At 71.1% G+C, this 57006-nt stretch carries 50 protein-coding genes (2 of these 50 cut by a window edge); 29 read left to right on the top strand and 21 right to left on the bottom strand.

Translation table 11 applies throughout. The annotated features are described in order from the left end of the window. The 3 genes in view from ngcE to AB0M02_RS15170 are tightly spaced (at most 14 nt apart) and all read left to right on the top strand, a layout consistent with a single transcriptional unit that may run on beyond the window. On the top strand, positions 1 to 371 hold the 3' portion of the coding sequence (gene ngcE, locus AB0M02_RS15180; protein WP_364226628.1) for an N-acetylglucosamine/diacetylchitobiose ABC transporter substrate-binding protein. It extends 1063 nt beyond the left edge of the window; the window shows 371 of its 1434 coding nt (coding positions 1064–1434); the start codon falls outside the window, past its left edge; it ends in the stop codon at positions 369 to 371. A gap of 14 nt (positions 372 to 385) precedes the next feature. Further along, positions 386 to 1285 (top strand): sugar ABC transporter permease, encoded by a 900-nt coding sequence (locus AB0M02_RS15175; protein WP_364226625.1) that lies wholly within the window; start codon positions 386 to 388, stop codon positions 1283 to 1285. A gap of 13 nt (positions 1286 to 1298) precedes the next feature. Then, complete coding sequence (locus AB0M02_RS15170) at positions 1299 to 2207, top strand: carbohydrate ABC transporter permease (RefSeq protein WP_364226622.1); 909 nt, start codon at positions 1299 to 1301, stop codon at positions 2205 to 2207. Here the strand turns inward: AB0M02_RS15170 and AB0M02_RS15165 are convergent. Next, the gene (locus AB0M02_RS15165) at positions 2200 to 3090 is read right to left on the bottom strand and encodes a LysR family transcriptional regulator (protein ID WP_364226619.1); all 891 of its coding nucleotides are present in this window, start codon (positions 3088 to 3090) and stop codon (positions 2200 to 2202) included. The two genes, AB0M02_RS15170 and AB0M02_RS15165, sit on opposite strands and share 8 nt — an antisense overlap. 78 nt (positions 3091 to 3168) lie before the next feature. On the opposite strand from AB0M02_RS15165, the gene AB0M02_RS15160 reads away from it, so the two are divergent. The 4 genes from AB0M02_RS15160 (at position 3169) to metH (ending at position 10399) form a co-directional block, all read left to right on the top strand. Then, positions 3169 to 4023 (top strand): aldo/keto reductase, encoded by an 855-nt coding sequence (locus tag AB0M02_RS15160; protein ID WP_364226616.1) that lies wholly within the window; start codon positions 3169 to 3171, stop codon positions 4021 to 4023. Then, positions 4023 to 5012 (top strand): L-glyceraldehyde 3-phosphate reductase, encoded by a 990-nt coding sequence (gene mgrA, locus AB0M02_RS15155; RefSeq protein WP_364226614.1) that lies wholly within the window; start codon positions 4023 to 4025, stop codon positions 5010 to 5012. Before AB0M02_RS15160 ends, mgrA begins: the two co-directional genes overlap by 1 nt. A 74-nt stretch (positions 5013 to 5086) precedes the next feature. Continuing rightward, on the top strand, positions 5087 to 6682 hold the full coding sequence (locus tag AB0M02_RS15150) for a bifunctional 3'-5' exonuclease/DNA polymerase (protein ID WP_364227440.1): 1596 nt from the start codon (positions 5087 to 5089) through the stop codon (positions 6680 to 6682). 117 nt (positions 6683 to 6799) lie between these two features. Then, the gene (gene metH / locus AB0M02_RS15145) at positions 6800 to 10399 is read left to right on the top strand and encodes a methionine synthase (RefSeq protein ID WP_364226611.1); all 3600 of its coding nucleotides are present in this window, start codon (positions 6800 to 6802) and stop codon (positions 10397 to 10399) included. 270 nt (positions 10400 to 10669) lie between these two features. Here the strand turns inward: metH and AB0M02_RS15140 are convergent, their stop codons facing one another. Both AB0M02_RS15140 and AB0M02_RS15135 read right to left on the bottom strand, forming a co-directional pair. Then, the gene (locus AB0M02_RS15140; RefSeq protein ID WP_364226609.1) at positions 10670 to 11491 is read right to left on the bottom strand and encodes a metal-dependent hydrolase; all 822 of its coding nucleotides are present in this window, start codon (positions 11489 to 11491) and stop codon (positions 10670 to 10672) included. A 90-nt stretch (positions 11492 to 11581) separates the two neighbouring features. Further along, positions 11582 to 12016, bottom strand: a complete 435-nt coding sequence (locus AB0M02_RS15135) for a DUF1707 domain-containing protein (protein ID WP_364226607.1) — start codon at positions 12014 to 12016, stop codon at positions 11582 to 11584. A gap of 202 nt (positions 12017 to 12218) precedes the next feature. Here AB0M02_RS15135 and AB0M02_RS15130 point away from each other — a divergent pair, with 202 nt between their 5' ends. After that, positions 12219 to 14018, top strand: coding sequence for a histidine kinase (locus AB0M02_RS15130; protein WP_364226604.1), 1800 nt, complete (start codon positions 12219 to 12221; stop codon positions 14016 to 14018). Then, a complete protein-coding gene (locus AB0M02_RS15125; RefSeq protein WP_364226601.1) occupies positions 14015 to 14689 on the top strand; it encodes a response regulator transcription factor in 675 nt (224 codons plus the stop codon). Before AB0M02_RS15130 ends, AB0M02_RS15125 begins: the two co-directional genes overlap by 4 nt. A gap of 302 nt (positions 14690 to 14991) precedes the next feature. Here the strand turns inward: AB0M02_RS15125 and AB0M02_RS15120 are convergent, their stop codons facing one another. The 3 genes from AB0M02_RS15120 to AB0M02_RS15110 form a co-directional block, all read right to left on the bottom strand. Beyond that, on the bottom strand, positions 14992 to 15486 hold the full coding sequence (locus AB0M02_RS15120; RefSeq protein WP_364226598.1) for an NUDIX domain-containing protein: 495 nt from the start codon (positions 15484 to 15486) through the stop codon (positions 14992 to 14994). Positions 15487 to 15495: 9 nt separating this feature from the next. Continuing rightward, positions 15496 to 16941 carry a diguanylate cyclase gene (locus AB0M02_RS15115; RefSeq protein WP_364226595.1) on the bottom strand — a complete coding sequence of 482 codons (1446 nt, stop codon included), beginning with the start codon at positions 16939 to 16941 and terminating at the stop codon, positions 15496 to 15498. Between the two features lie 70 nt (positions 16942 to 17011). Further along, positions 17012 to 18925, bottom strand: a complete 1914-nt coding sequence (locus AB0M02_RS15110; protein WP_364226592.1) for an amylo-alpha-1,6-glucosidase — start codon at positions 18923 to 18925, stop codon at positions 17012 to 17014. 116 nt (positions 18926 to 19041) lie between these two features. On the opposite strand from AB0M02_RS15110, the gene AB0M02_RS15105 reads away from it, so the two are divergent. The 4 genes from AB0M02_RS15105 to AB0M02_RS15090 all read left to right on the top strand — a co-directional run bounded on the left by AB0M02_RS15105 (position 19042) and on the right by AB0M02_RS15090 (position 23294). After that, complete coding sequence (locus AB0M02_RS15105; RefSeq protein WP_364226589.1) at positions 19042 to 21687, top strand: glucosidase; 2646 nt, start codon at positions 19042 to 19044, stop codon at positions 21685 to 21687. A gap of 78 nt (positions 21688 to 21765) precedes the next feature. After that, positions 21766 to 22353, top strand: a complete 588-nt coding sequence (locus AB0M02_RS15100) for a CDP-alcohol phosphatidyltransferase family protein (protein WP_364226587.1) — start codon at positions 21766 to 21768, stop codon at positions 22351 to 22353. Next, complete coding sequence (locus AB0M02_RS15095; protein WP_364226585.1) at positions 22350 to 22871, top strand: hypothetical protein; 522 nt, start codon at positions 22350 to 22352, stop codon at positions 22869 to 22871. Before AB0M02_RS15100 ends, AB0M02_RS15095 begins: the two co-directional genes overlap by 4 nt. 12 nt (positions 22872 to 22883) lie before the next feature. Continuing rightward, entirely contained in the window at positions 22884 to 23294 is a 411-nt protein-coding gene (locus tag AB0M02_RS15090; RefSeq protein ID WP_364226583.1) for a VOC family protein, read from the top strand. 2 nt (positions 23295 to 23296) lie between these two features. On the opposite strand, the gene AB0M02_RS15085 is transcribed toward AB0M02_RS15090, so the two are convergent. Then, positions 23297 to 23569, bottom strand: coding sequence for a hypothetical protein (locus AB0M02_RS15085; protein WP_364226580.1), 273 nt, complete (start codon positions 23567 to 23569; stop codon positions 23297 to 23299). 151 nt (positions 23570 to 23720) lie between these two features. Between AB0M02_RS15085 and trpB the strand changes: the two genes are divergently transcribed. Continuing rightward, positions 23721 to 24857: a tryptophan synthase subunit beta gene (gene trpB, locus AB0M02_RS15080; protein WP_364227438.1), complete on the top strand. Its 1137-nt coding sequence runs from the start codon at positions 23721 to 23723 to the stop codon at positions 24855 to 24857. Then, positions 24854 to 25579 (top strand): tryptophan synthase subunit alpha, encoded by a 726-nt coding sequence (trpA, locus tag AB0M02_RS15075; RefSeq protein WP_364226578.1) that lies wholly within the window; start codon positions 24854 to 24856, stop codon positions 25577 to 25579. Before trpB ends, trpA begins: the two co-directional genes overlap by 4 nt. A 56-nt stretch (positions 25580 to 25635) precedes the next feature. On the opposite strand, the gene AB0M02_RS15070 is transcribed toward trpA, so the two are convergent. Together AB0M02_RS15070 and AB0M02_RS15065 are read right to left on the bottom strand one after the other, a co-directional pair. After that, the gene (locus AB0M02_RS15070) at positions 25636 to 27450 is read right to left on the bottom strand and encodes an anthranilate synthase family protein (protein WP_364226576.1); all 1815 of its coding nucleotides are present in this window, start codon (positions 27448 to 27450) and stop codon (positions 25636 to 25638) included. Positions 27451 to 27611: 161 nt separating this feature from the next. Further along, positions 27612 to 27845, bottom strand: a complete 234-nt coding sequence (locus AB0M02_RS15065; RefSeq protein ID WP_364226573.1) for a hypothetical protein — start codon at positions 27843 to 27845, stop codon at positions 27612 to 27614. A 175-nt stretch (positions 27846 to 28020) separates the two neighbouring features. On the opposite strand from AB0M02_RS15065, the gene AB0M02_RS15060 reads away from it, so the two are divergent. Further along, positions 28021 to 28395: a response regulator gene (locus tag AB0M02_RS15060; RefSeq protein ID WP_364226571.1), complete on the top strand. Its 375-nt coding sequence runs from the start codon at positions 28021 to 28023 to the stop codon at positions 28393 to 28395. On the opposite strand, the gene AB0M02_RS15055 is transcribed toward AB0M02_RS15060, so the two are convergent. Further along, the gene (locus tag AB0M02_RS15055) at positions 28392 to 30578 is read right to left on the bottom strand and encodes a glycoside hydrolase family 3 C-terminal domain-containing protein (RefSeq protein WP_364226568.1); all 2187 of its coding nucleotides are present in this window, start codon (positions 30576 to 30578) and stop codon (positions 28392 to 28394) included. The genes AB0M02_RS15060 and AB0M02_RS15055 overlap by 4 nt on opposite strands. Before the next feature lie 102 nt (positions 30579 to 30680). Between AB0M02_RS15055 and AB0M02_RS15050 the strand changes: the two genes are divergently transcribed. Next, positions 30681 to 31292: a TetR/AcrR family transcriptional regulator gene (locus AB0M02_RS15050; RefSeq protein ID WP_364226565.1), complete on the top strand. Its 612-nt coding sequence runs from the start codon at positions 30681 to 30683 to the stop codon at positions 31290 to 31292. A gap of 42 nt (positions 31293 to 31334) precedes the next feature. On the opposite strand, the gene AB0M02_RS15045 is transcribed toward AB0M02_RS15050, so the two are convergent. Beyond that, positions 31335 to 32120: an SDR family oxidoreductase gene (locus tag AB0M02_RS15045; protein WP_364226562.1), complete on the bottom strand. Its 786-nt coding sequence runs from the start codon at positions 32118 to 32120 to the stop codon at positions 31335 to 31337. Between the two features lie 102 nt (positions 32121 to 32222). Between AB0M02_RS15045 and AB0M02_RS15040 the strand changes: the two genes are divergently transcribed. Beyond that, the gene (locus AB0M02_RS15040; RefSeq protein ID WP_364226560.1) at positions 32223 to 32915 is read left to right on the top strand and encodes a TetR/AcrR family transcriptional regulator C-terminal domain-containing protein; all 693 of its coding nucleotides are present in this window, start codon (positions 32223 to 32225) and stop codon (positions 32913 to 32915) included. Positions 32916 to 33104: 189 nt separating this feature from the next. On the opposite strand, the gene AB0M02_RS15035 is transcribed toward AB0M02_RS15040, so the two are convergent. Both AB0M02_RS15035 and AB0M02_RS15030 read right to left on the bottom strand, forming a co-directional pair. Next, a complete protein-coding gene (locus AB0M02_RS15035; RefSeq protein ID WP_364226557.1) occupies positions 33105 to 34343 on the bottom strand; it encodes an NYN domain-containing protein in 1239 nt (412 codons plus the stop codon). Positions 34344 to 34396: 53 nt separating this feature from the next. After that, complete coding sequence (locus AB0M02_RS15030; protein WP_364226555.1) at positions 34397 to 34660, bottom strand: GlsB/YeaQ/YmgE family stress response membrane protein; 264 nt, start codon at positions 34658 to 34660, stop codon at positions 34397 to 34399. 157 nt (positions 34661 to 34817) lie between these two features. Here AB0M02_RS15030 and AB0M02_RS15025 point away from each other — a divergent pair, with 157 nt between their 5' ends. After that, positions 34818 to 35351 carry a hypothetical protein gene (locus AB0M02_RS15025; protein WP_364226552.1) on the top strand — a complete coding sequence of 178 codons (534 nt, stop codon included), beginning with the start codon at positions 34818 to 34820 and terminating at the stop codon, positions 35349 to 35351. On the opposite strand, the gene AB0M02_RS15020 is transcribed toward AB0M02_RS15025, so the two are convergent. The 3 genes from AB0M02_RS15020 to AB0M02_RS15010 all read right to left on the bottom strand — a co-directional run bounded on the left by AB0M02_RS15020 (position 35338) and on the right by AB0M02_RS15010 (position 40391). After that, positions 35338 to 37158: a hypothetical protein gene (locus AB0M02_RS15020; protein ID WP_364226549.1), complete on the bottom strand. Its 1821-nt coding sequence runs from the start codon at positions 37156 to 37158 to the stop codon at positions 35338 to 35340. The genes AB0M02_RS15025 and AB0M02_RS15020 overlap by 14 nt on opposite strands. A gap of 1 nt (position 37159) precedes the next feature. Then, the gene (locus AB0M02_RS15015) at positions 37160 to 38203 is read right to left on the bottom strand and encodes a MoxR family ATPase (protein WP_364227435.1); all 1044 of its coding nucleotides are present in this window, start codon (positions 38201 to 38203) and stop codon (positions 37160 to 37162) included. Between the two features lie 61 nt (positions 38204 to 38264). Then, positions 38265 to 40391: a sigma-70 family RNA polymerase sigma factor gene (locus tag AB0M02_RS15010; protein WP_364226546.1), complete on the bottom strand. Its 2127-nt coding sequence runs from the start codon at positions 40389 to 40391 to the stop codon at positions 38265 to 38267. Between the two features lie 227 nt (positions 40392 to 40618). Here AB0M02_RS15010 and AB0M02_RS15005 point away from each other — a divergent pair, with 227 nt between their 5' ends. From AB0M02_RS15005 to AB0M02_RS14960, 10 genes are all read left to right on the top strand, one after another. Then, on the top strand, positions 40619 to 42223 hold the full coding sequence (locus tag AB0M02_RS15005) for a DNA polymerase IV (protein WP_364226544.1): 1605 nt from the start codon (positions 40619 to 40621) through the stop codon (positions 42221 to 42223). Next, the gene (locus AB0M02_RS15000) at positions 42211 to 43764 is read left to right on the top strand and encodes a histidine kinase (protein ID WP_364226541.1); all 1554 of its coding nucleotides are present in this window, start codon (positions 42211 to 42213) and stop codon (positions 43762 to 43764) included. Before AB0M02_RS15005 ends, AB0M02_RS15000 begins: the two co-directional genes overlap by 13 nt. Beyond that, complete coding sequence (locus tag AB0M02_RS14995; protein WP_364226538.1) at positions 43761 to 44474, top strand: response regulator transcription factor; 714 nt, start codon at positions 43761 to 43763, stop codon at positions 44472 to 44474. The genes AB0M02_RS15000 and AB0M02_RS14995 overlap by 4 nt, the downstream gene beginning before the upstream one ends. Positions 44475 to 44584: 110 nt before the next feature. Then, positions 44585 to 45106 carry a sigma-70 family RNA polymerase sigma factor gene (locus AB0M02_RS14990; protein WP_364226536.1) on the top strand — a complete coding sequence of 174 codons (522 nt, stop codon included), beginning with the start codon at positions 44585 to 44587 and terminating at the stop codon, positions 45104 to 45106. Then, positions 45099 to 46322, top strand: coding sequence for a hypothetical protein (locus AB0M02_RS14985; RefSeq protein ID WP_364226533.1), 1224 nt, complete (start codon positions 45099 to 45101; stop codon positions 46320 to 46322). Before AB0M02_RS14990 ends, AB0M02_RS14985 begins: the two co-directional genes overlap by 8 nt. 80 nt (positions 46323 to 46402) lie before the next feature. Beyond that, on the top strand, positions 46403 to 47794 hold the full coding sequence (locus AB0M02_RS14980) for an acyltransferase (RefSeq protein WP_364226531.1): 1392 nt from the start codon (positions 46403 to 46405) through the stop codon (positions 47792 to 47794). Further along, positions 47791 to 48615 carry a S41 family peptidase gene (locus tag AB0M02_RS14975; protein ID WP_364226528.1) on the top strand — a complete coding sequence of 275 codons (825 nt, stop codon included), beginning with the start codon at positions 47791 to 47793 and terminating at the stop codon, positions 48613 to 48615. Before AB0M02_RS14980 ends, AB0M02_RS14975 begins: the two co-directional genes overlap by 4 nt. A 121-nt stretch (positions 48616 to 48736) precedes the next feature. Further along, entirely contained in the window at positions 48737 to 50482 is a 1746-nt protein-coding gene (gene ctaD, locus AB0M02_RS14970; RefSeq protein ID WP_364226526.1) for a cytochrome c oxidase subunit I, read from the top strand. A 112-nt stretch (positions 50483 to 50594) separates the two neighbouring features. Further along, positions 50595 to 51902 (top strand): hypothetical protein, encoded by a 1308-nt coding sequence (locus AB0M02_RS14965; RefSeq protein WP_364226522.1) that lies wholly within the window; start codon positions 50595 to 50597, stop codon positions 51900 to 51902. 62 nt (positions 51903 to 51964) lie between these two features. Beyond that, entirely contained in the window at positions 51965 to 52516 is a 552-nt protein-coding gene (locus tag AB0M02_RS14960) for a TetR family transcriptional regulator (RefSeq protein WP_364226519.1), read from the top strand. On the opposite strand, the gene AB0M02_RS14955 is transcribed toward AB0M02_RS14960, so the two are convergent. The 5 genes from AB0M02_RS14955 to AB0M02_RS14935 all read right to left on the bottom strand — a co-directional run. After that, complete coding sequence (locus tag AB0M02_RS14955) at positions 52401 to 52943, bottom strand: GtrA family protein (protein WP_364227434.1); 543 nt, start codon at positions 52941 to 52943, stop codon at positions 52401 to 52403. The genes AB0M02_RS14960 and AB0M02_RS14955 overlap by 116 nt on opposite strands. 209 nt (positions 52944 to 53152) lie before the next feature. Beyond that, the gene (locus AB0M02_RS14950) at positions 53153 to 54064 is read right to left on the bottom strand and encodes an NAD(P)-dependent oxidoreductase (protein WP_364226516.1); all 912 of its coding nucleotides are present in this window, start codon (positions 54062 to 54064) and stop codon (positions 53153 to 53155) included. Between the two features lie 86 nt (positions 54065 to 54150). Further along, positions 54151 to 55446 carry a cytochrome P450 gene (locus AB0M02_RS14945; protein ID WP_364226513.1) on the bottom strand — a complete coding sequence of 432 codons (1296 nt, stop codon included), beginning with the start codon at positions 55444 to 55446 and terminating at the stop codon, positions 54151 to 54153. Next, positions 55443 to 56201, bottom strand: coding sequence for a glycosyltransferase family 2 protein (locus tag AB0M02_RS14940; protein WP_364226510.1), 759 nt, complete (start codon positions 56199 to 56201; stop codon positions 55443 to 55445). Before AB0M02_RS14940 ends, AB0M02_RS14945 begins: the two co-directional genes overlap by 4 nt. Next, positions 56198 to 57006, bottom strand: partial view of a class I adenylate-forming enzyme family protein gene (locus tag AB0M02_RS14935; RefSeq protein ID WP_364226508.1) — the 3' portion only. 625 nt of this gene lie beyond the right edge of the window; the window shows 809 of its 1434 coding nt (coding positions 626–1434); its start codon lies off the right edge, out of view; its stop codon occupies positions 56198 to 56200. Before AB0M02_RS14935 ends, AB0M02_RS14940 begins: the two co-directional genes overlap by 4 nt.

Genomic DNA, 57006 nt, shown 5'->3' with positions numbered 1-57006 from the left:
ACTTCGTCGCCAGCAAGGGCAAGAACCCCCGTGGCGGTATGGAGTACCTGCGCGGCATGCTGTCGAAGGAAGCGGCGCTCGAGTTCACCAAGCTCACCAAGTCGCTCACCGTGGTCGCCGGCGCTGCCGACGGCCAGACCATCTCGCCCGGCCTCACCAGCGCCAACGAGGCGGTCGGCAAGGCCGGCAAGGACATCTTCATGGGCTACCTGTTCGACACCTGGTACAAGAAGCTCGACGACGAGTCCCGCATCGCCGCGAACGACCTGATGTTCTCCGACTACAACGCGCAGAAGTTCTGCGACCGGATGGAGACCGCCGCGCAGAAGGTCGCCGCCGACTCCTCCGTCACCAAGTTCACTCGCAGCTAAGGAGTAGACGCGCCATGCGGCACGGCAAGTACCCCTTCATCATCGGCTTTCTTGCCGTGCCGGTGGCGCTCTACGTCACCTTCGTCGTCGCGGCGTACCTGCAGACGTTCTATCTCTCGGTCCATCAGTGGTCCGGGCTGGGACCGATGAAGTACGTCGGCTTCGACAACTTCGTCAAGATCTGGGACGACGAGCTCTTCTGGAAGTCGATCTGGCACCACGGTTACCTGCTGATCGCGCTTCCGCTGGTCACGATCGCCATCGCGCTGTTCTTCGCGTTCCTGCTCAACGTCGGCGGGGGCATGAAGGGCGGCACCACGATCGGCGTACGCGGCTCCGGCTTCTACCGGGTGGTCTTCTTCTTCCCGCAGCTGCTGGCACTCGCCATCGTGGCGGTGATCTTCGGCCGGGTGTTCGCCTCGGACAAGAGCGGCATGCTCAACGGCCTGATGCCGGACTCGTGGGCGCCCTGGCTGTTCCTGGCCGACAAGCGGTGGGCCATGACCTGCATCGTGGTCGTGCTCATCTGGCAGGCGGTCGGCTTCTACGTGGTGCTGTTCTCGGCCGGCATGGGCGCGATCGAGCACGAGATCTACGAGGCCGCGGCGCTGGACGGCGCGACCAAGTTCACCCTGTTCTTCAAGATCACCCTGCCGCTGCTCTGGAACACCATCCAGGTCGGCTGGGTCTACCTGGGCATCGCCGCGTTCGACGCGTTCGCCCTGGTCAACATCATGTCGGTGGACCGGGGCGGCCCGGACGGCGCGACCTCGGTGCTGGCCATGATGATCTACCGCAACACGTTCGACTACTCGCAGGCCGGTTACGCCTCGGCGATCGGTGTCGTGCTGTTCTTCCTCACCCTCACGTTCGCCGCACTGACCCTGCGGGTCACCCGGCGTGAAGCCGTCTGAGCCGGAGGCGACGATGACCACTTCCGTTACCTCGGCGCCGGCCCCGGCCGCCGCGCCCACCCCGGCACAGCCCGCCAAGCACCGCGAGGTCGGTGTCCTGAACGGCATCGCCCACATCGCGCTGGTCTTCTGGGCGCTCGTCACGGTGGGCCCGCTGATCTGGGCCGTACTGGCGTCCTTCAAGAGCAACACCGAGATCTATCTGGGTACGCCGTTCGCCCTCCCCGAGCACTTCTCGTTCGAGAACTACGCCTCGGCCTGGCAGGAGGCGCACATCGGGCGCTACTTCCTGAACAGCGTCTTCGTGGTCTCGCTGAGCACCGCCGGCACCATGCTGTTCGGCTCGATGGCGGCGTACGTGCTGGCCCGCTACCGGTTCCGCGGCAACCGGTTCATCTACTACATGTTCGTCTCGGGCCTGGCCCTGCCGACGTTCATGGCGATCACGCCGCTGTTCTACATCCTCAACAACATGGGGCTGAAGAACACGTTCACCGGCCTGATCCTGGTCTACATCGCGTACTCGCTGCCGTTCACCGTCTTCTTCTTGGCGGCGTTCTTCAAGTCGCTGCCGCACGAGATCGACGAGGCGGCCACCATGGACGGCGCGTCGCACACCCGGAAGTTCTTCCAGATCATGATGCCGATGGCGAAGTCCGGCCTGATCAGCATCACGATCTTCAACATCGTCGGCCAGTGGAACCAGTACCTGCTACCCGTCGCGATCATGCAGGGCGCCGGTGCGGACTCGAAGTGGGTGCTGACACAGGGCATCGCGAGCATCAGCGTGCAGGCCGGTTACCACGCGGAGTGGGACGTGCTGTTCGCGGCGCTCACGCTCACGATCATCCCGATGATCATCGTCTACGCGATCTTCCAGCGGCAGATCCAGGCCGGCCTGACCGCCGGAGCGGTCAAGTAGGGGGTGCGTCACGGGGGCTCACCCCCGCCAGGCTGAGCAGGGCCTCGGTGGCTGGACTGATCGAGGTCACCGCCACCGAGACCTGCCAGGCCGGGCCGGAGCCGGTGACCTCCGCCGCGTGCAGGCCCTTGGCCTGGGGCTTGCGGGTCACCGGGGCCGGGACCAGGGCGACGCCCAGGCCCTGATGCACGAAGTCGAGCAGGGTGTGCACGTCGTTGACCTCGACCACGATGCGGCGGTCGGCTCCGGCGCGGGCGAAGGTGAGATCGTTGACTCGGCGGGCGCCCCAGTCGTCGCTGAAGTCGACGAAGTCCAGCCCCGCCAAATGCGATATTTCGCATTTGTCAGATAAGGCTAGCCCGTGTGCCGGGTGGCACAGCAGCATCATCGACTCGGTGCCGAGCGGCAGGAGGCGTACCCCCTCGGGAGCCGGACCCGGGAGCGCGACGAAACCCGCGTGCAGGCGCCCCACCCGGACCTGCTCGACCACCTGGCCGGAACCGGCGTAACGCAGCCGGACGTCGACGCCCGGATGGGCCCGGCGGAACGCCGCGACCAGCGGCGGAAGATCGATGATCCCGAGACACTGCTCGGAGCCGATCGCCAGGCTCCCGCGCAGCAGCCCGCGCACCGCCGCCACCGCGTTGCGAGCCGCCGCCGCGCTGGCCAGTGTCCGGTGCGCCTCGGTCAGCAGCGCCTGCCCGGCGTCGGTCAGCTCGACCCGCCGGGTGTGCCGCACGAACAATTCGGCGTCCAGCTCCCGCTCCAGCGCCCGGATCGAGGCGGAGAGGCCGGACTGGGCGACCCGCATCCGCTCGGCCGCTCTCGTGAAATGCCGCTCCTCGGCGACCGCCACGAAATACTCGAGATGCCGCAGTTCCACGATTCAGCACTGTAGCTGCTGAATCCGAGCGGTTTCTTCTGTTGGACGGTCCGTCCGGTGAGGGTAAGGGTGGTGCTCATGCAGACTCGTCGTATCGGAAACCTGGAAGTAGGCGCGATCGGCCTCGGTGGCATGCCGATGTCGATCGAGGGACGCCCGGACGAGGAGCGGTCGGTCCGCACCATCCACGCGGCCCTCGACGCCGGTGTGACCCTGATCGACACCGCCGACGCGTATCACCTCCACGCGGACGAGGTCGGTCACAACGAGACGCTGATCGCCCGCGCGCTGGCGAGTTACGGCGGTGACACGTCCGGTGTGCTGGTCGCCACGAAGGGCGGCCACCTGCGCCCCGGCGACGGCAGCTGGACCCTCAACAGCTCGCCGGAGTACCTCAAGCAGGCGTGCGAGGCCTCGCTCAAGCGGCTCGGTGTCGACGCGATCGGCCTGTACCAGCATCACCGGCCCGACCCGAGGGTGCCCTACGCCGACTCGATCGGCGCGATCCGCGACCTTCTCGACGCCGGCAAGATCCGGATGGCGGGCATCTCCAACGCGAACCCGGCGCAGATCCGCGAGGCTCAGGAGATCCTCGGCGGGCGCCTGGTCTCCGTGCAGAACCAGTTCTCCCCGGCCTTCCGTTCCTCCGAGCCGGAGCTCGACCTCTGCACCGAGCTGGGCATCGCTTTCCTGCCCTGGTCACCCTTGGGTGGCATCAGCCGGGCGGGCACGCTGGGCGGTCAGGCTGCGGCTTTCCAGAAGATCGCAGAGAGGTACGGAGTGAGCCCGCAACGGGTGTGCCTCGCCTGGCATCTCGCGAAGTCCCCGATCGTCATCCCGATCCCCGGGAGCAGCCGGCCCGAGACGATCATCGACTCCGTGGCCGCCGCCGACCTGACTCTGACCGCTGACGACCTCGCGGAGCTGAACTGATGGAGTACCGCCGCACCGGCCGCAGTGGCCTGAAGCTGCCCGAGATCTCGCTCGGGCTCTGGCACAACTTCGGCGACGACAAGCCTCTCGAAACCCAGCGCGCGGTCCTGCGCCGTGCCTTCGAGCTGGGCATCACGCACTTCGACCTGGCCAACAACTACGGCCCGCCGTACGGCTCCGCCGAGTCCAACTTCGGCCGGATCCTCGCCACCGACTTCCGGTCGCACCGTGACGAGCTGGTGATCTCCACGAAGGCGGGCTACGACATGTGGCCCGGACCGTACGGCGACTGGGGCTCGCGCAAGTACCTGACCGCGTCGCTGGACCAGTCGCTCAAGCGGATGGGCGTGGACTACGTCGACATCTTCTACTCGCACCGGTTCGATCCGGAGACGCCCCTCGAGGAGACGATGGGCGCGCTGGACGCCGCGGTGCGGGCCGGCAAGGCGCTCTACGTGGGCATCTCGTCGTACTCGCCGGGCAGGACCGCCGAGGCCGCCGCGATCCTGCGGAGCCTGGGCACGCCGCTGCTGATCCACCAGCCGTCCTACTCGATGCTGAACCGCTGGATCGAGGACGGCCTGCTGGACACCCTGGAGGACGTGGGCGCGGGTTGCATCGCGTTCTCGCCGCTCGCGCAGGGCATGCTCACCGACCGCTACCTCAAGGGTGTGCCGGAGGGCTCACGGGCCAGCGAGGACAAGTCGCTCAGCACCGACCTGCTCAGCGACGAGAACCTCGACAAGATCCGGGCGCTGAACGCGATCGCGGAGCGCCGGGGACAGAGCCTGGCGCAGACGGCGATCGCCTGGGCGCTGCGCGACCCGCGGATGACCTCGCTGGTCCTGGGCGCCAGCAGCGTCGCCCAGTTGGAGGCGAACGTCGCGGCTCTGCGGAACACCACGTTCAGCGATGACGAGCTGGCCGAGATCGACAAGTACGCGACCGACTCCGGCATCAACCTCTGGGCCGGGTCCAGCGCGCATTAAGTGTCATACCCCCGGGTGAGAATGGCCAGGTGCTGGTAGCCGTCTCACCCGATCCCGACGGCCGCGGCGGCCACCTGGCGGATCTCTCCGCCGATGCGGCGCCGCGGCACGTCGGTGACCTCGCGCGGGCCATCGCCGACCGTGAGGCCGCCGACGGTCCCCGCTGGATCTGGGCGGCCACCGCTGACCTCTATCCGGCGCTGCTGCGCGCCGGCGTGCGGGTGGCCCGCTGCCACGATCTCGAGCTGACCGAGGCCCTTCTGCTCGGTCACGCCGGTCGCTGGGGCGAGCCTCGCGCGCCGGCCGCGGCGTGGGCCAGGGCGCACGGCCTTCCGGTGCCGGCCGATCCGCTGCGTCCCGGCGCCGAGCCGCCGGGCTTCGCCCAGGCCGCGCTTTTCGAGAGCGTTCCGGCGCCGGCTCTGGGGCTGCGAGAGCTCATTGAGGTGTACGGGGAACAGCAGCGCCGCGTCGAGAAGACCGAGCATCCCGGCCGGTTCCGGATGCTGGTCGCGGCCGAGTCCGCCGGTGCGCTGATCGCCGCCGAGATGGGACACACCGGCCTGCCGTGGCGGGCCGACGTCCACGACCAGCTGCTGAGGGAGCTGCTCGGCCCACCGCAGCCGGTCGGGCCGCCCCGCCGCCTCGCCGAGCTGACCGCCGAGATCAACGACGCGTTCGGCGTGCGCGGCCTGCACCCCGACTCACCGGCCGAGGTGGTGCGCGCCTTTGCCCGCGCCGGCGTCGACGTGCCGAACACCCGAGCGTGGGTGCTGCGCCACGTCGAGCACCCCGCGGTCGCGCCGCTGCTGGAGTTCAAGGAGCTCTACCGCATCTGGACCGCGCACGGCTGGACCTGGTGCGACGCCTGGGTGAGCGACGGCCGCTTCCGCCCGGAGTACGTTCCCGGCGGGGTCGTCTCCGGCCGTTGGGCCACCCGTGGCGGCGGTGCCCTGCAGGTCCCCAAGGTGGTCCGCCGGGCCGTCATGGCCGATCCGGGCTGGCGGTTCGTGGTCGCCGACGCCGGCCAGCTGGAGCCCCGGGTCCTGGCCGCCGTCTCCGGCGACGCGCGCCTGGCCCGCGCCGCCGCCGAGGGCGACCTCTACGCCGCGCTGGCCACCGACTCGTTCGACGGCGACCGGGCCAAGGCGAAAATCGCCCTGCTCGGCGCGATGTACGGGCAGACCGGCGGCGACGCCATCCCGGCCCTTGCCGTCCTGCGCCGCCACTACCCGGTCGCCTTCGACTATGTGGAGGCGGCCGCTCGCACCGGTGAGGCCGGCGGCCTCGTCCGGTCGTGGCTGGGGCGCACATGCCCGCCCTCTTCTTCCGCCTTGCGCGATGCCGGGCTCGATCCGCCCGACGAGGTCGCGCCGCCACCGGGCCGGGCCCGAGGGCGATTCACCCGGAATTTCGTGATTCAGGCCACGGCGGCCGAGTGGGCTTTGGTGCTGCTTGCCACGCTGCGGGTGGCTTTGGAGGGATCTGCGGCCGAGCTGGTGCTGTTCGTGCACGACGAGGTGGTCGTGCACTGCCCCGCCGAGCAGGCCGAACAGGTCGTGGCCGCGGTCCACGAGAGTGCCGCAACGGCCGGGCGGCTGCTCTTCGGCGCCACGACGGTGCGTTTTCCTCTGGACGTCTCAGTGGTTGGTGCCTACGCCGACGCGAAGTGAGGAAGTGGGTATCGTTGGTTCTCCGGCCGAGAGGCGCTGCAGCGGGCCCACCCGTCACGCTCGACCGGTGAACCACCCGAAACAAGGGCGCCTCCGACATCCTCGGAGGTGTACCCGTTGCCTGAAACAGTTGCCACTCTGCGTGAGCTGCTCGCCGAGCGGATCCTCGTGCTCGACGGCGCCTGGGGCACGATGCTGCAGGGCGCCAAGCTCACCCCGGCCGACTACCGCAACGAGCTGATCCCGGCGGACCACCCCCGGGACGTCACCGGCGACCCGGACCTGCTGATCCTGACCCGGCCCGACGTCATCCTCGACGTCCACCGGCAATATCTGGCGGCCGGCGCCGACATCACCACCACCAACACGTTCACCGCCACCAGCATCGCGCAGGCCGACTACGGCCTGGAGCACCTGGTCCGCGACATGAACGTGCGGGGCGCCCAGCTGGCCCGGCAGGCGGCCGACGAGGCGGCCGCCCGCGACGGGAAGCCGCGCTTCGTGGCCGGCTCGGTCGGCCCGCTGAACGTGACGCTCTCGCTCTCGCCCAAGGTCGAGGACCCGGCCTTCCGCGCGGTGACGTTCGACCAGGTCAAGGCGACCTATGAGGAGCAGATCTCAGCTCTCGTCGAGGGTGGCGTCGACCTGCTCCTGATCGAGACGATCTTCGACACGCTGAACGCCAAGGCGGCGATCGCGGCGGCGCGCTCCGTCGCCCCGTCGATTCCGCTCTGGATCTCGGTGACGATCGTCGACCTGTCCGGTCGCACGCTCTCCGGGCAGACCGTGGAGGCGTTCTGGCGCTCCATCGAGCGGGCCGAGCCGTTCGCGGTCGGCGTCAACTGCTCACTCGGCGCCACCGAGATGCGGCCGCACGTCGCCGACCTGGCCCGGCTCTCCGGGACATTTGTCGCGTCGCACCCCAATGCCGGCCTTCCCAACGCCTTCGGCGGTTACGACCAGACCCCGGCGGAGACCGGTGAGCTGCTGGCCGGCTTCGCCGCGGACGGCCTGGTCAACATCGTCGGCGGCTGCTGCGGCACCACCCCGGCGCACATCGCCGCGGTCGCCGAGGCGGTCGCCGGTGCCGCGCCCCGGGTCATCGACCCGCCCGCGCCGACCACCCGGTTCAGCGGCCTGGAGCCGTTCGAGATCGGGCCGGACACCGGCTTCGTGATGATCGGCGAGCGGACCAACGTCACCGGCTCGGCCAAGTTCCGCCGGCTCATCGAGGCCGACGACCACCAGGCGGCCGTCGACGTGGCCCTCGAGCAGGTCCGCGGCGGCGCCAACCTTCTCGACGTCAACATGGACGCCGACCTGCTCGACAGCGAGCGGGCCATGACGACCTTCCTCAACCTGATCGCGACCGAGCCCGAGGTGGCCCGGATCCCGATCATGATCGACAGCTCGAAGTGGTCGGTCCTGGAGGCGGGTCTCAAGTGCGTGCAGGGCAAGGGCGTGGTCAACTCGATCAGCCTGAAGGAGGGCGAGTCCTCGTTCCTCGACCATGCCCGCAAGATCCGCGAGTTCGGCGCCGGTGTCGTGGTGATGGCCTTCGACGAGCAGGGTCAGGCCGATACCGTCACGCGAAAAGTGGAGATTTGCGCGCGCGCGTACAATTTGCTGGTTTCTGATGGTTTTGATCCTCATGACATCATCTTCGATCCGAACGTGCTCGCGGTCGCGACCGGCATCGCCGAGCACAACGGGTACGCGAAGGCCTTCATCGACGCCATCCCGCTGATCAAGGAGCGCTGCCCGGGAGCCCGGATCAGCGGCGGCATCTCCAACCTGTCGTTCGCCTTCCGGGGCAACGACGTGGTGCGCGAGGCCATGCACTCGGCGTTCCTGTTCCACGCGGTCAGGGCCGGCCTGGACATGGGCATCGTCAACGCCGGCCAGCTCGCCGTCTACCAGGACATCCCGGCCGAACTGCTGGAACTCGTCGAGGACGTGATCTTCGACCGGCACCCGGACGCCACCGACCGGCTCGTCACGTTCGCCTCCACGGTGACCGGCTCCGGCGCCAAGCGCGAGGTCGACCTCTCCTGGCGGGAGGCGGAGGTCGAGGAACGCCTCAGCCACGCCCTGGTACACGGCATCGTCGACTTCATCGAGGCGGACACCGAGGAGGCCCGGCAGAAGCTGCCCCGGCCGCTCGACGTCATCGAGGGCCCGCTGATGGACGGCATGAGCGTGGTCGGCGACCTGTTCGGCTCCGGCAAGATGTTCCTGCCCCAGGTCGTCAAGAGCGCCCGGGTGATGAAGCGGTCCGTCGCCTACCTCCTGCCCTACATGGAGAAGGAGAAGGCGGAGGGCTCGCGCGGCCAGGGAAAGGTCGTCCTCGCGACGGTCAAGGGCGACGTGCACGACATCGGCAAGAACATCGTCGGCGTGGTGCTGGGCTGCAACAACTACGAGGTGATCGACCTCGGCGTGATGGTGCCCACGGCGAAGATCCTGGACACGGCGGTGGCCGAGGGCGCGGACGTCATCGGGCTGTCCGGGCTGATCACGCCGTCACTCGACGAGATGGTGGCGGTCGGGGCCGAGATGCAGCGGCGCGGCATGAAGCTGCCGCTGCTCATCGGCGGCGCGACCACCTCTCGCCAGCACACGGCGGTGCGGATCGCCCCCGCCTACGACTCGCCCACCGTCCACGTCCTCGACGCGTCCCGCGTCGTCGGTGTCGTCTCGGACCTGCTCGACCCGGTCCGGGCGGAGAAGCTCGACGAGTCCAACCGGGCCGAGCAGGAGCGGTTGCGCGTGCAGCACGAGCAGCGCCAGACCCAGCCCCTGCTCACGCTCGCCCAGGCGCGGGCCAACCGGGAGACGGTCGACTTCGGCGAGCTGCCGGTGCCGGCCTTCACCGGCGTCCGCGAGATCGCCCCCACCATCGCCGAACTCCGCCGCATGATCGACTGGCAGTTCCTGTTCCTGGCCTGGGAACTGAAGGGCAAGTACCCGGCGATCCTCGAACAGCCCGTCGCCCGCGAGCTCTTCGACGACGCCCAGGTCCTCCTCGATCAGATCATCGCGGACGGGTCCTTCCAGGCCCGCGGGGTCTACGGCTTCTGGCCGGCGCATTCCTCGGGTGACGACATCCTTCTCGCCAACGGCGCCTCGTTCCCGATGCTGCGGCAGCAGACGGCCAAGCCGGCCGGCCGCGCGAACCGCTGCCTCGCCGACTACGTCGCCCCTGCCGGGGACCACATCGGCGGTTTCGCGGTCGCCATCCACGGCGCGGACGAGCTGGCCCGCCGCTACGAGGCGGAGCACGACGACTACCGCGCCATCATGGTCAAGGCCCTCGCCGACCGCCTGGCCGAGGCGTTCGCGGAGTACCTGCACCTGAAGGCCCGCCGCGAATGGTTCGAACCCGACGCGACGCCGGCACTCGAGGACCTCCACGCGGAACGTTTCCGGGGCATCCGGCCGGCCCTCGGATATCCGGCCTGCCCGGACCACAGCGAGAAGCGCGATCTCTTCGAGTTGCTGGGCACGTCGGCGATCGGGGTGGGCCTCACCGAGTCGTTCGCGATGACCCCGGCGGCTGCCGTCAGCGGCCTGATCTTCGCGCATCCGGAGTCGCGCTACTTCACTGTCGGCCGTCTCGGCCGCGACCAGATCGAGGATTATGCCGTGCGGCGTGGGCTCGCGGTGGCCGAGGTGGAGCGGTGGTTGCGCCCCAACCTCGCGTATTCCATCGACTGAACCTGTGTGCCGGGGGCGTTGCTGGCGTCCCCGGCGCCCTCTCGCGCCCTCTCGCGCGCTCTCGCGCCCGCTCCGCGGCTCGCGCCTCGCGGCTCGCGCTGTTCCGCGCCTCGCTTCCCGCGCCTTGCGCGTTTCGCGCCGCCTTGCGCGTTTCGCATCGCCTTGCGCGCCTCGCGCCGCCTTGCGCGCCTCGCGGCCGAGCCGAGCCGAGCCGAGCGATCTTGGGCTTGGGAGCCGGTGACGGGCGGCCTGCGCCCAAGGTTCAGGGCGCTACCTGCTCGCCCACACGTCCAGGTTGAAGCGCTCCAGGACGCCGGGCACGAACAGGCCGGCGATCGAGAGCAGGGAGATCAGGGTGAAGGCGGTGCGAAGGATCACGACCTCGACCTTCCCGCCAACCCTCACGGCCATGCTGTTCGGGATCCCGATCATCATCCACATGCGGCGCCTGATCGGAATCGGCCACAGAATCGGGACACCGTTCTTAGTGATCATGTCGCCGAGGATGTGCACGAAGCAGCCCACCGCCACCGCGAGTCCCAGCAGCGGATAACCGCGGCCACTGGGCAGGTTCGCCGCCGTGAACCAGGCGATCGCACCGGACGCCAGCGTCACGATGACCCAGCCCGCGCGCTCGGCCCATTCGTCGAAGAGGCCGCGCAGCGCCAGCCCCGCCATGAAGAAGACGATCCCGACGACCGCCCACTGCCCGAAGTTGGCGCACAGCGCGGTGGTCGCCCACCCGATCAGCGCGCAGAACGGCAGCGTGTGGGTGAACGTACGATGCCCGTTGTCACGGCGTGGATCCCGCTTGAGCTTGGTCGCGGTGTAGACGCCCAGCGAGAACTTCTCCACCACCTCGGCGATGAACAGCGAGAAGACCCCGAACGTACGGGCCACCGTCGCGCCGCCCTGGTTGCGGGTGACCTTGCCGGAGAGGTCCAGATCCGGCAGGAGCGCGCCACCCGCGCATATCGCCGTACCGACCGCCACCTCGAGCGGCGTCTGGCTGATGTTGGCGAACTGGTCGAGCGCCCAACTGCCGGCCAGCCAGGCGGCCGCTCCCGAGAGAGCGTGCGACGGACCCATCATGTGCCTTGTCCCTCCCCGAACAAACTCGGCCACTCTGGCAGAGCGAACGGGGAAGATCAACGACCGTCGTGTCCATGTCGGACCGGTGTGTCAGAGATGACCGTGGCGGCCGACCGTGTACTCGAAGCGGTACCGTCCGTACCGCGCGTGCTTGATCAAGCCGATGACCAGGAAAGTCAGCGGGATGGCCGGCCAGAAGAAGGTCGCGTTGGAGAGCATCCACAGTCCGGTCAGGAGCCCGGCGATCACCAGGATGAAGCTCGCGTGCCGCTGCAGGGACCGGCGTGTCGCGGCGCGTGCCTGCGGGGTGTGGGCAAGGGCCCGCCGGCCACCGTCGGGGAGATCTTGGGTGAGCGGCTTGAGCTCGTCGCGATATTTTGATGCGTACGCGGACGCGAGCCGCTCTTCCCCCTCGGTCAGGTCCAGGCGCCCTTCGCTCATGGCGGCGCGCAGGATCTCGGCGACCTGCTCGCGTTCCGCGTCGGAGGTGCGGATCCGGGCGGCGGGTGCTTCGTGCGGATTCATGGCTTCTCCTCTTCCGGCGTTCTTCCTGCCTCAAAGCGTGGCCGTTTCGCGTCTCCGGCGCGTCGCTCGGGCGGAGCATCTCGGGGTGGCCCCCGCGTACTTCCCAGGGAGTACCGAGGGCCGCCGGGTCCGCCCGCGGAGGTATCCGGGAATCAAACCGTGCGTCGATGCCGGCGGGCGGCCGGTGCCGTAGTTTCGGCTCATGACGAAGCCCGCCGACCTCGGGATGCGGCTCGCCGTGGCCCGAGCCGAGCGGTGGGACCGCCATCGGGCGCGCCGCCCGCGGAAGCATCCCGACTGGCCGCCCGGCGCCGTGATCGCCGCGGCCCTGTTCCACCTGGTGGGGACGCACAACCTGGCGGAGAAGGGCGGCGTCTTCTGGACGCTGTCGTGGCCGGTCGACGTGCTCCTGATGGTCGGGCCGGTGGCACTGTTCTGGCGGAGGCGCGCCCCGGTTCCGGTGTTCGTCATCGCGGCGGCGGCCTCGCTGCTCTATGCGACAGGCGCCGCACCGCACTTCTCCTACGCGGCGGCACCAGCCATCGCGCTGTTCACCCTGTCCCGCTCCGGCCGGACGCGTGCGGCCGCGATCGCCGGTGCCCTCGCCTACCTCACCTACCTGCTCGTGATCGTGGTCCTCGGCGACCCGCTCGGTCTCCCCGCAGCCACTCGCCCGAGCCTCGGCCAGGCGCTGCTCGCCGCGGCCGGAGTGGCCGGCGCCGTCGTCCTGGGCGCCGCCTCCAAGGTGCGCAGCGAGCAGCTGGCCGAGCTCAGCAAGGTCCGCGCCGAGCAGGCGCGCGCCAAGGAGGAGCAGGAGCGCCGCCAGGCCTCGGAGGAGCGCCTGCGGATCGCGCGGGAGCTGCACGACGTGCTCGGGCATCACCTGTCGCTGATCAACGTGCAGGCCGGCGTCGGGCTGCACCTGATGGACAACCGGCCGGAACAGGCCCGGGAGGCCCTGACCGCGATCAAGAGCGCGAGCGCCGAGGCCCTGCGCGAGGTCCGCGCCGTCCTCGGCGTCCTGCGCACCGAGGGCGAGGCCGCACCGCGCCAGCCCGCACTCGGGCTCAACCGCCTGGACGAGCTGACCGCCGACGCCGGCTTCCCGGTCCGCACCATCGTCAACGGCACCCCACGCGAGCTACCCGCCGAGGTCGACCGCGCCGCCTACCGCATAGTCCAGGAAGCCCTCACCAACGTCCGCCGCCACGCCGCCCCCGACCCCCACACCGAGGTAACCATCGGCTACCTCCCCACCACCCTCCACCTCTCCATCCGCAACGGCGCCACCCCCACCCCACCGGCCTCCTCCTCCGCGCCCCCTTCCCCGCCGGCCGCTTCCTCCGCGCCCTCTTCTCCGCCGGCCTCCTCGTCCGCGCCCCCTTGTCCGCCGGTCACCTCACGGACGTCGCCGCCCGCCTCACCGACGTCGCCGCCAGTCGCCTCACCCCTGGCACCCACAGTTGACCCACCCTCACCGCCCCTGGCCGACCCACTCAGAGCGCCGAAGGCCGCCTCACCATCGCCGAATGCGGCTGGCACCCCCACGCTGCCGGCCGTCGGCTCACCCCCAGCGTCGGCCGTCGGCTCACCCCCAGCGTCGGCCGTCGGCTCACCCCCAGCGCCGGCGGTCGGCTCACCCCCAGCGCCGGCGGTCGGCTTACCCCCAGCGCCGGTGGACGGTTCTGCCTCGTCGCCCGCGCCGAACACTGCCGGGGCGCCCTCATCGCGTGCTGCCGGCTCCGCTTCGCCGGTTGCGCCGCATGCGGTTGGCTCGTCCTCGTCGCCTACCTCGCCCGCGGTCGGCTCTCCCGCTACAGCGGGGGAGCGGGGTAGTGGCATCGCGGGCATGCGGGCTCGGGCTGAGGCGCTCGGGGGGCGGTTGGAGGCTGGGCAGTTGGCGGGTGGTGGGTTTCTGGTGTCGGCGATTCTGCCGGCGGTGCCCGCGCGGTCGGCGGGGGCTTCGGTGGGGGCTGAGGCGTGCTGGGAGGGGGACGGATGATCAGGGTGGTGCTGGCGGACGATCAGGCGCTGGTGCGTGCGGGGTTCCGGGCGTTGCTCGGGGCGGAGCCGGACATCGAGGTGGCCGGGGAGGCGGCGGACGGGCTGGGTGCGGTCGAGGTGGTGCGGGCGGTGCTGCCTGACGTGGTGCTCATGGACATCCGCATGCCGGGGGTGGACGGGCTGGAGGCGACCCGGCGGATCGTGGCGGATCCGGCACTGGCGGGGGCGAAGGTGGTGATTCTGACGACGTTCGAGCTGGATGAGTACGTGTTCGAGGCGTTGCGGACCGGGGCCTCCGGCTTTTTGGTGAAGGACACCGAGCCGGTGGAACTCCTGCGGGCGGTGCGTGTGGTGGCGGCGGGGGAGGCGCTGCTGTCGCCGAGCGTGACGCGGCGGGTGATCGGTGAGTTCGCGGGTGGGGCGGGGCGTGGGCGCGAGCCGGTGCCGTCACGCGAGTTGGAACAGCTCACCGATCGCGAGCGCGAGGTGATGGTGCTGGTCGCCGAGGGGTTGTCCAACGACGAGATCGCCGCTCGCCTGGTGATCAGCCCGGCCACAGCGAAGACACACGTCAGCCGCACGATGATCAAGCTGGGCGCACGGGACCGCGCCCAGCTGGTCGTGCTCGCCTACGAGGCCGGCCTGATCCGCCCCGGCTGGCTCGCCTGACCGAAGCGACGCCGGGCGGAGACAGCGCCGGGTGGCGGCAGCGGCGGGTGGCGACAGCGGCGGGTGGCGGCAGTGCCGGGTGGCGACAGCGGCGGGTGGCAAAAGCGCCGGCCGGAGCCAGTGGCGGGTGGCGACGGTGGCGGGTGGCGACGGTGCCGGGTGGCGGCAGTGGCGGGTGGCGACGGTGGCGGGTGGCGACGGTGGCGGGTGGCGACGGTGCCGGGTGGTGGCAGTGGCGGGTGGTGGCAGTGGCGGGTGGCGGCAGTGGCGGGCCGGGGGTACCGGTGTGGCGGGGGAGGGGGTCAGGCGCCGGGGAGCATCGGGGTGCCGGGGGTGGCGAACCAGGTGGGGGCGTCCTTGGCCAGGGAGGTCTCGATGCGGTGGTGGGCGAACGGGTTGAGGTCCGGTAGGGCGGTCAGGGGGAACCAGGCGACGGCCAGGGATTCGGTGTCGTTGACTCGGGCTTCGCCGTGGACGGGGTGGCAGCGGAACCAGGTGTTGACCATTTGGCAGTGGTCGCCGTTGGGGTAGGTGACCTCGTGCAGGGCTACGCCGGCCAGGCGTTCGATCTCTACGTGGAGGGAGGTTTCCTCTTCCACCTCGCGGAGGACTGCGTCGGCGGGTTGTTCGCCGGGGTCCATCATGCCTGCTATCAGGGTCCAGCGGCCGGTGTCGCTGCGCTGGTGGAGGAGGACCTCGTTGGCGTCGTTGAAGATCACGGCGGTGACGGTGGGGAACATGATCAGGCCGGGGCCGACCTTGGCGCGCAGGGCGGTGACGTATTCGGAAGCGGGCACCAGGCGACCCTAGCGGTGGGCGGCTACCGGGGCGGCCACTGAGCGGTTGCGGCCGGCCTCCTTCGCTGAGTAGAGGGCGGCGTCGGCGTCGCGCATGAGGGACTCGGGGTCGGGGTGGGAGGCGCAGGCGGCGCCTATGGAGACGGTGACGCTCAGGAGGTTCTCGCCGGCGTCGACGGGTAGGCCGGCTACCAGCAGGCGGAGGCGCTCGGCCAGGGCCAGCAACTCGCCGGCGTCGGTGTGCGGGGCGAGGACCACGAACTCCTCGCCGCCGTAGCGGGCCACCACGGTTCCGGCTCGGCTGCCGGTGGCCAGGCGGCGGGCAACTTCTTGCAGGACGCGGTCGCCGGCCGGGTGGCCGTACGTGTCGTTGACCCTCTTGAAGTGGTCGACGTCGATGACGAGTAGGCCCACGCCGTAACCGGTCCGGGCGGCGCGGGAGCACTCGACGGCGAGTGCGTCGGTGAAGTGGCGGCGGGTGTGCAGGCCGGTGAGGCCGTCGGTGACCGCGGCCCGGTGCTGCGCGGCGACCAGCCCGGCCATCCGGAACAGGACGAGGAGGAACATCGCCGCGCAGGTGGCGCTCGCCAGCGGCACGCTCAGGTCCTCGCCGCGTAGGTGCTGGACGTACTGCAGGCCCGGACCGATGAGAACGGCCACGGAGAGCACGACGAGCCGGGCCGGGGTGGCGTGCGGCGCGGCCACCGGGCTGCGCTCGTCGAAGCGCCGCATGCCGGGGTGCAGCGCGGCGGCCGCGATCATGCCGAGTGACGCGATCCAGAGGTCGTCCATCAGGATCTCGGGTACGGGCAGCTCGTCGTCCACGCCGACGGCGAGCCAGAGGGTGTCCGCCGCGAGCATGAGTACCAGTGAGCCGAGGACCAGGTACAGGACCACGGAGCGCGCGCTGGAGCCGAGGACCAGCCGCGCGGTGAGCAGCACCAGGGCCAGGTCGAGGACCGGGTACGCGGACTGGGTCAGCTTCGCGGCCAGCGGCAGGCTCGAGTCGGTGGCGAGCGGCTCCAGCACGAACACCCAGGCGAGCAGGCTCGCGCCGATCGCCACGACCAGGGCGTCCACCGCGCTCGGCGCGTCCCAGCCGGGGGTGCGGCGCCGGATGAAGACCAGTAGTGCGGTGGCGGTCATCAGGTAGCTGGCGAAGTAGATGACGTCGGCGGGAGTGGGCTCGACGAAACCGCCCATCCACTCGTCGACGACAGTGAGCGCGTCGGCCACGAAGTAGGCGAACTGGCCCGTGGCGAGCAGCAGCCAGCCGGTCCGTTGCGGCGGCCGGTTGCGCAGCGTGCCGACCAGGATCATGAGCGGCGCGCCGAGGCTGACCGCCATGTACGGCATGACGGTCAGCACGTAGTTCAAGTCGAGGTACTCGAACGCCGTGCGGGTGGCCGCGAACAGCGCGACGACGCCCAGCCACCAGACCCAGACACGGTTCACAGTCGGTAGCCTCCGCGCGTACGGTTGCCAAACGGGAGCGAATGCGTGCCCGGCCTGGTGGCGGGCAAGGTCAGAGCTTTCGGGCCCGCAGGTGCTCGGCGACCGACCAGGCCTGGAACGGGCAGCCGGTGGCCTGGTGCGGCGCGTCGCCGTCGGCGGTCTCCGAGATCGAGCCCAGGCCGTGTTCGCCCAGATGTCCGTCGATGTCGGCGAGCACATCGTCCACGGGGACGCCGAGCCGGTGCCAGGCGGTGACGTACGGGCCGGTGAGCCACGGCCAGACGGTCCCGGTGTGGTACGCGCTGTCCCGCTCCGCCGGCTCGCCGCGATGCTTACCCCGGTACCCGGGTTCGGCCGGCGCGAGACTCCGCAGCCCGAGCGGCGTCACGAGTTCCGCCCCGATCCGCCGCAGCGCCGCACGATCGGGACGCAGCGGCGCGTGCGGCAGCGACCAGGCCAGCAGCTGGTTCGGCCGCAGCGTGGCGTCGTCGCCGTTCGGCCCGTCCACCACGTCGTGCAGCAGCCCCGAGGGTGTCGGGAAGCGCCTGCTGAAACCCTCCCGCGCCGCCGGGTACGCCGCCTCGGCCGCCCCGGGTGGTGTGCCGGTCCGCGCCGCCAGGTCCAGGACGGTCGCCAGCGCGTTCACCCACAGCGCGTTGATCTCGACCGGCTTCCCGGCGCGCGCGGTCACCGGCACCCCGGCGACCCGGGCGTCCATCCAGGTCAGCGCCTCACCGGCCGAGCCCTGGCGGATCAGCCCGTCGGCCGGGTCGGTGCGGATGCCGTACCGGGTGCCGCCCAGGTGGTGGCTGACGACGTCGCGCAGCGCGGGGAGCAGTTCGGCGGCCAGGTCGTCGTCGCCGGTCTCGGTCACGTGCCGGCCGATCGCGTGCAGGAACCAGAGGGTGCCGTCGGCGGTGTTGTACTCGACGCTGCCGGTGTCGGCGGTGTTCGCCAGCATGCCCCGCGACAGCGTGCCGGCGTACGCGCGCAGCAGCTCCCGGCCCGTCTCGGCGCGGCCGGTGCAGAGGAACAGGCCCTCGTAACCGATCATCGTGTCCCGGGACCAGGAGCCGAACCAGGGATAGCCGGCCACCACGTCCGGCCCGGTTCCGGTGCGGACGACGAACGCGTCGGCGGCCAGCACCAGCGCGGCCTGCGTCTCGTCGGCGGGCTCGGCGGCGGCGACCACGGCCCGGTTGCGCATGCGGGCGGCGGACACCGTCTTGGCGGCCGGCGGCGGTGGATCGTCCAGGTCACCGGCCCAGGCCGACACCTCGACGGCCTCACCGGGGTTGGCGAGTGCGGAACGGAAGCTTCCCGCGTACCAGAGATCTTCGGTTTGTGGCAGGCCTCGCTCCGCCTCCGCGCGGTAACGCACGCCGCGGAACCACTCCCCGCTCGGAGCGAAACCCGGCCCGCTCAGCCGGTATGCCCCCTCCACCTCGCACCCGTCCGCCGTGGGCGTGACCTGCGGTGGCGGGCCGCCGGCTGTGCGCTCACCGTGCGCGTCCCGCCAGGTGCACAGGGCCTCCAGGCTGATTTCGATCGGGCCCCCGGCGACCAGCCGGTGCACCACCGCGACCGAGGGGCGCCCGGCGGCCGCGGCCACCTCCCGCTCGATCACCACGTCGCCGATCCGCCACCGCCACCGCGGCACCCCGTCGATCAGCGCGAACGAGGTGAGCAGCCGGTTGCCGTCGGGGGCGACCGCGCCGTCGGCCCACTGATGCACGCCGAGGCGCACGGTTGCGCCGGACGGCAGGGTAAGGACCGGGTCGAGGGAGGCGAGGGCGAGATTGCGTACGGCCGGCGTGCGGCCCGCCACCACGAGGAGTCCGTGGTAGCGGCGGGTGCGCAGACCGCTGACCGTGCCCATGGCGTAGCCACCGGTGCCGTCGGGTACCAGCCATTCGCGAGTGGCGCCCTCGGTGAGGCGGGCGCTCAGCTGAGGCCCGAAAACGATCGGGCGGACCGTGGCCACGGCGGGGCTGACCTCCGGTGGAGAGGGCCTTACACACTTGACACAAACACGTGACAGTCTCAGTGTGATCGACTCCGGGCTGAAATTCGGGTTGTGGGGGATATCGGGTTGTGGGGGTGAGAACGGACGTGTCGGAGCGCGTACGCCTGGCCCAGGCCGATTCCGGTGAGCAGCCGTGGCGTGCATGGGGTCCGTACCTGGCCGAGCGCGCCTGGGGCACCGTCCGGGAGGACTACAGCGAGCACGGCACCGCCTGGGACTACTTCCCTCACGATCACGCGCGGTCCCGGGCGTACCGGTGGAACGAGGACGGCATGGCCGGCCTCTGCGACGACCGGCAGACGTTCAGCTTCGCGCTGGCACTGTGGAACGGCAGAGATCCGATCCTCAAGGAGCGGATGTTCGGCCTCGGCGGCGACGGCGGCAACCACGGCGAGGACGCCAAGGACTACTGGTGGTACCAGGACTCGACACCCACCCACTCGTGGATGCGGTGGCGCTACCACTATCCGCAGGCGGAGTTCCCGTACGACGAGCTCGTCGCCGTCAACGGCCGGCGCTCGCGCAACGAGGCCGAGTACGAGCTTGTCGACACCGGCATCTTCGACGAGGACCGGTTCTGGGCGGTCACCGTGGACTACGCCAAGGCGTCACCGACCGACGTGTGCGTCGCGGTCACCGTGTCCAACCGGGGCCCCGAGACGGCGACCCTCCACGTGCTCCCGACACTCTGGTTCCGCAACACCTGGTCCTGGGGGCTGCCGAACCGGCAGGTTCCAGCGATGAAGGGCACACCCGGGCGGCTGCACGGTGTGCACCGCTCGCTCGGTCACCTCACGCTCTTCGGCGAGGACGAGGCGCCCGCGCTGATGTGCGACAACGAGACCAACGCGCAGCGCCTGTGGGGGCTGCCGGGGCGGAGCTCGTATCCCAAGGACGGGATCAACGACCATCTGATCCACGACATGCCGACGGTCAACCCGGGCGGTGTCGGTACCAAGGGAGCCCTGCACTACCTCATTACTCTGGGGCCGGGCGAGTCTCGTACGATCAAATTAAGACTCACTCAGAGTGACCGGCCGCTGGAGGCCGCGGACCTCGGCGATGGCTGGTCCGCGGTGATGCGGGAGCGGGCCGCGGAGGCCGACGAGTTCTTCGGTGACGTGCTCCCGGCCGGCGCCTCCGCCGAGGAGATCTCGGTGGCGCGGCAGGCGGTCGCCGGTCTCATGTGGGCCAAGCAGTTCTATCACTTCGACGTGAAGCAGTGGCTCGTCGGCGACCCGGGCAACTCACCGCCGCCGCCGGGCCGGCGCTACGGCCGCAACAACGGCTGGCGGCACATGAACAGCTTCGACGTGATCAGCATGCCGGATCCGTGGGAGTACCCCTGGTACGCCGCCTGGGACCTGGCGTTCCACTGTGTCAGCATCGCCCGCGTCGACCCCGGCTTCGCCAAGTCGCAGCTGCTCCTGCTGCTGCGCGAGTGGTACATGCACCCGAACGGGCAGATACCGGCCTACGAGTGGTCGTTCAGCGACGTGAACCCGCCCGTGCACGCCTGGGCGGCGCTGCGCGTCTTCGAGATCGACGGCAGCCGCGACTACGACTTCCTGTCCCGGATCATGCACAAGCTGCTGCTGAACTTCACCTGGTGGGTCAACCGCAAGGACGTCGGCGGCAACAACGTCTTCGAGGGCGGCTTCCTCGGACTCGACAACGTCGGCCCGTTCGACCGGTCCGCCGCGCTGCCGGTCGCCGGTGTGCTCGAACAGTCGGACGGCACCGGCTGGATGGCCATGTACGCGCTCAACCTGCTCGACATGTCGATCATCTTGGCCCTGCACGACCGGACCTACGAGGACATGGCCACCAAGTTCTTCGAGCACTTCACGTACATCGCGGAGGCGGCGTACCGGCAGGGGCTCTGGGACGAGGAGGACAGCTTCTTCTACGACGTGCTGCGCATGCCGGACGGCCACAAGGTGCCGCTCAAGGCACGCTCGATCGTCGGGCTGCTGCCGCTCGCGGCCACGACACGGCTCACCTCGGAGACCCTCAACCGGCTTCCGGAGATCAGCGCGCGGGTCCGGTGGATGCTCCACCACCAGGGCGAGTTCGGCGACGTCATCAGCGCGCGTCGCCTGGGCGGCGCCGATCGGCGCCGCCAGCGGCTCCTTTCCATGGTGGGCCAGGACCAGCTGCTGCGCATTCTCGCGCGGCTGCTCGATCCGGAGGAGTTCCTTTCACCGTACGGGCTACGCACGCTGTCCCGGGCACATCTGGAGAAACCGTTCACGGTTGCACTCGGTGGGTCCGAGTTCACCGTCGGCTACGAGCCCGCGGAGAGCACCAGCGGGCTGTTCGGCGGCAACTCCAACTGGCGCGGCCCGGTCTGGATGCCGGTGAACTATCTGCTCGTCCAGGCGCTGCGGGAGTTCGCCCGGTTCTACGGCGACGACCTCAAGGCCGAGTATCCGACCGGCTCGCAGACCAAGGCCGGACTCACCGAGATCGCCGACGACCTGTCCCGCCGGCTGATCGCCCTGTTCCTGCCGGGCGACGACGGGCGGCGACCGATCTACGGCGCGACGGAGCTGTTCCAGAGCCACCCGGACTGGAAGGATCTGATCGCCTTCCCGGAGTACTTCAACGGTGACAACGGCGCTGGGCTGGGCGCATGGCACCAGACTGGCTGGACGGCTCTGGTTCTCGACCTGATTTTCGAGCTGTACTCGGGGGATAACGGGATCGCGCGCGGTTGACAGGTTCCCGTTTAATGCGACTTCTCGGCGGTTTGCTCTCCGTGAGATGGGATGCGCATGTCTCGAACTGATCAAGCGTTGGACCCGGGTCTCCTCGAGTCCGGGTCCGACGGCGCCCGTCTCAACGTCCCGAACGTGATCACCGCGGTGCGCACCATCGTCGCGGTCTCGTTCGGTGTCGCCGCGATCGTCGAGGTCAGCGTCAAGTTCGCGGTGATCGCGTACCTCGTCTACTGGATCGGCGACATCCTCGACGGGCTGTCCGCGCGCCTGCTCGGCGAGGAGACCCGCTTCGGCGCGGTCTTCGACATCGTCTCCGACCGGGCCTGCTTCGCGGTGTGCGCCACCGCGCTCATGACGATCCGCCCCGACGCGGCCATCCCGGTCACCGTGTTCCTGCTGCACTTCCTGGTGCTCGACTGTCAGCTCAGCCTGGCGTTCCTGCGCTGGCCGATCGTCAGCCCGAACTACTTCTACGTGGTGCACCCCGGCGTCTACCGCTGGAACTGGTGGCCGCCGGCGAAGGTCGTGAACACCACGGCGCTCGCGGTGGCGGTGCTCCTCCCGATCCCGATCTGGGTCGGCGTGGTGATCGGCCTGGCGGCGATGGTCGTCAAGGCGGTGTCACTGGTCGTCGTGTCCCGTCTCCGCCCGGCGCTTCGATGATTGCGGCGCTGCTGTTGACGCTGGCGGTCGGGTTCGTCTCGTCGTTCTATCCGGGGCTGCCGGTGGAGCCGTACCTGATCGCGCTCATGGCGACGACGAGCCACAACGCCGTCGTGATGGGTGTGGTGGCCGGCGTGGGGCAGAGCGCGGGGAAAATGGGCATATTCCTGGCGACGCGGGGGGCGGTGCGGCTGCCGGTGCTGCGGCGCTGGATCGATCGGCGCAAGGAGGAGCAGGCCGCCGCCGATCCCTCGCCGCCGCGGTGGTGGACCCGGTGGGGACAACGGCTCACGGCGTACGCTCGCCGGCTCCTGCCGATGGAGAAGCCCTGGATGGCCTTCCCGATGATCCTGCTCAGCTCGGTGGTCGGCATCCCGCCCCTGCTGCTGATGACGTTCGCCGCCGCCGCCACGAAGATGCGCGCCTGGGTCTTCCTCGTCGCCTGCGTGATCGGCCGGTGCGTCCGGCTTGTGGCGGTGGCGCTGACCCCGGCCGCGGCCGGCTTCTTCATCACCTGATCGAATGGGGCGATGACGGGGGTCGAGGCATCCACACACGTGCGGCTGGCGCGTCCCAGCCGGGATCTGGCCGCGGCGGAGCGGTTCTACGTTTTCGGGCTGGGCCTGGAGGTGCTGTACCGGGCGACGGCTTCCGGGCCCGGTGAGCACGATCTGCTGATGGTGGGACGCGCCGGCGCGGCGTGGCACCTGGAACTGGTGGCGGCGCCGGAGCCGAGTCCGTCGGAGCAGGATCTGCTGGTCCTCTACCTGGACGGGCCGGTTCCCGAGGAGCTGCTGGATCGTCTGGTCGAGGCGGGCGGCCGCCGGGTCTCGCAGGGCCCCTATTGGGATCAGTGGGGGACAACGGTCGCCGATCCGGACGGTTATCGCCTGGTCCTCTCGACACGGCGCTGGCACAACACACCCCTGGGCGGGTCGTAGCGTCAGCGGGCGCGCGCCACGATCTCCTCAGCCACATGCCGCAACTGGGCGTGATCGGGGTGGAAGCCCGCGGCGATGTCCGGGTGCAGTCCCGCCTTCGCCTGGTCCAGGAGCATGGCCGTCACCTGTTCGACGCTCTCGCCCGCGTACCTCTCTGTGATCTTGACTGTTGCCGCCTGCAGTGCCGAACTGAGCTGATCCTCCAGCGGCCCGCGCAGCTTGCGCTCCACCGGCGTCAACGACTGCGGATCGAGGGTGACGTGCGGCTCGGCCAAGGTGTCCCTCCAAAAGATCGCCAACGGCCGCGGGATTACCCGCCTCTCCGCGTCCCGTAAACCACGATCACCCCCGAGTAGCACAGTTCTAGAACTCCGTGCTACAAAGACACCACTGTTCTAGAACTCTTAGGGAGACGCTGTGGATCAGTTGGTGCGCACCGAGGGGCGATTCGGCGAGTACGGCGGTCGTTTCGTGCCCGAATCTCTGGTACCCGCCTGTGACGAGGTCGCCGACGCGTTCGCCGCCGCGTGGAGCGACCCGCTGTTCCATGCCGAGCTCGACCACCTGCTCTCGGTCTACGTGGGCAGGCCCACCCCGCTGACCCCGGCGGTCCGGCTGTCCAGGGAACTGGGGATCACCCTGCTGCTGAAGCGCGAGGACCTCACCCACACCGGATCCCACAAGATCAACAATGTGCTGGGGCAGGCGCTGCTCGCCCGGCGGATGAACAAGCGGCGGCTGATCGCGGAGACCGGCGCGGGGCAGCACGGCGTCGCCACGGCCACCGCGGGTGCGCTGCTCGGTTTGGACGTCACGGTGTTCATGGGCGAACGGGACATCGAGCGCCAGCGGCTCAACGTGTTCCGGATGAGGATGCTCGGTGCCGAGGTCGTGCCGGTCGGTGCGGGCAGCCGCACGCTCAAGGACGCGACCAGTGAGGCGTTCCGGCACTGGGTGACGGTGGTCGAGGACTCGTACTACTGCCTGGGTTCGGCGCTGGGGCCTCGCCCGTACCCGTGGATGGTCCGAGAGTTCCAACGAGTGATCGGTGACGAAACACGCGCACAAATCACGAAAATTCCTGACTTCGTGGTGGCGTGTGTCGGCGGCGGATCGAATGCGGCCGGGACGTTCGCCGGATTCCTGGACACGGAGGCGAGACTGGTCGGGGTGGAGGCGGCCGGGGGCGCGGCGATCAGTGCCGGCCGGAACGGGGTGCTGCACGGGTTCCGCTCCAAGGTGCTTCAGGACGAGCACGGGCAGATCAGCGAGGCTCACTCGATCTCGGCCGGGCTGGACTATCCAGGAGTCGGGCCGGAGCACGCGTGGCTCAACGACACCGGTCGCGCGACCTATGTGACGGCCACCGACGACGAGGTGGTGGCGGCGACGCACCGGCTGGCGCGGGCGGAGGGGATCCTGTGCGCCCTGGAGTCGGCGCACGCGGTGGCGTGGGTGTTGCGGGCGGCCGCGGACGGGACGATTCCGCAGGGCTCGACGGTCGCGCTGACGCTGTCCGGGCGCGGCGACAAGGACATGGCGACCCTGATGGAGCTGTCATGAAGATGCTCGTGCCCTACGTGACCGCCGGCGTGACGGCGGACTGGACGGATCTGCTGCGCGCGGCGGTGGACGCCGGGGCGGACGCGATCGAGGTGGGGCTGCCGTTCTCCGACCCGACGATGGACGGGCCGGTGGTGCAGCGGGCGTCCTACCAGGCCCTCTGCCGAGGTGTGACGGTCGACGGGATCCTCGAGGAGGTGTCGAAGGTGGACGCCGGGGTGCCGCTGGTCGCGTTCGCGTACACAAATCTGGTTGTGCATCGCGGAGCCGGCGCCTTCTGTGCGGCCTTGCGCGAAGCGGGGTTGAGCGGGCTGATCGCGCCGGACCTGCCGCTCGACGAGGCGGAGCCGGTCGCTGAGGAGACCGAGCGGCACGGGGTGGATCTGACGCTGCTCGCCTCGCCCTCGACGCCTCCCGAGCGGCGGGTCAAAATCGCAAGAAAGAGCAAAAGATTTGTGTACGCGGTGAGCGTCATGGCCCCGACAGGTGAACAGGCGTCGTTGCGCGAGTCGAGCCGTGACCTGGTGACGGACCTCAAACAGGCCACGGACCTGCCGGTGCTGCTGGGCTTCGGCATCTCCGGCGCCGAGCAGGCCGCCGCGGCGTGCGAGTACGCGGACGGCGTCGTGGTCGGCTCGGCGCTGATGCGCAGGGTGCTGGACGGCGCCGGGCCGCGCGAGATCGGCTCGACGCTGGCCGGGATGCGCGCCGCGATGAGATAGGGCCGGTGGCCCAAGGTGAGGCTCTCGATCGCCTTGGACCACCGACTTCCCTTTCGCTACCCGCTGACGGTCGGCCTAATCACCTCGGGGAGCAACGCCGGCAGAAGAGTGCGCAGCACCTCGATCCCGTCCCGGCTGAGCACCGACTCCGGATGGAACTGGACGCCCGCGAACCCCGCTCCGCGCAGCGCGTGCACCGTACCGTCCGAGGCGTCCCGCGCGACCTCGATGTCTCCCGGCTCCGGCGGGGACGAGCGTTTCGGCTGGGACGAGGGTTCCGGCGGGGACGAGGCCGAGAAGCTCGAATAGAACCCGACCCGGCGCACCGTCCCGAACAGGTCGATGTCCTTCGCCAGTCCCTGGTAGGGCGACTCCCGCCGCACGAGGGGGAAACCCAGGACGGACGCCAGGATCTGGTGGCCGAGGCAGACGCCGAACACCGGGCGGCCGGCCGCCAGCAGCGAGGTGGCCAGTTCCCGCAGCGCCGCGATCTTCGGGTGCGCGACGTCCGAGGGGTCACCTGGGCCGGGCCCGATCACGACCAGGTCGGCCGGCGGCAACGGGGCGTTCCAGGGCACCACCGAGACGGCGAGGCCGAGCGCCTTCAACTGGTGCGCGAGCATCGCGGTGAAGGTGTCCTCGGCGTCCACGATCACGACCGAGCGGCCGGTGAGGGAGGGCATGGCGAGGGCGCCGGGCGAGCGGGAGTCGAGCCAGAAGCGGGCCAGGTCGTCGTTGCGGGCGGCGAGCAGCTGCTGGACCTCGGGGGAGGAGGCGTCCTCGCGTACCGAAGAAGGCCGGGCCGGCACCGCACCCAGCGCGGCCAGGACGCCCGCCGCTTTCACGTGGGTCTCCGCCACCTCGCCGGCCGCTGTCGAATGCCGGACCAGCGTCGCACCGACCGGTACCCGCAGGGTGCCGTCAGGGGAGATCTCCGCGGTGCGGATCAGGATGGGCGCGTCCAGGGTCTGCCGCCCCTCGGCGTCGTGGTCGAGAAGCGCCAGCACGCCCGCGTAATAGCGGCGGCCGCGGCGTTCGTGCCGTGCGATGACCCGGCACGCGTTCTCGATCGGGCTGCCGGTCACCGTCGGCGCGAACATCGTCTCGCGCAGCACGTCCCGCACGTCGAGGGAGCCGCGGCCGGCGAGAAGGTACTCGGTGTGCGTCAGGTGGGCCATCTCCTTCAGGTAGGGCCCGGCGACCTGACCACCGTGTTCGGCGACCTTGGCCATCATCTTCAGTTCCTCGTCGAGGACCATGTAGAGCTCCTCGATCTCCTTCGGGTCGCGGAGGAAGTCGACCAGCGACCCGGAGCCGTTGCGGAACGTGCCGCTGATCGGGTTCATCATCGTGATGCCGTCGGCCACGCTGACGTGCCGTTCCGGGGTGGCGCCGACCAGGGTCCGGGTGCCGGTGTGCACGAGGAACGTCCAGTAGGTGCCCTGCTCGGACTGCAGCAACCGGCCGAACGCGGCGCGCGCCGCCTCGACCGGATCACCCTCCACGGATGCCTGGTAGACCCGGTGGATCACGAAGTTCGCGCCCTCGCCCCGGCCGATCTCGTCCCGGAGCACCTCCTCGACGATCGCGCCGTAGTCCTCGTCGGAGATGTCGAAACCGCCGTCGCGGAGGGTCAGCGGTCCCGGTGGAAAGGCCGACAGCGGCTCCGTCGTGCGGGACCGCACGAGCAGGCACTCCAGCGGCGCCCCGTCGTCGACACAGTCGAATCCGCGCTCGGCGATCTGGCGGAAAGGGATCAGGGCAAGGGTGGGCCCGATGGGAATGTCGGATAAATCGGAAACGACCGCGAGGTCGCCGGTCAGAACCTCGACGTGGTCGGCGCCGTCACGGTGGAGCAGGGCGAATGGCATGACGTCCTCCGGAACTCGGCGGCGCCGACCGAGTCCGGCCATGCAGAACGGCCGCCTCGGAGAGGCGGCCGCGGTGGTTGGTTACGCGCGGGGGATGGGGCCGCCGGTCAGGCGGGCCACCACATGCTCAGATTCGCGCGCATGGCGGACAGCATACGGCATCAGACCGCGAAAGCGAGGTGCACGGCGTTCCGCGCCCACCGCATCCGGCCGATGGCGCAGTCCGGGTGCTCGCCGAACTCCTGAGCGACCCGTTCCGCGCAGCCCGCCTCACCGAACCGGTCGACGGTCGCGTGCACGGCCTCGCGGATGTTTTCCGCCGTCGGCTCGTGGGAGCGCTGCAACCAGGAGACGAAAAGAGCCTCACAGCGAACGTCGTCGATCAGTGCGGTCATCGGATCCTCCAGCCCTTCGGTAGCGCCGCGGTTGCCTCAGGAACCAGCACACCGTCTCCGGGCTGCAACGAGGGCGCGGCTGGGTTGCCGCTGGGTTGCGGGCGCTTTCTCCGAGCTACCCACTTTCTGGCTGTTGAAGGGCTATCGTCCGGATAACTGGTGAGGGGGGATTGCCGTGACGACGGTCCTGGTGGCCGACGATGACGCCGACATCCGCGACCTGGTGGCGTTCAAGCTGGAACAGGCGGGGCTCGAGGTCATCACCGTCGGGGACGGCCAGGCCGCCGTCGAGTCCGCGCGGGCGAACCGCCCGGACCTGGCGGTGCTGGACGTCTCGATGCCCGGCCTGTCCGGCATCGACGTGTGCCGGGCGCTGCGCGCGGACCCGGCCACCGCCGGCATGCTGATCATCATGCTCACCGCCCGCGTCCAGGAACAGGACGTCGAGGGCGGGTTCAGCGCGGGCGCGGACGACTACGTGACGAAGCCGTTCAGCCCGCGCGAACTCGTGTCCCGCATCCAGGCACTGCTCACCCGCGCTCGGACCTAGAGGTTCGCGGCGGCTACCAGCTTCTCCACGGCCTCCGGGCTCAGCGGGCTGCCCGGGAACTTCGCCATCCGGATCAGCGGCAGGCTGCCCAGCATCATCAGCATGTCCGGGTCGGCGACCATCGAGCCCATGACGCCGTCCCCGCCCGAAGCCATCGCCGCCATGAACGCCTCGGTGAGCAGTTCCGCGCCGCGCGGGTCGGCGAACCACTCGCCGACGCTCGAGTCGGCGGTCAGCGGGACCCGGGCCGCGTCGCCCTCGACGGTCACCGTGACGGTGGCGCGGATGTCCCGCGAGGAGGAGCCGATCTCGAAGGTGTAGTCGCCGCCCTCGACCACCCAGCGGCCCAGCCGGGTCTCCCAGTAGGCCAGGTCCTCGCGCTCGACGGTGAGCACGACCTCCTCGGTGGCGCCGGCCGCGATCTCCACGCTCGCGAACGCCTTCAGCTCGCGGGGCGCCCGCTGCACCGCGCTGCCCGGCAGGCTGACATAGAGCTGAACCACCTCGCGGCCGTCCCGGTCGCCGGTGTTGGTGACGGGTACGCGGATGTGCAGCCCGTCCTGTTCGACAGCCCCGTAGGTAAAGGTCGTGTAGGACAGCCCGAACCCGAACGGGTACGCCACCTCCTGCTGCCGGGCGTCGAAGCCGCGGTATCCGACGTGCAGGCCCTCGCCGTACCGGACATGGCTGTTCTCGCCCGGGAAGTCCAGGTAAGAGGGGTGGTCGGCGAGCTTCAGCGGGATCGTCTCGGCGAGCCGCCCGGACGGGTTGACCCGGCCGAACAGCACGTCGGCGATCGCGCTGCCGCCGGCCTGGCCGAGCAGCCAGCTCTCGACCAGCGCGGGCACCTTCTCGTCCCACGGCTTGGTGGCGAGGACCGCGCCGTTGGACAGCACGACGATCACGCGCGGGTTGGCCGCCACGACCCGCTCGATCAGCGCCAGCTGGGCGGGCGGCAGGTCGATCGAGGTCCGGTCGGCGCCCTCGGTCTCGCGGACGCTGCCGGCGAAGACGATCGCCACGTCGCTCTCCCGCGCGGCCGTCTCCGCCTCGGTGAGCAGGGCCTGGTCCGGTGCGTCGCTCTCCACGGAGTAACCGGCGGCGAACGTCACCGTCGCGCCGGTCTCGCGGATCGCGGTGAGCGCGTCGTCCAGCCGGGTCGGGGTGATCTGCGAGCTGCCTCCGCCCTGGTAACGCGGCGTGCGCGCGAACTCGCCCAGCACGGCGACGCGGCCATCGGTGCTCAGCGGGAGCAGGCCGCCGTCGTTCTTCAGCAGCACGATCGCCCTTCCGGCGATCTCCCGGGCAAGTGCGTGGTGCGCTTCGGCGTCATAGGTTCCGGCCGGTCGCTTCCCGGCCTTCTCCACCATCTTTCGTACGCGTGACGCGCTCGTCTCCAGCAGGTGCGGGTCGAGCTGTCCCGTCTCCACGGCGGTGACCAGCGCCCGGTCGCCGTCCTCGTCCGGACCGGGCATCGTCAGGTCCAGCCCCGCCGCGATCGACCTGACCCGGTCCACCACCGCACCCCAGTCCGACACGACCAGGCCCTCGAAACCCCATTCGCCGCGCAGCACCTCGGTGAGCAGCCAGTGGTGCTCGCTCGCGTACACCCCGTTGACCTTGTTGTACGCGCACATCACGGTCCACGGCTGGGCCCGCGTCACCACCCGGTGGAACGCCCGCAGATACATCTCCCGCAGCGTCCGCTCGTCGACGTCGGCGCTGACCCGCATCCGGTCGGTCTCCTGGCTGTTGACCGCGAAGTGCTTCAGCGACGCGCCGACACCCCTGCTCTGCAGGCCGAGCACCCACTCGGTGGCGAGCACGCCGGTGAGGATCGGGTCCTCCGAGAAGTACTCGAAGTTGCGGCCGCCGAGCGGGCTGCGCTTGAGGTTCACACCCGGGCCGAGCAGCACGGCCACGTCCTGGGCGCGGCACTCGTCGCCGAGCGCCTCACCCATCCGGCGCAGCAGGCCGGGATCCCAGGTCGACGCGCTGGCCACGGCCGGTGGGAAGCAGGTGGCGGGCACGCCGGACAGCAGGTCACCACTGCTCGCCTGCATGCGGACGCCGTGCGGCCCGTCGGTCACGGTGACGGCGGGCAGCCCCGCCGACTCCACCGGCGCCGTGTGCCAGAAGTCTCGGCCACTGGTGATCGCCGCCTGTTCCGCGGTGGTGAGCATGCTCGTCCTCCGGCTTACCTAGTACCTGCTAAGTAGTAACTGCCTCGTAACATAGCGACGCGCCGGCGTCCCCGGCAAGGGGCTGCTGATAGGAAAGACCCTGTGAAAGCCGCCCCACCTCGCCGTTCCCGGCTCCCGGCCGCCGAGCGCCGCCGCCAGATCATTGAGGTAACCACGCGCCAGATCGCCGAACGCGGCTTTTGGGGACTCTCGATGCAGGACGTGGCCGACGTCTGCGGTGTGACCGTCCCCGGCCTGCTGCATCACGTGGGCTCCAAGGACAGCCTGCTCGTGGCCGTCCTGGAGCACCGCGACGAGGAGGACGCCAGGTCCCTGGCCGCCGAGGTGGGCGTGTCGCCCGAGCAGATCTGGTCGGACGACCCGGCCGAGATCACCCTGCCCCAGATCTGCTCCGCCCTGGTCCGCCGCAACGCCGGCCAGCCGGAGATCGTCCGCCTCTTCGCCGTGCTGGAGGCCGAGTCGCTGGCCCCCGACCACCCGGCCCACCGCTACTTCCGCGACCGCCAGCAGCGCACCCTGCAGATGTTCGGCGCGCTGGCGTCGGGCCGCGTGGCCGACCCGGCCGCCCTTGCCGGCCAGGTGGTGGCGATGATGGACGGCCTGCAGATCCAGTGGCTGCGGGACCCGGGATCGGTGGACCTGGTCTCCGCGTGGGAGGCGGCCGCGGAGCGCCTCTTCAGCGGCCTTCGATAGCGGACTCTCAGCCCAGGTTCAACGGCCTTCGATAGTGGATGCTCACCCCAGGCGCTTGGGCCCGAGGTAACTGCCGCCGGTGGCGTCGATGACGTTGGCGGTGAGCCACGCGCTGTCGGCGCCCGCGAGGAACGCGACGACGCCGGCGATGTCGGCGGGAGTGCCGACGCGCTCGAGCGCCTGGTTGGCCGCGACCATGGCCTGCGCCTCCGGCGGATCGAGAAAGTGCGCCGTCCGGTCGGTGCGGGTCGGGCCGGGCGCGACGGTGTTGACCGTGATGCCCCGTGAGCCGACCTGGTTGGCGACGTTGCGGGTGAGGGTCTCGATCGCTGCCTTGGTCATCGCATAGGCCAGCTCGCCGGGCAGGGCGATGCGGGTGACCCCGGAGCCGATGTTGACGATGCGCCCGCCCGCGCCCATCAGCGGGAGCGCTTTCTGGATCAGGAAGAACGGCGCGCGCACGTTGACCGCGAAGAGCCGGTCGAACGCCTGAGGGGTCTCCGAGTCGATGTCGCCGTCGGAGTCGCCGACTGCCGCGTTGTTGACCAGGACGTCCAGGTGGGCGTGCCCGGTCCGCTCCCGCAGGCCGGCTCCCACCGCGCCGATCACCGCGTCGGCGTCGCCCGCGACGCCCAGCTCGGCCCGCACGGCGAAGGCCCGCCCGCCGGCCGCCTCGATCGTGGCCACGGTGTCCGCCGCGGCGCCGTCGTCGCTGCCGTAGTGCACCGCGACCAGGGCGCCCTCCGCCGCCAGGCGCTCACAGATGCCCCGGCCGATGCCGCGCGATCCACCGGTGACCAGCGCCGTCCTACCGCTGAGTGAAGTCATCTCTGTCTCCCATAACTGTTTATCTCGTAAGCAGTACGGTTTATGTTATACACAGTTACGGGTCGCGGGTCAACGGCGGCCGGCGGACGTGAAGGGGAGCCGATGAAGGCCGAGGCGGGCGCCATGGATCTGCTCTGGGGCCGGACCGCACGACGGGCCCGCGGGCCACGGCCGGTGCTCACCGTGACGCAGATCGCGCAGGCCGCCGTCGAGATCGCCGACGCCGAGGGTCTGGCCGCGGTGACGATGCAGCGGGTCGCCGACCGGTTCGGCTTCACCGCCATGTCGCTGTACCGGTACGTGCCCGGCCGCGCGGAACTGATCGCCCTGATGATCGACACGGCGCTCGGAGCAGCGCCGCCCGTGGACAATTCGGACGGCTGGCGGCCGGCACTGCACCAGTGGGCCCGGCAGCTGCGCGACGTGTTCCGCGGTCATCCCTGGGTGAGCGAGGCCACCACCCGGTCCCGGCCGGTCGGCCCACTCGAACTGAGCTGGCTCGAACGCGCGGTCGCGGCCCTCGCAGGCACCGGCCTGACCGCGGCGGAACAGGTGGACGCGGTGGTGCTCCTCACCGGCCACGTCCGCAACCAGACCCAGGTCGAGTCCGGCATCGCCGCCGACGGCGGCGAGCAGCTCGCCGCCGCGCTGGCCGAGACGCTACGCGAGCACGCCGGCGACTATCCCGCGCTCGCCACGGCGGCCGGCGACGGCGGCTTCGGCGGCGGCGACGGCTTCGAGTTCGGCCTGGAGTGCATCCTCAACGGCATCGCCGCCACCGTCGCCACGAGGTGACAGCGGGTCTCCTCCGTGCTGGGCGGGCGGCACTGCGCCGCGCTCTGTGCCGCGCCGGGCCGCGCCGCGCCGCGTTGCGCTGGGCCGCGCCGGGGCCGCGCCGGGGCCGGGCCGGGGCCGGGCCGGGCCGCGTTGCGCTGGGCCGCGCCGCGTTGTGCCTAGGTTTCCGCCGGACGGGTGGCGCCGGGTTCAGCTTTCGGCCGGGGTGGCGCCCAGCCAGGAGCGGACCTCGGCGCACTCGTCGTCGGTGAGGGCGATCGTGGCGGCCTCGGCGCGGTTGAGGACGTTGTCGGCGAACGCGGTGGCGATCTCGTCCGCGGCCGGTGGCGGCTGGCGATAGAGGGGCGCGCCCCCGAACGCCGTGCCCCGGGTGACGAAGGCGATCGCCGCGCGGCTGACGTCGACGCCCTGGGCGGCCAGGCGGTCGCGGGCCCAGCGGGTGGCCTCGGTCAGGTTGAAGTGGTGGCTGGCGGCGTAGTCGGCCAGCGACTCGTAGACCAGCGGCCACATCTCGCGGGGCAGCCGGGGGAGGCTCAGCAGGGCGCTCAGCCGGCCGACCGGCTCGGGAGCGGGACCGGTCGCGCCGGAGGCCTCGGGCGGGTCGTGGCGGCTGTCGTCCCAGACGAAGTGGTTGGAGAACTTGGCGTGCGAGAGGTCCAGGCTCTCCAGGGCCCGGACGAACCCGCCGAAGCTGAACCAGTTGGTCTGGTCGACGCTCGGGCCCAGCTGACGGCGCAGGTCGTGTGCGAGCGAGGCGAGGTTCAGCGGGCCCGGTGCGGCGGCGTAGCGCCAGCGGACCAGGTCGCGGAACTGCTCGTACGAGACGGGAGCCTCGGCCTCGTCCACCACCACGGCCGGCTCGTCGTCGCTGTCCACCGGCTCGCCCTGCACCAGTTCGAGCAGCTCCTGGCTGGTGATCAGCCGGTCGGCGACCGCGATGAAGGCCTCGGCGGCGTCGGACGGCGAGACGATCGTGGTCCGGCGGTCGGAGCGGCGCAGGCGCACCAGCAGCGGGGTCATGTCGGAGTCGCCGGAGGCGATCACGAACTCCTCGTAGACCACCGGGTCGGCGAGGGCGTCGACCGCGTCGACCACCATCCGGATGTCGGCCGCGTTCTTGGTGTGTGTCAGCCGCGGGCAGTCGATCACCTCGAAGCCCGCGTTGACGAAGAACGGCCGGAACTGCGAGTAGTAGAGCCGGGGCTGGCCGGCGGCGGGGTCCGGGTGCGGCACCCAGCCACCCGGGTTCATGTAGCAGCGGACGATCAGCCAGCGGCGCGGGCCGTCGACCGTCAACGTCGTGGTCAGCCGGGACAGCCAGGCGGCCGGATCCTTGGCGAACTGGATCGCCACGTCCGGGTCCTGCTTGATCAGTCCGCTGAACACGTTGTCGAAGTCGAGATACAGTGCGGCGCGTACGCGAGCCATGACCGAAACCTATCGTGCCGGGCCCGGCCGGGTGACCGGGCCCGCCGTAGGTGTCAGCGCCGGGCTCGGGCGCCGGCCACCAGGGCCACGCCGCCGGCCGCGAGAGCGATCTGGATGGCCAGCTCGATCCAGTCGACGCCACGGGTGTCGTCCACGCCGATGGCCGCGGCGAGGAAGGTGCCGAGAAGCGCGGCGATCACGCCGATCCCCAGGGTCAGCCAGATCGAGATGTTCTGCTTGCCGGGCAGGACCAGCCGCCCCAGTGCGCCGATGATCAGGCCGATGACGATTGCGCTGATGATTCCGGAGATCTCCATGTCAGCTCCTCGGACAAGGGTTGATGCGCCCACCGTGTTCCCGGCGATCGACCGGTATCAAACATGAGCACACATTCAGCATGACGCGCTGACGCCAGTGGACTGAATCGCACAATGTGGGCGATCGACCTCGCCCGGACCAGCGTTGACTTCCCTCGTGCAGGCAGCCCAGGTCCTTGACGTGCTGGAGTCGTTGCTCGCCGCGAGCGGGCACCCGGAGATCGCCGCCGTCGAGCGGTACGGCGCCGACCTCGTGCCGGGCGGACCATCGCCGTCCGGTGTGCGGGTGCGGTACGAGAACGGCTCGGAGGCGTACCTCTGGGGCGCGATCTGGCCCGGTGAGAGTGACCTTCCCACCCCGCAGACCCTGCCGCCGCCCCGGCGGCGCGCCGACCGGATCGCGGTCTTCGCCGCGCAGTTGCTGGACGTCGCCCGGCCGGCGGCGTTCGCGTCGTGGCGGGTGGTCGCGCTGCCGGACCTGGGACCGGCGAGCGAGCGCGGCAAGGTGCCCCGCGGCCTGCGGATCGACTGCGCCGACGGCACCTCGCTGCTGCTGCGTGCCACTTCGGGTGTCGGCCCCACCGGTGACCCGGAGCATGACCCGTATCCGGAATATCGGATTCCGGCAAATCTCAGCGCGGGCCTCGGAGGCCCGAGCGCGGGCCTCGGAGGTGGCCTCAGCGCAGGCTGAAGACCGGGCCGCGGGGCGGGAACGGCAGCCGCTTGCCGCGCGGGACCAGGAACGCGTGCGCCCGCCGGATCCGCAGCACGTCGCACTCCCCGTCGGTGATCACCAGGATCGGGCCGGCCGGCGGGAAGTCGGCGGCGTGTTCGAGCAGGTCGATCGCGGGCTGCAGCACGGTTCCGCCGCGGCCGCGCACCCGTACCCTTCCGGCGATCTCGTCGACCGGCAGATAGCCGGCGTCGTAGGCGGCGGCGTCGCAGAACACCACCCTCGCCGCCGGCACGTCGCGGGCCGTGGCGTAGGAGGCGATCGCGCCCAGCGCCTTGCCCATCAGCTGGTGGTTCATCGAGCCGGAGGTGTCCACCACCACGCCGAAGGTGCTGCGCCGCACGGTCTCCTCCGGGCGGTGCCATCCCGGGCGAGGGATGTCCGGCGCGGCCGATTGCCGGCGGGAAGGGCGAGCGTACGTGCGCACGCGCTCCGCCACCGGCACGTGCTCGTCGAACCACCGGGCCAGCCGGACGTCCCACGGCAGCGGCGGCTGCTCGAGGACGCGGATCTCCGCGCGCAGCCCCGCAGGCAGCAGCCCTCGGCCGGTGCTCTGGTGGTACGCCCATCCGGTCAGCAGCGCCCGACGGCAGTACTCGTCCAGGTCCACGCCGCCGCCGCGCCGCCCGGCCCACGGCAGCGGCTCGCCGAGCATGTCGCCGCCGCACTTCCAGCCGCCCCGCAGCGTCGCCAGTTTCCGCGCCCGCCGCAGATCCGCGGCCAGCCGGTCGTAGACCTGCTCGGCCGAGAACCCGCGCAGCTCCGGGTCGTGCAGCGTCCCGTCCGGCAGGACACCGACGCCCATCTCCACCAGCCACCCGTTGATCACGTAGTCGCAGGCCACGTTCCACAGGTACGGATCGCGCCCGCCGACCCGGTCGTGGTGCCGCAGCGCGACATGCAGCAGCTCGTGAGCCAGCACGAACCGCCACTCCTGTTCGCTCAGCGACCGCCACGGGTTCACGTAGATCTCGCCCGCCTCCGCCGACACCGCCGCGATCGAGATCTCCCAGCCGCGGGCGAGCTGACCGTCGGCGACCAGGGTGAACCCGGCCGCCACGCCGCCGAGCAGCGGGTACGACCCGAGGAACCAGCTCATCGCCAGCTCCCAGGGCGTCCGGGCCGGCCCGGAACCGGTGATGTCGGTCCGCGCGCCGCCGGCCAGTTCGACACCGGCCATCGCCGCCGCGGACAGCCCGAGCGCGAAACGGTCCGGCCACCGCGGGTCGGTGGACGCGGAGAAGCGGGCGGGCACCGGGTCCAGGTCCGGCGGCACGGCGAACTCACGCGGCACACCCTCGCGCCGCCAGCGCGCGGCGAGGTCGGCCTCCTCGCCCGAGGGCAGCGAGTCGGGCAGCGGATCCGGCTCGCGGCCCAGCTTCACCGCACGCTGGAAACGCGCCACGGCAAGGCAGGCCGCCGACATGTACGCGCCGTCGTGCTCCACCTCCGGTGCGGCCGTCACCGCCGCCGTCGGCGGCGACGAACGGTCGAGGTGCCCGAACCCGAGGTGCAGCAGGGCGTGCGCGAGCACCCAGCGCCACTCCTCCCCGTCCATCCGGCGGGCCCGGCTCGCCCGGATCCGCCCGTCCGGCGAGACGAGCAGCCAGCCCGGCGGCCGGTCCTCCACGAGCTGCGCCGCCGCGGCGGGCCGGGGCCAGTCCGGCTGGGTCATCGGCGCGAACAGCGGGTGCCGGGACAGCTCCTGCCAGGCGTGCCGGAACGCCAGCTCGTTGGGATCCGGCGGAGGCGGCTTGCGTGCCATCTCAGGCCCGCGCCGCGACCAGGCGCGGCAGGTCACGGCTCACCTCGACGAGGAACCAGGCGGGCAGCACCGGGTTGCCGTCGGAGTCCGGGGCGATCACCAGGCGGCCGCACTCGAGGGACAGCTCGGCCAGCTCGACGAGCATCGCCTTGGCGCGGTGGGCGAAGTGGCGCACGGCGGCGGGCGCCTGGTTCTTGCCGGCCGGCAGGTCCTTGACCAGGCGGGCGCGGAACGCCTCGGCCAGGAAGTAGAGCAGGTCACGATCGCCGGGCGCGGACGGCCAGCCGGCGTCGCCGCGCAGGATCGCGTCCAGCCCGTACCGGTGGCGGACGATCTTCACGTAGCCGCAGAACGCGGTGGCATGCGCGGGACTGAGAGTGCCGGCCGCCAGCAGCGTCAGCATCTCCTCGGAGACGTCGTCGCCGTACGAGCCGAGTGCGTCGGAGAGCATGTGCCAGCTGCGCGGGGTGGAGAACGGCTCCTCCACCTTGGGCGGTGCCGACCAGAGGTGGTCCGGGCGCTCGGTCAGGTAGCCGGTGACCCAGCGGTGCACGCCGGTGGCGAGCGCCCAGTTCAGCCAGTCGGACCAGGAGGCTCGCAGGTGGACGTGGATGAGGCGGTTGACCAGGGCGGAGGCCATCGGGCGAGCGAGCGCGTTGTCGCTGGCCCGGTTACCGGCGCCGATCACGATGGAACCGGGCGGCAATTCGTACGCCCCGATGCGGCGGTCGAGGATCAGCGAGTAGAACGCCTTCTGCACGTCCGGGCTCGACGCGTTCAGCTCGTCGAGGAACAGGCAGTACGGCTCGTCGCGGGCGATCGACTCGGGTGGGGCGAAGCGGCTGCGGCCGTCGCGTAGTTCGGGCACCCCGATCAGGTCCTCGGCGGCCAGCTGGGTGCCGACCAGGGTGACGCAGTCCAGGCCGAGCGAGGCGGCGAAGTCGCGGACCAGGGAGCTCTTGCCGATGCCGGGCGCGCCCCACACGAAGACCGGCCGGACCACCGCGACATGCAGGAGCAGGTCGGGCAGCCGCGCCGGGGTCACGGTGAGGGCGGAGTGCATGGCAGTGAGTGTGCCGGGTGCGGAGATCGGTGAGCATCTGGTTTTACGAGCCGGACATCGACGCGCCTCTGCCGTTCTCGGTGGCCAGGAAGGCCGTACCGGGCAGACCGCCGCCGGGCTGGCGCGGCCCCTCGGCCTCGGCCGGGTCGACGGACCGGAACGTCGCCGGGGACCAGCCGCTCTCCTGCCAGCTGTTGTTGCTGGCTTTGGCGCTGCCGGGTAGGCCGACCTCACCTTGACCGTTTTCGATCGCGACGTTGAGGCGCAGCACGGCGGGGCCGGTGAGCGAGAAGCCGAGGTTCGTGTTGCCGAATGCGGTGTTGTTGCCGAGCTCGACGGCCGCGGTGTTGCCCTCGTCGACGAAGCCGTGCCCGTCGTTGCTCCAGGCGGCGTTGTGCCGCAGGCGGTGCGCGGCGACCGCCTCGCCGCCGCCGATCGCGAAACCGTTCGCCCGGTTGCCGAAGGACCAGTTGTACTGCACCGACACCGGGCTGTTGAACGCGCCGAGGTTGATCCCGTCGCCGGTGTTGCGGAAAGCGCGGTTGCCGCGCAGCAGGTTGCCGTCGCCGTTGCCGAACTGGACGGCCAGGCCCGACCCGCCGTTGCCGGAGAAGTCGCTGTCCAGCACCTGGTTGCCGGCCGTACCGTCGTTGCGCAGCATCAGGCCGCTGCCCGCGCCGTCGCGTACCGAGATCCGCTGGAAGACGTTGTCGGTGCACGCCAAGCAGGTCCAGCTCGCGTCCCGGGCCTTCTCGACCGCCAGGTCCCGCACGATCCAGTACGAGCTCTCCTGCGTGATCGCCCACTTGTCGGCGGGCATGGCGGAGGCGTCGATGACCGCCCGCTCGCCCTGGTAACCGCTGAGCGTGATCCGCTTCGCCGCCGTGCCGCTCGTGGTGATCGAGATCGGCTCGGTGGGGCGGTAGGTGCCGCCGCGCAGAGCGATCGTCTGCCCGGCCCGGACGGTCGCGATCGCCTTCCCCACGGTGGCGAACGGGCGTTTCAGGCTCCCGTCGGCCCCGTCGTCGCCGCCGGGGGCGACATAGATGTCGGCCTTGCTCACGCCCAGCCCTCCGGCGCGGGCGGGCGCCTTGCTCGCGGCGGCGCTGGGGCTCGGGGTGGCTGCGGCCGGAGGTGTCGCGGTCGCCGCCGGCCCGGCCGGTGCGGTGGCCGGCGGCGGGGCCACGGCCTGCGGGGACTCCGGGCCGGCGGGCAGGTAGAGCACCGCGTACGCGAAACCGCCCCCCACGGCCACGGTCGCCGCGGTGGCCGCCGCCAGCGTCTTGGTCTGCACGAGAGAGGTGACGTGGGCGACCAGCGAGGTCCCGCCGGTCACCGCGACCGGGGCCACCGCGGCGCCGCCGTGCAGGCTCGCCTGGATCCCGGCCAGCAGCACGGCCGGCACCGGCAGTGCGATGATCCCCAGCAGCAGCCGCTCGGGTGCGACCAGCCCGCGCTGGTGGACGCGGCACTTGGGGCAGTCCCGGACGTGCCGGGCCAGGCGCTTGCGCCAGACCGAGTCGGTGGTGCCGTCCCAGAACCGGATCTGCTCCGAGAGCTCCGGGCAGATCGGCTTGGCGCGCAGCGCGCGGACCACGCCGCGGCTCAGGTCGAGCTGCGCCTTCATCCGCTGCACCTTGACCGCGGCGTGGTTCGGCTTCACGCCGAGCGCGGCGGCCAGCTCGGCGCGGGTCAGGTCGCCGGCCGCCTCCTGCCACCAGAGCGCCAGCAGCCGGCGGTCGGTGTCCTCCAGCCAGCGCCCGGCCTCGGCCAGCTCCCGGCGCTGCTCGGCGACGACCAGCTCGGCCGTGGTCCGCTCGGCGAAGTCGCCGACCGGGTCGGGCACGTCGACCGGCTCCGGGTGGCGGCGGGCGAGCGTCATCTTCCGGCTGCGCAGATGCATCTGCACCCGCCGGTACGCGATCGCGACCAGCCAGGACCGGAACCGGTCCGGCTCGCGCAGGGAACCGAGGCCCCGGATGGCCTGGAGCATGGTGTCCTGCACCAGGTCGTCGACGTCCGGATGGCCGTGCAGCGCCCGCCCGATGATGTTGTAGATCAGCGGCAGGTGCCCGGTGACGAGCTCGTCCACGGCGCCGACGCTGCCGCCCTGCGCGGCGCGGACCACCTCGGTGAGATCGGCTACGACCGCGGTCCGAGCGTCTGTCACCGTTCCGCCCTTCATCGACCGCCATCTATGACAAGGCCTCGTCACCTGCTACGACGCCGTATCGTGGCACAGGCGTTTTCGCCTGTAAAGCGCATGTGGGCACGCTCCCACGAGATTTCTGTTATCCACCAGGGGTTTCCGCGACTACTGATTCGACCGCCGTCGTCCGTTCTTCGTTCGTTGGGAGCAGTAGGTGTTCTGTCGTACCCCGGGCCTAGGCTGCGATCGTGAGGGCCGAGCCCAGCATCCTGCACGTCGACCTGGATGCGATGTTCGCCGCCGTGGAGCAGCGCGACAAGGTGTCGCTGCGCGGGAGACCGGTCGTCGTCGGCGGGGTGGCCGGGCGTGGCGTCGTGTCCACCGCCTCCTACGAGGCGAGGGCGTGGGGCGTGCGCTCGGCGATGCCGATGGCCCAGGCCCGGCGGCGCCTGCCCGCCGGCACGGCCTATCTGTCGCCCCGCTTCGCGGCCTACCAGCGGACCAGCGCCGTGGTCATGGCGCTGCTGCACGGGATCACGCCGCTCGTCGAGCAGGTGAGCATCGATGAGGCCTATCTCGACCTGGCCGCGGGCGGTCACGATCTCACCCCGCGCGGCGTCACCGACCTGGCCCTCCGCGTGAAGCGCGAGATCGCCGCGGCCACCGGCGGCATCACCGGGTCGGTCGGCGTCGCCTCGTCCAAGCTCCTCGCCAAGATCGGTTCGGAACTGCGCAAACCCGACGGCCTGACGGTGGTCCCGGCGGGCGCGGAGCTCACGGTGCTGCACCCCCTGCCGGTGGGCACGCTGGGCGGTGTCGGTCCGGCCACCGAGCAGAGACTTCACCGAGCGGGGGTACGAACGGTCGGCGACCTCGCCGGTGTGGCACTCGAGGACCTCGTCGACTGGTTCGGCACCGCGCACGGCAACGGCCTGTTCCGGCTGGCCCGCGCCGACGACGACCGCCCCGTGGTGGGCGAGCGCGAGGCCAAGTCGATCTCGGCCGAGGAGACGTTCGACGTCGACCTCACCAACCCGGCCCAGCTCACCCGCGAGCTCGACCTGCTCTCCGCCCGCGTCGCCGGCCGCCTGCGTTCCAACGGGCTGACCGGCCGCACCGTCAACATCAAGGTCCGTTACTACGACTTCACGACCGTGACCAGGGCCGTCACCAGGGACCAGCCGACCGACGACCCGCGACTGGTGGCGCAGATCGCGCGCCGGCTGCTGGCCGAGATCGACACGTCGTCGGGGATCCGGCTGCTCGGCGTGGGCGTTTCCACCCTGGCCGACTTCGCCCAGGACGACCTGTTCTCGACAGCACCGGAGGACTCGCTTCTTGCGACCTTCACCGACGACCGCCGCCCCGGCTTCACCGACGACCGCCGGTCCGGGGACTCGCCGCCGGAGGCTGCCATGCGGCCGGTGACCACGGTTGTCGTCGCCCCGGAGCTCTCGGCCGCCCCGCCGGAGCCGGTCTGGCGTCCCGGTCAGGACGTGCGGCACGACGAGCACGGCGCGGGCTGGGTGTGGGGCAGCGGTCTGGGGCGGGTCACGGTCCGGTTCGAGGGCCCACACACCCCACCGGGCCCGGTGCGCACGTTCGCGGTCGGCGATCCCGCACTCCATCCAGCGGATCCCCCGGACTGGACGGAGATGCCGTCCTCATCGGAGCCCTCCACCGCTCCCGCCTCTTCGGACCGTTTGCCGGTTCCCGCCTCTTCGGGCGTTTCGGCTCGGCCGGCCCCTTCCGGGCTTGCCGACAATTCGGCCTCTTCGGACCATTCGGCCGATCTGGCCTCGTCGGAGCTTTCGCCTGGTTCGGATGTGGAGGATCTGTCGTGTCCGGGGTGAGCGCGGCCCAGCCATCCTGGGTGGAGCGGCTGCGGGTGCTGGTCAGTCGCGAGTTCGCCACCAGCGTCGCCATGCGGCGGCGGCAGATCGTGGTGGACGCGCTGCTGGCCCTCGGGATCTTCGGGGTCAGCGCGCTGCCGCTGGCGAGCGCAGGGGTGCCGTGGTGGGCCTACGCGGTGCTGGCCGGGATCACGCTGCCCCTGGCGGTGCGCCGGCAGAACCCGCTGCTGTGCAACATGCTCATCGGGCCCAGCGCGGTGGTCTTCGCGTTCGCCGGCTGGCCCAGCCCCCTGGTGCCGATCGGCCCGCTCGTGGCGCTGCACGCGATCGCCGCCTACGGCCGTCGCCGCCACGCCTACATCTTCCTGGTGCTGGCCCTGATCGCAGCGCCGGCCGCACTCTTCCTCCGCCCACAGGAGTACGACCCCTTCGAATGGCTCAACCTCGCCCTCGCCGTGGCGGTCGCCTGGCTGGCCGGCGCGCTGACCGAGTCGCGGCGCCGCGAGACGCGCCAGTTCGAGGAACGGATGGCTGCCGAACAGGCCCGCCGCCTGGCCGAAGCCGACCGCGCCGCCGCCGAGGAACGCAACCGGATCGCCCGCGAGATGCACGACCTGCTGGGCCACTCGGTGGGCGTGATGGTCGTGCTGGCCGAGGGCGGCGCCGCCCGAGCCGAGATGGGCCACGCCGACCCGGAAGTACTCGACCGCATCGCCGCAACCGGCCGCGAGGCAATGGTGGACCTCCGGGCGGCACTGGGTTCCCTCCGCCGCCCACCAGCCACCAGCCACGACCGCCCCACCGGCGACGCCACCAGCCACGACCGCCCCACCGGCGACGCCGCTTCCCGCGACCGTCCCACGGGTGATGCCGCTTCCCGTGGCCGCGACACCACCGCCGACGGCCGCCCTCGGCTCGCCGGCCGCGACCGCTTCGCCGGGCGGGAGCAGGGCGTCGGCGGGGACCGAAAAGCCGGCGGGGACCGAAAAGCCGGGTGGGAGCGGACGGCCGGGTGGGAGCAGAGCGCCGAGGCGGATGACCCCTCTGCCGGCCGTGAGCAGGACGCCGACGTGCGTGAGCGTCTCGCCGGGCGGGAGTGGGGTGGCGACCGGGCCGGTGGTGACGGGGCCGGGGATGGCGGGGCGCGGCAGCGGCGGCCGTTGCCCGGGACGGATGAGCTTCCGGCGCTGGTGGGTGCCATGCAGGCGGCGGGCCTGGATGTGGAACTGAGGTCCAGTCTGCGGGGGCGGGTCGCCGGGGCGACGGGGTTGGCGGTCTACCGGATTGTGCAGGAGGCGCTCACCAACGCCATGAAGCATGCGCCGGGGGAGCAGGTGGTCGTGGCGGTTGGTGACGATGACGGCGGGGTGCTGGTGGAGGTCAGGAATCGGCTGCCGGACGGATATCGGGTCTCGGCCGGGGGCCACGGCCTGCGCAACATGCGCGAGCGGGCGGCGGGCGTCGGTGGCCAGATCGAGCACGGCGTCGAAGGGGAGGACTGGCAGGTGACCCTGTGGCTGAGCCGGGAGACGGACGGATGACGGGATCGGCTGAGCCGGGAGAGGGGGACGGGCGGGTGGCGGAGCGGGTTCGGGTGTTGCTTGTCGATGATGAGGAGTTGGTTCGGGTCGGGCTGCGGATGATTCTGGAGGCGCAGCCGGACATCGAGGTGGTCGGGGAGCTCCGGGACGGTGGGGGAGCGGCGGAGGCGGCTCGGGAGAGCCGGGCCGATGTGGTGCTGATGGACATTCGGATGCCGGGGACGGACGGTGTTCGGGCCACTGCCGAGATCGCGCGGGAGGCGCCGGGGAGCCGGGTGATCATTCTGACCACGTTCGACCTCGACGAGCATGTGATCGACTCGCTGCGGGCGGGTGCGTCGGGGTTCCTGGTGAAGGACACGCCCCGGGCCGAGCTGGTCGCCGCGGTGCGGGTGGTCGCCTCGGGGGACGCGCTGCTCACGCCCAGTGCTACCCGGCGGCTGCTCGCCGAGTTCGTGCGGGTGGCGCCGCCGGCCGCCCGCGCGCCGGTCGCCGGGCCGCTGACGGCACGGGAGCAGGAGGTGCTCGCCGCGCTGGCTCGGGGGCGCAGCAACGCGGAGATCGCGGCTGATCTGGTGGTCAGCGAGCACACGGTGAAGACGCATGTGGGCAGCATCCTGACCAAGCTCGGGCTGCGGGACCGGGTGCAGGCCGTGATCTACGCCTTCGAGCAGGGCATCGCCGCCGTGCCCGGCCGGCGGCCTGGTTAGAGCGGCCTGGTCGCTGACGCTGCGGCGGTGAAAAATGTCGGCGGGCGACGCAACCTGGCGGTGGAGCTGTTGGTCCTTCCTCTGACAGACGTCGACACGGGGAGGGCGATTTGAGTGCCGAGGAATCGGTGCGGCAGGCGTACGTGGCCTACTACCAGCGGCTCGTGACGCAGATGGCCGGACTGGTCGGGAACCTGGCCGAGGCCGAGGACGCGGTGCACGAGGCGTTCGCCCGAGTCCTCGGGTCACCCGCCTCGTTCCTGCGCGCCGACGACGCCGAACGCTGGCTGCGGGTGGCTGCCCTCAACGTGGCCCGGACCCGCTACCGGCGGCGGTGGCTGTTCGACCGGCTGGTCCGGTCCGGTCGGGTCGAGATCGCGCCGTCCGCGGTGCCCGGCGTGTCCGGCGACCGGGTGGCCCTACTCACCGCCCTGCGCCGATTGGCCCCGCCGACCCGCGAGGTGATCGTCCTGCACCACCTCGCGGACCTGCCGGTGGTGGAGGTCGCCGCCACCCTCGGCATCCCGGTGGGCACGGTCAAGGCCCGGCTGGCCCGCGGGCGGGCGGCCCTCGCCCGATTCCTGTCCGACGACGATCCGCTCCCGATGACCGAGGAGGTCCGCCATGCTTGATTCCCACTTCGACAGGCTGCGGGCCGAGGTCGGCGACGCGGTGCGCCAGCCCGATTTCGATTCGGTACGCGACCGGGCCGCCGTCCGGAAACGCCGCCGCCGTACCGCCGCAGTGGTTGTCGCTGTGCTCGTGGCCGCCGGCTTCGGCTTCGCCGTCAACCGTGGACCGGCCGCTCCCGTCCAGGTGGCGACCGTCGACCCGGAACCCGGCTATCCACGGCTGATCGGGCTGACCAGCGCCGGAAACGATCTGTACGCCCTTCAGGAGCCGCGCCCGGACAGTGCCGCCGAGCTGCACGTGTCGCCGGACGGCGGCGCCACCTGGACATCCCGGGACCTGCCGCCCATGGCTGCGGACGCCGACCCGTCCCGGGAGGGGACGTTCACCGCGCTGTCCACCGGTCTGGTGCTGTGGCGGGAGAACAACGTGGGCGCCACCGAGCGGGACAGGTTCTGGATCACCCGGGACGGCGGCCGGAGCTGGACCCGGCCAGAGATCGGCACCCAGCCGGTGGACACGGTCCCGGACGGGGTGCGGCCGGTCGACTGCGCCCTCCTGGGGGTCACCACCTGCACGGTCGGTGTGGTCGACCCGGACAACGGCCGGTTCGCGCCGCTGCGGAACCAGCCCACCGGCTTGAGCACCGAGTTCTCGGGGGACGTAGATCTCATGGTGCCGTTCGACGGGCAACTGTGGGTGCCCGGCATGGACCCGGACACGGAACGGCCGGCGATGGCGAGCAGCTCCGACCGCGGCCGGACCTGGCACACCCACGTCTTCACCGACGCGGTACCGGACGAGCCCCGCCCCGGCGACGACGTCATGCCTTCCAGCCGGTTCTTGCCAGAAGTGGCCGCCGGCTCAGGTGGAGCGGCGTACGTGCTGACCTTCCGCTCGAAGGATCTGATCGACGTGCACCACACCACGGACGGCGGGCTGACCTGGCAGGTCGGCGACACGATCCAGGGCGCCCTGCTCATGGCCGGGCTCGTCACCCCTGACGGTACTCACGTCGTTCCCCGGCGCACCGACTTCGTCGCCGGTCAGGGCACCGGCCGGTACACGCCGGTGACCATGCGCGGCTTCCCCAGGAACCCCCTGTACCAGGTGCGGATCAGCGAGCCCGGAACGACGGCGCCGTACGTCGTGGTGACGGAGACCGCCGCGTACCGCTCGGAGAACGGCCTGACCTGGCAGCAGATCCGCCTCCCGTAACCCCAGCAGGTCCCCGTTCCGTCCCTGCCAACACCAGGGGCCGACCCTGCACGCCCGCGTCAGCCCTCAGGAGTCCCGATATGGCACCCGTCCCCGGCCTGACCGGGATCCGTGGCCTGCTCGCCCTGTACGTGGTGACCCACCACTGCTGGCTGCTGGCCTTCCCCGGTTACCCGCACAACACCGGCCCGGCCTGGCTCGGCTGGCTGCTGCACGGTCGGCTCGCCGTCGTCGCGTTCATCGTCCTGTCCGGATTCTCCCTGGGCCTGGCCCCGGCCCGGAACGGCTGGCGACTCGGCGGCCTGCGCCGCTACCTCGGCCGCCGTGCCCGGCGGATCCTGCCCGCCTACTGGGCCGCCCTGGCCGTCAGCGCCGTGATCGCGGTCCTCGTGCCGTCCCTGCCGCTCAGCGAGCCGCCGACACCACGATCCCTTCTGGTGTACGGCCTGATGCTGCAGGACCTCGTCGCCGCGCCCGCACCCAACGGCGCGTTCTGGTCGATCGCCGTGGAAGCCGGTCTCTACCTGGTGTTCCCGCTCCTGTTGGTGCTGCGCCGGAAGGCCGGAGCGGTGGTAACCCTCGCCGTGGTAACCGTGCCGGTCACGGTTCTCGGCCCGCCCACCGCCGGCCGGTACACCGTCGAACTGGCCCCGTTGTTCACCCTCGGCCTGCTGGCCGCCGGAGTCGTCCACGCCGGCGACCGGATCCGCGGCCTGCCCTGGTACGGACTGTCCGTGTTGGCCGCCGCCCCGATCCTGGCATTGATCGCGATCCGTGGCCCGGCATGGGCAGTGTCCCACTACTTCTGGCTGGACCTGGCCGCCGGCCCCGCCATCGCGATGTTCCTGGCCGCCGTCGCGACGCGCCGCCCCGGTCGCCTGTTGAACCACGGGCCGCTACCGTTCCTCGGCGGTTTCTCCTACAGCCTCTACCTGATCCACATGCCGATCGTCGCCCTGACCCACACCATGACCACGGGTTCAGGCCCGGCCGCCTTCGGTTCATGGTGGCGGTGGCACTCCCGCTCTGCCTGCTGTCGGCCCACCTGCTGGCAACGTTCTGCGAAGTCCCTTTCCTGGTACGTCGTCCCGCTGTGGGAGCGGCCTGGTCAGAAAGGACCAGACACGGACCGCTCTCGGCGGCGATGTGGCCCGGCGGGGTGCGCGAATAGCGTCGCCGGCATGAACGATGCGACGGAGAGAACCGGAACGCTCGCCTGGAGTTCGCTGGTCGCCGGCGTGCTCGGCCTCCTGCCCGCCCCGGGGCCGCTGGCGGGGCTGATCGCCATCGCGTTCGGCCTGTTGACGCCCACCGGCAGCAGTGGTCGCCGTCCGGGGCCGGCACGAGCGGGCATTCTGCTGGGAGCAGCAAGTGTGCTGTTCTTCGCCGTGGCGTGCCTAATCTACTTCGGTGTTCTCGGCTATCCGTTTCCGCGCCTGGAGCGCTACCGGCCGGAGGGGGCGTTGTGGTGAGCACCGCTGTTGCGATCGCCGAGTGGGTGGAGCGGCTCCTGCCCGATCGGGAACGGGCCGCGCGGCTGGCGGCGGCGCTCCGTGACGAGTTCGGCGCCGGTGACGAGGCGGACAGCCCGGAGCGGTGCCGGCGTATCGAGCGGGTCTGTCACCGGTTCGCGAGACATCTGACGTTGGAGTATTTCGAGCGCGCTTTCCCCGTACCCGACAAGGAAAAACCGACTGGCTGGCCGCCGCCGGACGGCCTGGCGATCCGCGCAGCTCGCGCGAACGTGGCGCCGGTGGAGCATGTTGGTGACGCTGCGTTGTTGCGCCTGGACAGCCTGGAGTCGTGGGAGTTCGCCGGGCTGTTCGTGGAGGAGGCGTTCGCGGCGGCCAAGGGTGCGCGGAGGCTGGTTCTCGATCTGCGTCACAACGGCGGCGGCGCGATGGACACGCTGGCCCGCATCGCCGGATTCGTCCTGGGCCGGGAAGGCGAGTTGCTGGCCACGGTGACCGCGCTGACCGGCGTGGAGGAGTGCCGGACCCCGGTGGGAGCGGCATGGGGTGGCGAGACGGTCGTGCTGACCAGCCGGCGGACCTACTCGTCGGGGGAGGCGCTCGCCTACGTCCTGCGGAACCGTGGCGTCCGGGTGATCGGTGAGCGGACGCCCGGTGCCGCCGACCACTGCGTTCCCGTTCGGGTGACGCGGCACGTCGTGGCGCTGATCCCCTTCGCGGTCGTCCAGGATCCGGTCACGGGTGGGAACTGGGAGGGTACGGGCGTGGTGCCGGACGTCGAGGTGCCCGAGGAGAGGGCTCTGGAGATCGCCCTGGGCTGACCCGGATGCGTGGCTGTGCGGATGGTGCACGTCCGCAAAACTTGATCAGTGTTGATCGATGCGGTGAAAGGGCGGTACGAACAGTCCGGGAGGGGTATCCCTGCCGTCCGGAGGAGGTTCGATGACCGCTGTAGCCCCGCGACCCGTGCAGACCCGTCCCTATCCGGTGCGGCGTCAGGTGCGTGGCTCCTGGCTGGCCAAGACCATCCGCACCACCGACGCGAAGCAGATCGGGATCATGTACGGGGCGACGGCCCTGGTCTGGTTCGTCCTCGGCGGCCTGATGGCGCTGCTCATGCGGGCCGAGTTGGGCCGGCCGGGCATGCAGTTGCTCTCGCCCGAGCAGTACAACCAGATGTTCACGATGCACGGCACGATCATGCTGCTGTTCTTCGCGACGCCGATCGTGTTCGCGTTCGCCAACTTCGTGGTGCCGATCCAGATCGGCGCGCCCGACGTGGCGTTCCCCCGGCTGAACGCGTTCGCCTACTGGCTGTACCTCTTCGGCGGCCTGATCGCCTTCGGCGGCTTCCTGGTGCCGGGCGGCGCGGCCGACTTCGGGTGGACGGCGTACACGCCGCTGAGCACCGGGGAACACTCGCCGGGCCTCGGCGGCAACATGTGGGTCGTCGGCCTGGCGCTCTCCGGTGTCGGCACGATCCTCGGCGCGGTCAACATGATCACGACGGTGATCTGCCTGCGCGCGCCCGGCATGACCATGTTCCGCATGCCCATCATGACGTGGAACATCCTGCTCACCAGCGTGCTGGTGATCCTGGTCTTCCCGTTCCTGGCGGCGGCGCTGTTCGCCCTGGCCGCCGACCGGATCCTGCAGGCGCAGGTCTTCAACGTGGAGACCGGCGGGCCGATGCTGTGGCAGCACCTGTTCTGGTTCTTCGGCCATCCCGAGGTCTACATCATCGCGCTGCCGTTCTTCGGCATCATCACCGAGGTCGTGCCGGTCTTCAGCCGCAAGCCGGTCTTCGGGTACAAGACGCTGGTCGCCGCGACGATCCTGATCACGATGCTCTCGATGAGCGTGTGGGCACACCACATGTTCGCCACCGGCCAGGTGCTGCTGCCGTTCTTCAGCCTGCTCAGCTATCTGATCGCGATCCCGACCGGGATGAAGTTCTTCGTCTGGATCGGCACGATGTGGCGCGGCCAGATCACCCTGGAGACGCCGATGCTGTGGGCCATCGGGTTCATGGTGACGTTCCTGCTCGGCGGCCTGACCGGGGTGCTGCTCGCGTCGCCGCCGGTCGACTTCCACGTGCACGACAGCTATTTCGTGGTGGCCCACTTCCACTACGTGCTGTTCGGCACGATCGTGTTCGCGGTCTTCTCCGGCATCTACTTCTGGTTCCCGAAGATGTTCGGCCGGATGCTCGACGAGCGGCTGGGCAAGCTGCATTTCTGGCTGACGTTCGTCGGGTTCCACACGACGTTCCTGGTGCAGCACTGGCTCGGTAACGAGGGCATGCCCCGGCGCTATGCGGACTATCTGCCGGGTGACGGCTTCACGACGCTGAACATGGTCTCCACGATCGGTGCGTTCGTGCTGGGTGTGGCCACGCTGCCGTTCCTCTACAACGTGTGGAAATCGTATAAAGCCGGAGAAGTCACCACACTTGATGACCCGTGGGGACATGGCAATTCGCTGGAGTGGGCCACCTCGTCGCCGCCGCCGCTGCGCAACTTCGACCGGATGCCGCGGATCCGCTCGGAGCGGCCGGCCTTCGACGTGAAGTTCCCGGAGCTGGCCGCGGGGCAGACGGCCGCCGGTCCGCCGGAGGGTGGCGCTCGGCCGCTGACTCCCGAATCGACCGGCGGGGCGAGCTATCCGGAGGACACTTCGGATCGTTAGATGCCTTTTTGGCGGTATGTGCTCACTGTGAATCGGGTTCGGTAGTGCCGTACCCGGCAAACCGTGCGGGGCGATGAAAGGTCGGACACTTCCCCACCCGGAAGGGATGCACATGCCGATCGCCCGCTCGACCCTTGGTGTCGCCTCGATGGTGGCCGCGTTCGCCGTTCCCGTGGCTCCCGCTTCCCCTCTGCTGGCCTCGCCCTCCTCTGCCCAGGCGTCCGGCCGGTGTTCTGCCGGGGGTTTCAGTGCTCGGTCGCAGGCTGATCTGGCCAAGATCTCGGTGTTGGAGCCCGGGCCGATCGCTCCGGACCAGCCCGCTCTCGCCGATGTCCGGCTCGCCGTCGCGAGCGGTGAGGCCGGTGACCGCAAGAGTGTCGCCGCCGGTCGCTACGCCGGCGCCCGCATCCTCGGTATGCCGATGACCGACGACGCCGCCGTCCACCGGGCGCCGGGCCGCAGACCCGGGCCGGTCACCACGGACCTGGCGAGCCTCGACACGGGCGGGTTGCTGACGGTGAAGGCGGGCCGGGCCACGGCGTCCGCCTTTCCGTGCGCCGGCCTCGGGCCGCTGACCCGGTCGGCGAGCATGCTCGGCGGGATCTCCATCCTGTCCCTGCTGAAGGTCGGCCCCACCGGGTCGGCGCAGAGCGCCACCGACCTGGTGCGGGTGCGTGGCGGGCGCGTCGGCGTGCGGTCGGGCGCCGGCGTCGCGCTGGGTGACCTGAGCCTTCTGCCCGGGACCCCGCACGAGGTCTCGATCAAGGTGGTCACGCAGCCGGCGCTGGAGGTCACCGCGGCGCCCGACCCGGCGTATTCGAAGGTGGACTACCGGCCCGCGGTGCTGGAGGTGACCACAGGCGGCAAGAAGGTCTCCATGCTTGATGACGCGGGTGCTGAGCTGTCGCTGAGCGTGCTCGGAAGGACGCACGCGAACAGGCCGGCGGCGATCGCTGTGCGCCTGAGCCTGGGCAGGGTGCGGCAGCGGATCGAGGGGAGGCGGGTGCGGGCCGAGGCCGCGACGTTGCGGGTGGAGGCGTCAGTGGGGCGGGTCCGGCTGCTGGATGTGGCGCTCGGGAATTTGTACGCGGAAGCCTGCGCGCCGGATCGCGGTCGTGCCGGGTCGCCGCCGGTGCCGTCGCCTGCGCCGGTCTCGTCGCCGCCCGCCTTGTCGCCGCCTGTTGCTGGTTCGCCCGGTGTTGTGCTGCCCGCGGTGCCTTCTCCGCCCGCTGCTGTCCTGCCTGCGGCCTCCTCGCCCGCTCCGTCGTTGCCCTCGCCTGCCTCGCCCTCGCCCTCGCCTGCCGGCGGTGCTCTCGCCCTGACGGGTTCGAATGTCGCGGCGGCCGGACTCGGTGGCGCCGGACTGATCATTGCCGGTCTCGTGGCGATGGTCGTGGGACGGCGGCGGCGGTCGCGCTGACTCTTGCGTACCGGTCGGCCTGGTGTTCCGGGCCGACCGGCACGCCGACCTAAGATGGGCCGGTGCCGAACCTCCCGCCCCGGGACGCCATTCGCTGTGCCGCCACCGACCTGTTCGTCCGGGACGGCTACGCGGCCACCACAGTGCGCGCCATCGCGGCCGCCGCCGGGTGCGACCCCGCGCTGGTGATCCGGCACTTCGGCTCGAAGGAAGCACTCTTTCTGGAAACCGTCCCCGCCTCGGCGGACCTGCCCCGGGTGCTGGCCGGCCCGATCGAGTCCCTCGGCCGGGAACTCGTGCGCTTCGTCCTGGCCGCGTCGGAGTCACCGGTCGCCGGTGTCTACCGCGCGCTGCTCAGCGCCTCCGACCGCCCCGAGATCAGGGAACGACTGCGCTCCTCCATGCACGACGTCTTCGTCGGCCCGTTGGCGAACCGCATCGGCGGCCACAGCCCCGAGTTGCGCGCCCGCCTCGTGGCCGCCCAGTTCACCGGCCTGATCAACGCGTACTGGCTGGTCGCTGATCCGGTACTGAGGAGCGCCGACCGGCAGGTGATCGTCTCGTTCTACGGAGATGCGATCCAGCGCTTGCTAGACAGCGCTGATCCCGCCTGAGCCCGTTCTTCTCCCGATCGTCGTCTCCGGCCCATGGATCTTTCGCCTTTTCTGACGACTCATGGCGATGGGAAGCGAAGACCCAGCCGCGCAGAAGCAGATACCGCCCCCCGCCGATCAAACTGCCGGTGAGCGCCAGAAGGAGCGCCTCGACCAGGGGCGGCGGATGCGGACCGGCGAAACCCGCGAACCACGGTGCCACAGCGAGATTGGCCAGATAGACGGCCACCGACGTCAACCCCGCCTCCCAGTGCAGCCGCCCGACCGCGGTGGTCCTCACCTTGAACGTCACCCGGCGATGCAGTTCGGTGTTGAGCGGCGTCACCGCCAGGAGAGCGATCCAGCTGGCCCACGACGCCGGGACGGCCTCGCGCACACCGACATAGACGGCTGTCTGCACGACCGTGCTGACCGCGCCCACCACCATGAACCAGACCAACTGGCGAGGCACTGCTGCAAGACGCGGCATGTCTGAACGCTTTCGGACAGCGATGGGTACCGTCGTAGTGTCAACACTGTTGACGCCCCCTGTCAACGCTGTTGACAGCGTGACGAGGCTTACGTCCGGCCCTGCGGATCAAGCCATCCACCAGGCAAAACCCCGAGATCCCCGACAAGACTGCAACCTGACCGTGATCAGACTGAGCTGCCGCCGGGCCCCGCCACGAAATCCGAGAACGTCCGGCGCGGTGACCAGTTCTGCTCCCGCGCTCGCGAGATGTCGAGGACGAGGGGAACGGTGAGCTGCTCTACCGCGTACCGTGAAAGCACCGCCTCCGTCCCCCTGACCCGCCCCACGGCCGTGGCCACCGCGGCGGCCGCGTGCGTCAGCCGCAGCGGCACGTGCCGCACCGGAACCCCGCAGGCCAGCCCCGCCACCTCGTCCCGCCGATAGACCTCGCCATCAGCGATGTTGTAGGCACCCGATGGCCAAGAACGGGCAGCCAGACACGCGTCCGCCAGGTTTTCCACAGCCGTGAGACTCAGCCGGATGTCCGGCCCCGGCAGCAGGACACGACCAGCCCGCACAGCCCGCCGCAGCCGCGGAAGCAGATGCGGATCACCCGGCCCGTAGACCGCCCGCGGCCGCAGCACCACCGCACCCGCGTCGAGCGCCAGCCGTTCACCAGCCGCCTTGGTGCGACCATAAGCGGTCAGCCCACCCAGCGGATGGTCCTCCCGAATCGCTCCGGATCCCGACGGCGTCGCATAGACGCTCGCGCTGCTCACCCACACGATCGGCCGTCCTGCGGCAGCGTCGATCAGGCGGGCCGTGCCATCCACATTGACCGCGCGAAAGGCCGCTTCAGCAGCGCGGCCAGGCGGTGGGTCACCCACGGCTGCGGCGAGGTGGATCACGAGGTCGGTTTCGGTCAGATCGGGAGACGTACGCCTGGCGTCCCACTCCCGCCACCCACCCACGGGACCGGGGCGTCGTCCCAAGCAGGTCACCTCGGCTCCGGCGGCCGCGGCCGCCCGCGCCACGACGCTCCCACAGAACCCGCTGGCTCCCGTGACCGCTACTCGCAGCCCCCGGAGCCCGCTCATCCGGGTACTCCCGCAGTGCCCCAGCAACCCACAACGCGGAAACTCATGGCTGGCCTGGCCGCAGCAAGCTTCCGCAGAACCCGAGGTCATTGGCCGGGTTTCACGATCAGCGAGGACCAGCCGGGGAGGGCGCTGTGCCGGTCCACGCGGGCGGATACGACGACCGGGCGGAACTTCGCCAGGGCTGCGAGTACGTCCTGGATCTGCTGTCGGGCGAGGCGTGCGCCCGGGCAGGCGTGGGTTCCCGCGCCGAAGACGAGTTGCGCAACCTGGGGCGGCGCCGGGTCCTCCGGAGACGGGTCGCGGCGGTGCGCGTCGACGGCGTGGCGGGCCACGAGGATCAGCCGGTCCCCAACCCGAACCGGGCAGCCCGCCACCTCCCCGTCCGCCGCCGCCACCCGAGGCAGCAACGGCGTCGGCGCGGTGACCCGCAACAGTTCGGCCGTCAGGGCTTCCGGGTGGCTCTCCGCGTAGGACCAGAGCCCCGCATCCGCACACCACGCAACAGCCCTGGGCAACGCTGCCACGGTCGTATTGACCGCCGCCACCGCGAGCATCGCCGCCAACCCGTCCTCGCCAGCCCCATCCCCCTCCGACTCGCCGGGTTCGGCTGTCAGCTCGGTGCGGGTGGAGATGATCAGGGTGGTGAGGTTGGCTGCTGCCCGGTGGGCGGCTTTGTGGGCGCCGGGGCGGCGGAGGCCCGGTAGGTGGTCGCGGGCGGCGGCCGCGGCGGCGGTTCGGGCGGCGGTGGCCAGAAGGGGGCCGGGGACGTCGAGGTTCAGGAGGGCGGCGGCGGTGGTTCCGGCCAGGTCGGCGGACAGGGATACGAGGTCCACGGTGCCGCCGGTGGACAGCGGGGTCAGGTGCTGGTTCAGGACGGCAAGCCAGATGGGGCGCAGGCGGGAGACCCCGTCGGCACTCAGGTGATCGGCCAGGGAGCGGCGGGTGGTGCGGTGGGCGTCGCCCTCCTGGTCGAAGAGGAGGCTGCCGCCGGTGAGGGTGCCTGCGGCGCCGCCGGTGGTGCCTTCGGCTGTGCGGTTCAGGGGGACGCGGGTCAGGCCGTCGACGAAGGCGGTGCGGGAGTGGGTCAGGACGGTTCGGCCCAGGCGCGTGGATGGCCTGTGCCGGGTGGCGGCCAGCAGCGCGAACAGCAGAGGGTGACTGAGCAGGTAGACCCGGCGGTCTCGGCGGCGGGCCGCGCGCATTCGGCGTGGGCGCGTTCGTTCCGGCTGGGCGGGCAGCGGAATGCGGACCGCGCCGGCGAGCTGAGAGCCAGGCTCCTGGGAGTCGGCCGGCTGGGAGCGGGGCTCCTGGGAGCCGGTCCCGGCTGGTGGGCTGGAGGGCTCGCCGGGGTGGGAAGGCTTGGGGGTGGCGGGGGTCATCGAATGTGGACCTCGTGGGGGGCGGTGGGGCGCCAGCGGCGGTCCCAGTGCCAGAGGAGGGTTCGCCGGGGGCCCCACGCCCGCAGGCGGCGCAGGCTGGTCTCGACGATCAGGTCCTCGGCTCGCACGATGCGGTCGGTGTGGCGGCGGGCGCGGTTCAGCAGGGTGACGTCCTCCGAGCCGGCCTCCAGGGGCTCGCGGGCGGTGCCGCCGCAGGCCAGATACAGCTCGGCGGTCATCGCCAGGTTGTGGCCGTGCACCAGGACGAACCGGGTGCGATAGGCGGGGTCGCGGTGCGCGCGGCGGTAGCGGCCGTAAAGGGCGGCCAGGCGTACCGCGGCGGGGAAGACGTGGCGTTCGGGCCAGGTGGGGTGTTCGTCGCGGCGGGGGAGGCTGCGGCCGCAGACCAGGGCGGCTCCGCCGCGGAGGTACGCGCGGGCCGTCGCGATCCAGTCGGGTGCGGGACGGCAGTCGGCGTCGGTGCGGGCGAGCATCGTCGCGCCGGTGGCGATGGCGTGGCGGAAACCGGTGTCGGCGGCGGTGCCGGCGCCGCGTTCGTGTTCGGTCACGACCTCCACGGGGAACGGCGCGCCGGCGGCGAACCGGCGGACCACGGCGACGGTGTCGTCGGTGGAGCCGTTGTCGACCACGACCAGCCGGAAGCCGGTGTCGGTCTGCGCGGCGAGCGCGTCGAGTGCCCCGCCGATGGAGGCGGCCTCGTCCAGCGCGGGAACGATCACGGCGAGTGTGCTCATCTCCGTACCCTTGAAGCCAGCGACGCGGCCGCAACCCGATCGGGTTTGCGGGACCGGCCGGCCAGCGGGACCGGCGCGAAGAGCAGGCGGTCCGGCTTGGCCGCGCCCATCCGCCGGAGCGGCTCGCGCAACGCGGCCCGCACCGCCGCCTCGTCCGCGCCCGGCGCCGTCTGCACCACCGCGACCACCTCCTCGTCGCCGTCGCCGGCCGGAACACCCACCAGGACGGCGAGGGCGACGCCGGGAACATGCAGGGCAGGCTCGTACAAACCGGGATAGATGTTCTCGGCCCGCCGCAGGATCATGTCCTTGCTCCGGCCGCCCAGGACCACCCGGCGACCGTCGAGGCGGGCGATGTCACCCGTGGCGACCCATTCGTGCGGGGCGGCGCCGAGGTAGCGGTCGCACACCCCGGTTCCCGCCAGCAGCAGTTCGCCGGATGACGGTTCCAGGCGGGCGCGCAGTCCGGGGAGCAGCTCTCCCACGAGGTCGCCGTCACCATCGAATGCGGACTTCGGAACGGACTCGACGGCCGCCGCGGGGAAGACCTCGGTGAGTGCGTAGACACCCCAGGCCTCGGTCGCCCCGGCCGCGCGGACCCGGTTCAGCAGGTGGGCGGAGACCGGTGCCGAGCCACTGTAGACACGGCCGGTGAACGGTACGCCGTCGTCGAGAGCGCTCCGTAACTGCGGCGGCGTCAGGTAGGTCGCCTGCGGTCGCAGCGAGACGATCTGGCGAGCCAGGGCGCGGGACCGGCGGGCGGGCAGGGCGACCGGGGCTCCCGCGGCCAGCGACGGCAGCATCA

This window comes from Actinoplanes sp. NPDC051861, from assembly GCF_040681145.1.
Classification (GTDB): Bacteria; Actinomycetota; Actinomycetes; order Mycobacteriales; family Micromonosporaceae; genus Actinoplanes.
Note: the sequence above shows the minus strand (reverse complement) of the source record. Positions and strands in the feature narration are given on the sequence as shown.

What these genes read in the sequence shown, in the direction of transcription:
- AB0M02_RS15175 (WP_364226625.1), top strand. Translation starts at nt 386, where the DNA reads ATGCGGCACGGCAAGTACCCCTTCATCATCGGCTTTCTTGCCGTGCCG.
- AB0M02_RS15170 (WP_364226622.1), top strand. Translation starts at nt 1,299, where the DNA reads ATGACCACTTCCGTTACCTCGGCGCCGGCCCCGGCCGCCGCGCCCACC.
- AB0M02_RS15160 (WP_364226616.1), top strand. Translation starts at nt 3,169, where the DNA reads ATGCAGACTCGTCGTATCGGAAACCTGGAAGTAGGCGCGATCGGCCTC.
- mgrA (WP_364226614.1), top strand. Translation starts at nt 4,023, where the DNA reads ATGGAGTACCGCCGCACCGGCCGCAGTGGCCTGAAGCTGCCCGAGATC.
- AB0M02_RS15140 (WP_364226609.1), bottom strand. Translation starts at nt 11,491, where the DNA reads ATGATGGGTCCGTCGCACGCTCTCTCGGGAGCGGCCGCCTGGCTGGCC.
- AB0M02_RS15135 (WP_364226607.1), bottom strand. Translation starts at nt 12,016, where the DNA reads ATGAATCCGCACGAAGCACCCGCCGCCCGGATCCGCACCTCCGACGCG.
- AB0M02_RS15130 (WP_364226604.1), top strand. Translation starts at nt 12,219, where the DNA reads ATGACGAAGCCCGCCGACCTCGGGATGCGGCTCGCCGTGGCCCGAGCC.
- AB0M02_RS15125 (WP_364226601.1), top strand. Translation starts at nt 14,015, where the DNA reads ATGATCAGGGTGGTGCTGGCGGACGATCAGGCGCTGGTGCGTGCGGGG.
- AB0M02_RS15095 (WP_364226585.1), top strand. Translation starts at nt 22,350, where the DNA reads ATGATTGCGGCGCTGCTGTTGACGCTGGCGGTCGGGTTCGTCTCGTCG.
- AB0M02_RS15090 (WP_364226583.1), top strand. Translation starts at nt 22,884, where the DNA reads ATGACGGGGGTCGAGGCATCCACACACGTGCGGCTGGCGCGTCCCAGC.
- trpA (WP_364226578.1), top strand. Translation starts at nt 24,854, where the DNA reads ATGAAGATGCTCGTGCCCTACGTGACCGCCGGCGTGACGGCGGACTGG.
- AB0M02_RS15070 (WP_364226576.1), bottom strand. Translation starts at nt 27,450, where the DNA reads ATGCCATTCGCCCTGCTCCACCGTGACGGCGCCGACCACGTCGAGGTT.
- AB0M02_RS15065 (WP_364226573.1), bottom strand. Translation starts at nt 27,845, where the DNA reads ATGACCGCACTGATCGACGACGTTCGCTGTGAGGCTCTTTTCGTCTCC.
- AB0M02_RS15055 (WP_364226568.1), bottom strand. Translation starts at nt 30,578, where the DNA reads ATGCTCACCACCGCGGAACAGGCGGCGATCACCAGTGGCCGAGACTTC.
- AB0M02_RS15045 (WP_364226562.1), bottom strand. Translation starts at nt 32,120, where the DNA reads ATGACTTCACTCAGCGGTAGGACGGCGCTGGTCACCGGTGGATCGCGC.
- AB0M02_RS15040 (WP_364226560.1), top strand. Translation starts at nt 32,223, where the DNA reads ATGAAGGCCGAGGCGGGCGCCATGGATCTGCTCTGGGGCCGGACCGCA.
- AB0M02_RS15035 (WP_364226557.1), bottom strand. Translation starts at nt 34,343, where the DNA reads ATGGCTCGCGTACGCGCCGCACTGTATCTCGACTTCGACAACGTGTTC.
- AB0M02_RS15030 (WP_364226555.1), bottom strand. Translation starts at nt 34,660, where the DNA reads ATGGAGATCTCCGGAATCATCAGCGCAATCGTCATCGGCCTGATCATC.
- AB0M02_RS15020 (WP_364226549.1), bottom strand. Translation starts at nt 37,158, where the DNA reads ATGGCACGCAAGCCGCCTCCGCCGGATCCCAACGAGCTGGCGTTCCGG.
- AB0M02_RS14995 (WP_364226538.1), top strand. Translation starts at nt 43,761, where the DNA reads ATGACGGGATCGGCTGAGCCGGGAGAGGGGGACGGGCGGGTGGCGGAG.
- AB0M02_RS14985 (WP_364226533.1), top strand. Translation starts at nt 45,099, where the DNA reads ATGCTTGATTCCCACTTCGACAGGCTGCGGGCCGAGGTCGGCGACGCG.
- AB0M02_RS14980 (WP_364226531.1), top strand. Translation starts at nt 46,403, where the DNA reads ATGGCACCCGTCCCCGGCCTGACCGGGATCCGTGGCCTGCTCGCCCTG.
- ctaD (WP_364226526.1), top strand. Translation starts at nt 48,737, where the DNA reads ATGACCGCTGTAGCCCCGCGACCCGTGCAGACCCGTCCCTATCCGGTG.
- AB0M02_RS14965 (WP_364226522.1), top strand. Translation starts at nt 50,595, where the DNA reads ATGCCGATCGCCCGCTCGACCCTTGGTGTCGCCTCGATGGTGGCCGCG.
- AB0M02_RS14955 (WP_364227434.1), bottom strand. Translation starts at nt 52,943, where the DNA reads ATGGTGGTGGGCGCGGTCAGCACGGTCGTGCAGACAGCCGTCTATGTC.
- AB0M02_RS14950 (WP_364226516.1), bottom strand. Translation starts at nt 54,064, where the DNA reads ATGAGCGGGCTCCGGGGGCTGCGAGTAGCGGTCACGGGAGCCAGCGGG.
- AB0M02_RS14945 (WP_364226513.1), bottom strand. Translation starts at nt 55,446, where the DNA reads ATGACCCCCGCCACCCCCAAGCCTTCCCACCCCGGCGAGCCCTCCAGC.
- AB0M02_RS14940 (WP_364226510.1), bottom strand. Translation starts at nt 56,201, where the DNA reads ATGAGCACACTCGCCGTGATCGTTCCCGCGCTGGACGAGGCCGCCTCC.